Annotated in this window: 52 protein-coding genes and 3 tRNA genes (2 of these 55 running past the window's edge); 24 read left to right on the top strand and 31 right to left on the bottom strand. The window is 70.7% G+C overall.

Features of this window, described 5'->3' with window-relative positions; genetic code table 11:
- The 4 genes from AB0927_RS08970 to AB0927_RS08955 form a co-directional block, all read right to left on the bottom strand.
- Positions 1-1,355, bottom strand: the 5' portion of a protein-coding gene (locus AB0927_RS08970; RefSeq protein ID WP_366666840.1) for a DUF2252 domain-containing protein. 97 nt of this gene lie to the left of the window's left edge; only the first 1,355 of its 1,452 coding nucleotides appear in the window; its start codon is at positions 1,353-1,355; the stop codon falls past the left edge of the window.
- A gap of 244 nt (positions 1,356-1,599) precedes the next feature.
- On the bottom strand, positions 1,600-2,109 hold the full coding sequence (locus AB0927_RS08965) for a MarR family winged helix-turn-helix transcriptional regulator (RefSeq protein ID WP_366666839.1): 510 nt from the start codon (positions 2,107-2,109) through the stop codon (positions 1,600-1,602).
- A 139-nt stretch (positions 2,110-2,248) separates the two neighbouring features.
- Positions 2,249-3,694 (bottom strand): MFS transporter, encoded by a 1,446-nt coding sequence (locus AB0927_RS08960; RefSeq protein WP_366666838.1) that lies wholly within the window; start codon positions 3,692-3,694, stop codon positions 2,249-2,251.
- 306 nt (positions 3,695-4,000) lie between these two features.
- A tRNA-Leu gene (locus AB0927_RS08955) sits at positions 4,001-4,084 on the bottom strand.
- 722 nt (positions 4,085-4,806) lie between these two features.
- On the opposite strand from AB0927_RS08955, the gene AB0927_RS08950 reads away from it, so the two are divergent.
- The 6 genes from AB0927_RS08950 (at position 4,807) to pknB (ending at position 13,030) form a co-directional block, all read left to right on the top strand.
- On the top strand, positions 4,807-5,688 hold the full coding sequence (locus AB0927_RS08950) for a DUF3662 and FHA domain-containing protein (RefSeq protein WP_366666837.1): 882 nt from the start codon (positions 4,807-4,809) through the stop codon (positions 5,686-5,688).
- 10 nt (positions 5,689-5,698) lie between these two features.
- On the top strand, positions 5,699-6,229 hold the full coding sequence (locus AB0927_RS08945) for an FHA domain-containing protein (protein ID WP_366666836.1): 531 nt from the start codon (positions 5,699-5,701) through the stop codon (positions 6,227-6,229).
- A 140-nt stretch (positions 6,230-6,369) separates the two neighbouring features.
- Positions 6,370-7,941 carry a Stp1/IreP family PP2C-type Ser/Thr phosphatase gene (locus tag AB0927_RS08940; RefSeq protein WP_366666835.1) on the top strand — a complete coding sequence of 524 codons (1,572 nt, stop codon included), beginning with the start codon at positions 6,370-6,372 and terminating at the stop codon, positions 7,939-7,941.
- A 27-nt stretch (positions 7,942-7,968) separates the two neighbouring features.
- Positions 7,969-9,408, top strand: coding sequence for an FtsW/RodA/SpoVE family cell cycle protein (locus AB0927_RS08935; protein ID WP_366666834.1), 1,440 nt, complete (start codon positions 7,969-7,971; stop codon positions 9,406-9,408).
- Positions 9,405-10,880, top strand: coding sequence for a penicillin-binding protein 2 (locus AB0927_RS08930; protein WP_366666833.1), 1,476 nt, complete (start codon positions 9,405-9,407; stop codon positions 10,878-10,880). Before AB0927_RS08935 ends, AB0927_RS08930 begins: the two co-directional genes overlap by 4 nt.
- A gap of 170 nt (positions 10,881-11,050) precedes the next feature.
- Entirely contained in the window at positions 11,051-13,030 is a 1,980-nt protein-coding gene (gene pknB / locus AB0927_RS08925) for a Stk1 family PASTA domain-containing Ser/Thr kinase (protein WP_366666831.1), read from the top strand.
- Between the two features lie 62 nt (positions 13,031-13,092).
- On the opposite strand, the gene AB0927_RS08920 is transcribed toward pknB, so the two are convergent.
- From AB0927_RS08920 to AB0927_RS08900, 5 genes are all read right to left on the bottom strand, one after another.
- Complete coding sequence (locus AB0927_RS08920) at positions 13,093-13,854, bottom strand: class E sortase (RefSeq protein ID WP_366666830.1); 762 nt, start codon at positions 13,852-13,854, stop codon at positions 13,093-13,095.
- Positions 13,855-13,867: 13 nt separating this feature from the next.
- On the bottom strand, positions 13,868-14,911 hold the full coding sequence (locus AB0927_RS08915) for a class E sortase (protein ID WP_366666896.1): 1,044 nt from the start codon (positions 14,909-14,911) through the stop codon (positions 13,868-13,870).
- 5 nt (positions 14,912-14,916) lie between these two features.
- Positions 14,917-15,555, bottom strand: coding sequence for an aminodeoxychorismate/anthranilate synthase component II (locus AB0927_RS08910; protein ID WP_362170440.1), 639 nt, complete (start codon positions 15,553-15,555; stop codon positions 14,917-14,919).
- Positions 15,552-15,713 (bottom strand): hypothetical protein, encoded by a 162-nt coding sequence (locus AB0927_RS08905; protein ID WP_366666829.1) that lies wholly within the window; start codon positions 15,711-15,713, stop codon positions 15,552-15,554. The genes AB0927_RS08910 and AB0927_RS08905 overlap by 4 nt, the downstream gene beginning before the upstream one ends.
- A gap of 104 nt (positions 15,714-15,817) precedes the next feature.
- Positions 15,818-16,606 (bottom strand): DUF881 domain-containing protein, encoded by a 789-nt coding sequence (locus AB0927_RS08900; RefSeq protein ID WP_366666828.1) that lies wholly within the window; start codon positions 16,604-16,606, stop codon positions 15,818-15,820.
- Positions 16,607-16,757: 151 nt separating this feature from the next.
- On the opposite strand from AB0927_RS08900, the gene crgA reads away from it, so the two are divergent.
- Positions 16,758-17,012 (top strand): cell division protein CrgA, encoded by a 255-nt coding sequence (crgA, locus tag AB0927_RS08895; RefSeq protein ID WP_046423655.1) that lies wholly within the window; start codon positions 16,758-16,760, stop codon positions 17,010-17,012.
- A gap of 272 nt (positions 17,013-17,284) precedes the next feature.
- On the opposite strand, the gene AB0927_RS08890 is transcribed toward crgA, so the two are convergent.
- Both AB0927_RS08890 and AB0927_RS08885 read right to left on the bottom strand, forming a co-directional pair.
- Positions 17,285-18,205: a rhomboid family intramembrane serine protease gene (locus AB0927_RS08890; protein WP_366666827.1), complete on the bottom strand. Its 921-nt coding sequence runs from the start codon at positions 18,203-18,205 to the stop codon at positions 17,285-17,287.
- Between the two features lie 95 nt (positions 18,206-18,300).
- A complete protein-coding gene (locus AB0927_RS08885; RefSeq protein ID WP_366666826.1) occupies positions 18,301-18,831 on the bottom strand; it encodes a peptidylprolyl isomerase in 531 nt (176 codons plus the stop codon).
- Between the two features lie 193 nt (positions 18,832-19,024).
- On the opposite strand from AB0927_RS08885, the gene AB0927_RS08880 reads away from it, so the two are divergent.
- Entirely contained in the window at positions 19,025-19,672 is a 648-nt protein-coding gene (locus AB0927_RS08880) for a DUF5324 family protein (protein ID WP_366666825.1), read from the top strand.
- A 110-nt stretch (positions 19,673-19,782) separates the two neighbouring features.
- On the opposite strand, the gene AB0927_RS08875 is transcribed toward AB0927_RS08880, so the two are convergent.
- Together AB0927_RS08875 and AB0927_RS08870 are read right to left on the bottom strand one after the other, a co-directional pair.
- Positions 19,783-20,208, bottom strand: a complete 426-nt coding sequence (locus AB0927_RS08875; RefSeq protein WP_366666824.1) for a hypothetical protein — start codon at positions 20,206-20,208, stop codon at positions 19,783-19,785.
- 184 nt (positions 20,209-20,392) lie between these two features.
- Positions 20,393-20,465, bottom strand: a tRNA-Ala gene (locus AB0927_RS08870).
- Positions 20,466-20,648: 183 nt separating this feature from the next.
- On the opposite strand from AB0927_RS08870, the gene AB0927_RS08865 reads away from it, so the two are divergent.
- Positions 20,649-21,197: a DNA-binding protein gene (locus tag AB0927_RS08865; RefSeq protein ID WP_285556615.1), complete on the top strand. Its 549-nt coding sequence runs from the start codon at positions 20,649-20,651 to the stop codon at positions 21,195-21,197.
- 65 nt (positions 21,198-21,262) lie between these two features.
- Entirely contained in the window at positions 21,263-22,630 is a 1,368-nt protein-coding gene (locus AB0927_RS08860; protein ID WP_366666822.1) for a serine/threonine-protein kinase, read from the top strand.
- On the opposite strand, the gene AB0927_RS08855 is transcribed toward AB0927_RS08860, so the two are convergent.
- Positions 22,594-23,892 carry a hypothetical protein gene (locus tag AB0927_RS08855; protein WP_366666820.1) on the bottom strand — a complete coding sequence of 433 codons (1,299 nt, stop codon included), beginning with the start codon at positions 23,890-23,892 and terminating at the stop codon, positions 22,594-22,596. The two genes, AB0927_RS08860 and AB0927_RS08855, sit on opposite strands and share 37 nt — an antisense overlap.
- A 258-nt stretch (positions 23,893-24,150) precedes the next feature.
- Positions 24,151-24,279, bottom strand: a complete 129-nt coding sequence (locus tag AB0927_RS08850; protein WP_003999697.1) for a DLW-39 family protein — start codon at positions 24,277-24,279, stop codon at positions 24,151-24,153.
- A gap of 351 nt (positions 24,280-24,630) precedes the next feature.
- Here AB0927_RS08850 and AB0927_RS08845 point away from each other — a divergent pair, with 351 nt between their 5' ends.
- Together AB0927_RS08845 and AB0927_RS08840 are read left to right on the top strand one after the other, a co-directional pair.
- Positions 24,631-25,029, top strand: coding sequence for a DUF6344 domain-containing protein (locus AB0927_RS08845; protein ID WP_366666819.1), 399 nt, complete (start codon positions 24,631-24,633; stop codon positions 25,027-25,029).
- A 214-nt stretch (positions 25,030-25,243) separates the two neighbouring features.
- Positions 25,244-26,020, top strand: coding sequence for a glycosyltransferase (locus AB0927_RS08840; RefSeq protein WP_366666818.1), 777 nt, complete (start codon positions 25,244-25,246; stop codon positions 26,018-26,020).
- A gap of 24 nt (positions 26,021-26,044) precedes the next feature.
- Here the strand turns inward: AB0927_RS08840 and AB0927_RS08835 are convergent, their stop codons facing one another.
- Positions 26,045-26,233 (bottom strand): ferredoxin, encoded by a 189-nt coding sequence (locus tag AB0927_RS08835; protein ID WP_366666817.1) that lies wholly within the window; start codon positions 26,231-26,233, stop codon positions 26,045-26,047.
- Between the two features lie 564 nt (positions 26,234-26,797).
- Here AB0927_RS08835 and AB0927_RS08830 point away from each other — a divergent pair.
- The 3 genes from AB0927_RS08830 to AB0927_RS08820 all read left to right on the top strand — a co-directional run bounded on the left by AB0927_RS08830 (position 26,798) and on the right by AB0927_RS08820 (position 32,450).
- Positions 26,798-30,880: an AAA family ATPase gene (locus AB0927_RS08830; RefSeq protein ID WP_366666816.1), complete on the top strand. Its 4,083-nt coding sequence runs from the start codon at positions 26,798-26,800 to the stop codon at positions 30,878-30,880.
- A 215-nt stretch (positions 30,881-31,095) separates the two neighbouring features.
- The gene (locus AB0927_RS08825) at positions 31,096-31,632 is read left to right on the top strand and encodes a SigE family RNA polymerase sigma factor (protein ID WP_366666815.1); all 537 of its coding nucleotides are present in this window, start codon (positions 31,096-31,098) and stop codon (positions 31,630-31,632) included.
- The gene (locus AB0927_RS08820) at positions 31,629-32,450 is read left to right on the top strand and encodes a hypothetical protein (protein WP_366666814.1); all 822 of its coding nucleotides are present in this window, start codon (positions 31,629-31,631) and stop codon (positions 32,448-32,450) included. The genes AB0927_RS08825 and AB0927_RS08820 overlap by 4 nt, the downstream gene beginning before the upstream one ends.
- 6 nt (positions 32,451-32,456) lie before the next feature.
- On the opposite strand, the gene AB0927_RS08815 is transcribed toward AB0927_RS08820, so the two are convergent.
- The 10 genes from AB0927_RS08815 to dnaA form a co-directional block, all read right to left on the bottom strand.
- Complete coding sequence (locus AB0927_RS08815; RefSeq protein WP_366666813.1) at positions 32,457-33,308, bottom strand: acyl-CoA thioester hydrolase/BAAT C-terminal domain-containing protein; 852 nt, start codon at positions 33,306-33,308, stop codon at positions 32,457-32,459.
- Between the two features lie 63 nt (positions 33,309-33,371).
- Positions 33,372-33,445 (bottom strand) — tRNA-Ile (locus AB0927_RS08810).
- A gap of 111 nt (positions 33,446-33,556) precedes the next feature.
- Positions 33,557-34,282, bottom strand: a complete 726-nt coding sequence (locus tag AB0927_RS08805; RefSeq protein ID WP_366666812.1) for a DUF3566 domain-containing protein — start codon at positions 34,280-34,282, stop codon at positions 33,557-33,559.
- Positions 34,283-34,300: 18 nt separating this feature from the next.
- On the bottom strand, positions 34,301-36,895 hold the full coding sequence (gene gyrA, locus AB0927_RS08800) for a DNA gyrase subunit A (RefSeq protein ID WP_366666811.1): 2,595 nt from the start codon (positions 36,893-36,895) through the stop codon (positions 34,301-34,303).
- 42 nt (positions 36,896-36,937) lie between these two features.
- Entirely contained in the window at positions 36,938-39,010 is a 2,073-nt protein-coding gene (gene gyrB, locus AB0927_RS08795) for a DNA topoisomerase (ATP-hydrolyzing) subunit B (protein WP_366666810.1), read from the bottom strand.
- Positions 39,011-39,396: 386 nt separating this feature from the next.
- Entirely contained in the window at positions 39,397-39,933 is a 537-nt protein-coding gene (locus AB0927_RS08790; protein ID WP_366666808.1) for a DciA family protein, read from the bottom strand.
- Complete coding sequence (recF, locus tag AB0927_RS08785) at positions 39,930-41,051, bottom strand: DNA replication/repair protein RecF (protein WP_366666807.1); 1,122 nt, start codon at positions 41,049-41,051, stop codon at positions 39,930-39,932. The genes AB0927_RS08790 and recF overlap by 4 nt, the downstream gene beginning before the upstream one ends.
- A 75-nt stretch (positions 41,052-41,126) precedes the next feature.
- The gene (gene gnd / locus AB0927_RS08780; protein ID WP_366666806.1) at positions 41,127-42,002 is read right to left on the bottom strand and encodes a phosphogluconate dehydrogenase (NAD(+)-dependent, decarboxylating); all 876 of its coding nucleotides are present in this window, start codon (positions 42,000-42,002) and stop codon (positions 41,127-41,129) included.
- A 172-nt stretch (positions 42,003-42,174) separates the two neighbouring features.
- Entirely contained in the window at positions 42,175-43,305 is a 1,131-nt protein-coding gene (dnaN, locus tag AB0927_RS08775) for a DNA polymerase III subunit beta (RefSeq protein WP_366666805.1), read from the bottom strand.
- Between the two features lie 979 nt (positions 43,306-44,284).
- The gene (dnaA, locus tag AB0927_RS08770) at positions 44,285-46,270 is read right to left on the bottom strand and encodes a chromosomal replication initiator protein DnaA (RefSeq protein ID WP_366666804.1); all 1,986 of its coding nucleotides are present in this window, start codon (positions 46,268-46,270) and stop codon (positions 44,285-44,287) included.
- Between the two features lie 395 nt (positions 46,271-46,665).
- On the opposite strand from dnaA, the gene rpmH reads away from it, so the two are divergent.
- The 9 genes from rpmH (at position 46,666) to AB0927_RS08725 (ending at position 53,594) form a co-directional block, all read left to right on the top strand.
- Positions 46,666-46,803 (top strand): 50S ribosomal protein L34, encoded by a 138-nt coding sequence (gene rpmH / locus AB0927_RS08765; protein WP_003956500.1) that lies wholly within the window; start codon positions 46,666-46,668, stop codon positions 46,801-46,803.
- A 20-nt stretch (positions 46,804-46,823) separates the two neighbouring features.
- Positions 46,824-47,195, top strand: coding sequence for a ribonuclease P protein component (gene rnpA / locus AB0927_RS08760; protein ID WP_366666803.1), 372 nt, complete (start codon positions 46,824-46,826; stop codon positions 47,193-47,195).
- Entirely contained in the window at positions 47,192-47,566 is a 375-nt protein-coding gene (gene yidD / locus AB0927_RS08755; RefSeq protein WP_366666802.1) for a membrane protein insertion efficiency factor YidD, read from the top strand. Before rnpA ends, yidD begins: the two co-directional genes overlap by 4 nt.
- 3 nt (positions 47,567-47,569) lie before the next feature.
- Positions 47,570-48,946, top strand: a complete 1,377-nt coding sequence (gene yidC, locus AB0927_RS08750; RefSeq protein WP_366666800.1) for a membrane protein insertase YidC — start codon at positions 47,570-47,572, stop codon at positions 48,944-48,946.
- 15 nt (positions 48,947-48,961) lie between these two features.
- Positions 48,962-49,477, top strand: a complete 516-nt coding sequence (locus tag AB0927_RS08745) for a R3H domain-containing nucleic acid-binding protein (RefSeq protein WP_366666799.1) — start codon at positions 48,962-48,964, stop codon at positions 49,475-49,477.
- A 117-nt stretch (positions 49,478-49,594) separates the two neighbouring features.
- Positions 49,595-50,311, top strand: coding sequence for a 16S rRNA (guanine(527)-N(7))-methyltransferase RsmG (gene rsmG, locus AB0927_RS08740; RefSeq protein WP_366666798.1), 717 nt, complete (start codon positions 49,595-49,597; stop codon positions 50,309-50,311).
- Positions 50,312-50,608: 297 nt separating this feature from the next.
- The gene (locus tag AB0927_RS08735; RefSeq protein ID WP_366666895.1) at positions 50,609-51,682 is read left to right on the top strand and encodes a ParA family protein; all 1,074 of its coding nucleotides are present in this window, start codon (positions 50,609-50,611) and stop codon (positions 51,680-51,682) included.
- Positions 51,679-52,779 (top strand): ParB/RepB/Spo0J family partition protein, encoded by a 1,101-nt coding sequence (locus tag AB0927_RS08730; RefSeq protein WP_366666797.1) that lies wholly within the window; start codon positions 51,679-51,681, stop codon positions 52,777-52,779. The genes AB0927_RS08735 and AB0927_RS08730 overlap by 4 nt, the downstream gene beginning before the upstream one ends.
- A gap of 197 nt (positions 52,780-52,976) precedes the next feature.
- On the top strand, positions 52,977-53,594 hold the full coding sequence (locus AB0927_RS08725) for a GNAT family N-acetyltransferase (RefSeq protein ID WP_366666796.1): 618 nt from the start codon (positions 52,977-52,979) through the stop codon (positions 53,592-53,594).
- A gap of 98 nt (positions 53,595-53,692) precedes the next feature.
- Here AB0927_RS08725 and trxA read toward each other — a convergent pair whose 3' ends face one another.
- From trxA to AB0927_RS08700, 5 genes are all read right to left on the bottom strand, one after another.
- Positions 53,693-54,022 carry a thioredoxin gene (gene trxA / locus AB0927_RS08720; protein WP_037650402.1) on the bottom strand — a complete coding sequence of 110 codons (330 nt, stop codon included), beginning with the start codon at positions 54,020-54,022 and terminating at the stop codon, positions 53,693-53,695.
- 58 nt (positions 54,023-54,080) lie between these two features.
- The gene (gene trxB, locus AB0927_RS08715; RefSeq protein WP_366666795.1) at positions 54,081-55,052 is read right to left on the bottom strand and encodes a thioredoxin-disulfide reductase; all 972 of its coding nucleotides are present in this window, start codon (positions 55,050-55,052) and stop codon (positions 54,081-54,083) included.
- A gap of 147 nt (positions 55,053-55,199) precedes the next feature.
- On the bottom strand, positions 55,200-56,147 hold the full coding sequence (locus tag AB0927_RS08710; protein ID WP_366666794.1) for a hypothetical protein: 948 nt from the start codon (positions 56,145-56,147) through the stop codon (positions 55,200-55,202).
- A complete protein-coding gene (gene sigM / locus AB0927_RS08705) occupies positions 56,144-56,902 on the bottom strand; it encodes an RNA polymerase sigma factor SigM (protein WP_366666793.1) in 759 nt (252 codons plus the stop codon). Before sigM ends, AB0927_RS08710 begins: the two co-directional genes overlap by 4 nt.
- A gap of 26 nt (positions 56,903-56,928) precedes the next feature.
- Positions 56,929-57,671, bottom strand: the end of a protein-coding gene (locus tag AB0927_RS08700) for a protein kinase family protein (RefSeq protein WP_366666791.1). Its footprint extends 976 nt past the window's final position; 743 of the gene's 1,719 nt are visible here — the last part of the coding sequence; its start codon lies beyond the right edge, outside the window; it ends in the stop codon at positions 56,929-56,931.

The following is a 57,671-nucleotide window of genomic DNA, read 5'->3' as shown; positions in this document are numbered from 1 at the left end:
GCGGCGACGGCGTTGTCCAGGTCCTCGTTCTTGCCGCAGTAGCCGGCGATCAGGCGGGGGTCGACGCTGTGGGAGTGGGCGCGGGCCAGGAGGGCGCCGGTCATGCGGGCGTAGTCGTCGAGTTGGTCGGCGGCGAGGGCGGCGGGGTCGACGCTGCCCTTGCGGTTGCGGAACTGCCGTACCTGGAAAGACCGTCCGTCGACCGTGGTCCAGCCCAGCAAGGTGTCGCTGACCACCTGCATCCGCTGCTGCCCGAGCACGACCCGGCGGCCTTCGTGCGCCACCGGCAGGGTCTCGAAACCGGCGGCGGCCAGGTGCGGGACCAGCGCGGAGGGGCGGGCCTCCTTCACCTGGAGGACCAGCGGATGCTCGCGGTGGTCGAGGAGCAGGACGACGTACGAGCGGGTGCCGACGCTGCCGGTGCCGACCACGCGGAAGGCCACGTCGTGCACCGTGTGCCGGGCGAGCAGGGGCCGGCGGTCGTCGGGCAGGGTCGTCAGGTACTCCTCCAGGGACGCGGCGACCGCGGCGGCCTCACGGTCCGGTATCCGGCGCAGAACCGGCGAGGCGTCGACGAAGCGCCGGCCGCCGTCCGGGTGCGGCTCGGTGGACTTCGCCGCGAACCGGCCGCTGGTGTTGGCGCGTGCCTTCTCCGAGACCCGCTGGAGGGTGCCGAGCAGGTCGTGGGCGTCGGCGTGGGAGACCAACTCCTCGTCCGCGATGGCGTTCCACGCGTCCAGCACCGGAAGCTTCCCCAGCAGCCGCATGGTGTGGCGGTAGGCGCCGGCCGCGTCCCGCGCCGCGGCACGGCAGGTGTCCTCGTCGGCACCCGCCTCGCGACCGGCCAGCACCAGCGAGGTGGCGAGCCGCTTCAGGTCCCACTCCCAGGGGCCGTGCGCGGTCTCGTCGAAGTCGTTGAGGTCGATGACGAGGCCGCCGCGGGCGTCGCCGTACAGGCCGAAGTTGGCGGCGTGCGCGTCGCCGCAGATCTGGGTGCCTATCCCTGTCACGGGGGTGCGCGCCAGGTCGTACGCCATGAGGCCGGCGGAACCCCGCAGGAAGGCGAAGGGGGTGGCCGCCATCCGGCCGACGCGGATCGGGGTCAGCTCCGGTATCCGGCCCGCGTTGGAGTCGACGACGGCACGCACCGCGTCCGGACGGCCGGCGTCCGGCCCGAAGACGCCGTGGGCACGGCGCGGCACGCTCGCCCGCAGGGCCTTGCCCTCCTCCTTGGGCGAACCCTGCCGCGGCCACGCGGCGAACCCACGCACCCGGGGCAACCTGCGCGCGCCACGCTCCCGCTGCTCCCCGTCCTCCCCTTGCTCCGCGTGCTCCCCTTGCCGCGGTTCACTCATCACGCCCGCACCGCTCCCGGCCACAGCGACCGCCTCCCCCGTACGCATCGACACGGACATCAACTCGGCACGACCGTACAACCGGTGCCGAAAACCGCGTCAGCCCCTGTGGACAACCCGGCAGTTGTGGACAACCCAACGGAGACGAGCACCCCGCGGAGACGAACACCCCGGCGAAGACGGACAACCCGGCGAAGACGAACAGCACTTCGTCACCGCCGACTTCAGCGCCGACGCGCCGAGTTCACCGCTCCGCCCGGCCCTCCCCCGCCTCCCCGCCCAGGTTCTCCGCGAGCCGGAACAACGCGGGCAGGGCGTTGCCGATGGCCCTGCGCGAGTCGTCGTCCAAGGCGCCGAGCGCGGCGTCGATGCGGCGTTCGTGTGCCGTGGTCCAGGCCGCGAGCTTCTCGCGGCCCGCGTCGGTGAGGGTGACGACGGAGGCACGGCGGTCGGCGGCGTCGACGTCCCGCGCGACCAGCCCCGCGCCGATCATCTGACCGATCAGCCCGCTGACCGTGCTCGGCGCCAGGCGCCGGCGCGCGGCGAGGTCGCTGATCCGTGCGGGCGAGTGCTCGCCCAGCACCTGCAACAGCTCGACCTGCGCCATGGGGAGCGTCTCCCACGGATAGTCGGTGCGGATCGACGAACGCAGCGCGCGGCGCAGCCGGGTGACGGCCTCGGTGAGCAGACGGGCCTCGGGCGCCTGGGCGGCGGGGCCGGGCGCGGAGACGTCAGGGCGTGGCTGCGCGGACATGCGGAAAGGGTAGCCGGGCGGCCTCCGCGGAAGGCCGGGCCGTCCGGAGCCCGGACGACCGCCCAGTACCAGTACCGGCACCGGCACCGGCACCGACACCGACCCCGACATCGACACGAGCCGCACCCCAAAGGCACACCTACGAACCCTCCCGCGGACCGGCCCACGCCGCCACCACCGCCACCGCCGACGCCACCACAAGAACGACGGCGGCCCACCGGGTCCCGCTCCGCAGGGCCTCGTCACCCCCCGTCCCGCCCACCTGCACCGCGAGCGTGACCAACGCGACCCCGAGCGCGGTCCCCAGCCCCCGCGTCATGTTCACCAGCCCGCCGCCTGTCCCGGACACCCGCGCGGGTATCGCGCCCATGATCAGCGCGTTGTTGGCCGGAGTGAACGTCCCCAGCCCCAGCCCGGTCACCGCGAGCAGCGGCACCAGCTCGCCGATACCCGGGGGGACGACCAGCAGCGCGGCCATCGCCACGGTGAGGACGCCCGCCCCGGCCAGGCACCGCCCCCGGTCCGAAAGGCCACGCGGCAGCACCCGGTCGCCCCCGGTCGCGGCCAGCGCGAACCCGGCCGGCAGGGCGGTGAGCACCAGCCCCGCGGTCAGCTCGGACCCGCCCCGCGCGGTGAGCACGACGGGCACCAGGACCAGCGGTCCGAACAGCACCAGGTAGCCGCTCAGGGCGCCCACCAGGCCGTACGCCACCGCCGGTATCCGCAGCAGGGCGAGGTCGAGCAGGGGCGCGGCCGCCCGCCGCTGGCGCCGGACGAAGGCCCGGCCCGCCACGGCCGCGACCACGAACAGCGCGGCCACGCCCCAGCGGGGCACCGGCAGCCCGGAGGCCGCGGAGACCCCCATCAGGGCACCGGTGGTGGCCACGGCCAGCAGCAGGAGCCCCGGCCAGTCGAAGCGGGTGACCCGGGTACGGGCCCGGGTGCGGGGCAGCAGGTAGTGCCCGGCGACGAGCGCGACGACGCCGACCGGCACGTTCACCCAGAACACCCAGCGCCAGCCCAGCGTCGACACCAGGGCGCCGCCGACCGTCGGCCCCAGGGCCAGCCCCAGGGCCTGCGCGGCGGCCTGCACCCCGAGCGCACATCGCATCCGCTCGCGCGGCGCGCTGGTGGTCACCAGCGCCACGCTGTTGGCCTGCATCATGGCGGCGCCGGCCGCCTGGACGACGCGGAAGGCCACGAGGGACCCCAGCGAGGGCGCGAAGCCGCAGGCCGCGGAGGCGAGGGTGAAGACGGCGAAGCCGTACAGGTAGAGCAGTTTGCGGCCGTGGGCGTCGGCCAGCCGCCCCACGGGCACCAGCAGCGCCACCAGGGCCAGCAGATAGGCCAGCGAGACCCACTCGACGGCCGCGAGCGAGGCGTGGAAGCCGGTGCGCAGGCCACCGTAGGTGAGGGTGACGATGCTGGCGTCCAGCTGGCCCATGAACGCGCCGAAGCACACCGTGCCCACGGCCAGCCACCAGCCGTTCGGACGCGAGCGGATGGCCTCCGGGCGGGGCCGCTCCGCGGTGAGCAGGGCGAGTCCGCGCCGAACGGACGGCCGCGGTCGCGTGTCGGTGGCCATACCCCCAGATTACATCGGACACCGAAATACTTTGCCGGCGTCCTAATGTCCGGGGATCAGCGGTTGACCGAGGCTGCCCTCACCAGAGCGAAGAACCTCAGGGCAGGACCACTAACTCGCCTCACCACAGCGGACGTTGCGACGGGGTTCAGGTGATCCTGCCCCTGAGAGCTTCCTCACACGGCCCGTTGGCCGCACCGGAAGCCCGGAGACAGGCACCACAACGTGTGAACGAACGCGTGAGCGTAAGAACGCAAAAAAGAGGAATGGGCGGCATCGCTATCGCGATACCGCCCATTCCCGCTGTGCGCGAGGGGGGAGTTGAACCCCCACGCCCTTTCGGGCACTGGAACCTGAATCCAGCGCGTCTGCCTATTCCGCCACCCGCGCATTGGGTGTGTCTTCCGGTTTCGGCCCTTTCGGGCTGGCCCCTTCCGACATGCAGAACATTAGCACGTCGTACGGGGTGGGTTCACATCCCTTCCTCGCGGCCAACGACCGGCCGCCGACCGGGCCTCGACCAGCCCACGACCGGCCACCGACCAGCCCTCGACCAGACCCACCGCGTCCGCCCCGCGGGCCCGGCACCCGACCGCGACCGCTTCCGCCCGAACCCCGCCCGATCCCGACCACCTCCGCCCGAGCCTCGACCGCACCCCGCCCGCACCCCCGAAGACCCCACCGCCACCGCCACCCCCCACCACCCCGCACCACCCCCGCCCCCTCCCGACTCACCCCTCCCGCACCGTGACCGTCCCCACACCCGTGACCATCCGCACAGCATCTCGCCGCTTCAGCGCGTATCAAGGAGTCCCGGTTCAGGTATCAACCTCGTACCGGTACCCCGCATCTCTCCAGGAGAGGGGACGGGTGCGGGTCCGGGTGCGGGACACTGGTCTTCGCCCGGCCCTACGATCCATGCCGGGGAGGAGTTGGAAGCGGAGCGGCTGGGGGAACCGGCTGTTTGCCGGGGGCGTGGATACGATCAGTAAGCAGTACCAGCGGTACCCGGCAAGGCAACGCAGAGAGCACCACAGGCACCACAAGCACCACGCACCACACGCACCACACAGAGCAGGGCAGGAACCGACAAGGGACGGAGGAGGTGCCCCATGGGAGTCCTGAAGAAGTTCGAGCAGCGTCTCGAAGGTCTGGTGAACGGCACCTTCGCCAAGGTCTTCAAGTCCGAGGTCCAGCCCGTGGAGATCGCCGGCGCGCTCCAGCGGGAGTGCGACAACAACGCGACCATCTGGAACCGCGACCGCACCGTCGTACCCAACGACTTCATCGTGGAGCTCAGCGCGCCCGACTACGAGCGCCTCAGCCCCTATTCCGGGCAGCTCGGCGACGAGCTGGCCGGCATGGTGCGTGACTACGCGAAGCAGCAGCGTTACACCTTCATGGGCCCGATCAAGGTCAACCTGGAGAAGGCCGACGACCTGGACACCGGGCTCTACCGGGTGCGCTCGCGCACCCTCGCCTCCTCCAGCAACCAGCAGGCGGGCCCGGCCGGGCAGGGCCCCGCGCCCGCCGGCCGCTCCGGCCAGGCCGGACAAGGCGCGCAGGGACAGGGTGGCTACGGCTACCCGCCCGCCATGCCCGCCGGCGCGCCCCCCATGCCCGCCGCCCCGCCGCCCGGCGCCCGCCCCGGCGGCTACGGCTACCCGCAGCCCGCCACCCAGCGCCCCGCGGCCGCCCCGATGAGCGGCGGACGCACCCGCTACTGGATCGAGATCAACGGCACCCGCCACCAGATCTCCCGGGCGACCCTGGTGCTGGGCCGCAGCACCGAGGCCGACGTGCGGATCGACGACCCCGGCGTCTCCCGCCGGCACTGCGAGATCCGGACCGGAACGCCCTCGACGATCCAGGACCTCGGCTCCACCAACGGCATCGTGGTGGACGGGCAGCACACCACCCGCGCTACGCTCCGCGACGGCTCGCGGATCGTCGTGGGCAGCACCACCGTTATCTATAGGCAAGCCGAAGGGTGAAGCGGGGGCAATGTCAGAGCTGACCCTCACGGTCATGCGGCTGGGTTTCCTGGCCGTACTGTGGCTGTTCGTGATCGTGGCCGTGCAGGTCATCCGCAGCGACCTGTTCGGTACGCGCGTCACCCAGCGCGGATCGCGCAGGGAGGCCGGGCGGGCCCAGCCCGCCGGCGGACGTCAGGCCCGGCAGCAGGCCGCGCCCCCGCAGCAGCGCGGCCAGCAGGGCGGCGGCGGCCGACGCGGCCGCAACGCTCCCACCAAGCTGGTCGTGAGCGAAGGCACCCTGACCGGCACCACCGTCGCGCTCCAGGGCCAGACCATCACGCTCGGCCGGGCGCACGACTCCACGATCGTGCTGGACGACGACTACGCCTCCAGCCGCCATGCCAGGATCTACCCCGACCGCGACGGCCAGTGGATCGTCGAGGACCTGGGGTCGACCAACGGCACCTACCTGGACCGGTCCCGGCTGACGACCCCCACGCCGATCCCGCTGGGCGCGCCGATCCGCATCGGGAAGACCGTCATCGAGCTGCGGAAGTAGTGCGACATCATGAGTGAGCGCGAGCGGAGCGAGCACGCGGCGGCGGACCGCCTTCCGGTCCCCGGCGCGCTCCCGACCGGAGGGTGGGCAGTGTGGCTCGACACGACCGGCTGCATTCGGAGCCGACGGGCGAGGTGCGCATGAGTCTGTCACTGCGCTTTGCCGCCGGTTCGCACAAGGGCATGATCCGCGAGGGCAACGAGGACTCCGGTTACGCCGGCCCCCGCCTGCTCGCGATCGCCGACGGCATGGGCGGCCAGGCGGCCGGCGAGGTCGCCTCCTCCGAGGTGATCTCCACCCTGGTCAGCCTCGACGACGACGTGCCCGGCTCCGACATCCTCACCTCCCTCGGCGTGGCCGTGCGGCGCGCCAACGACCAGCTGCGCTCCATGGTCGAGGAGGACCCCCAGCTCGAAGGCATGGGCACCACGCTCACCGCGCTGCTGTGGACCGGCCAGCGGCTCGGCCTGGTGCACGTCGGCGACTCGCGCGCCTATCTGCTGCGCGACGGGGTGCTCACCCAGATCACCCAGGACCACACCTGGGTGCAGCGGCTCGTGGACGAGGGCCGGATCACCGAGGAGGAGGCGACCACCCATCCGCAGCGCTCGCTGCTGATGCGCGCCCTCGGCAGCGGCGATCACGTCGAGCCCGACCTGTCCATCCGCGAGGTCCGCGCCGGCGACCGGTACCTGATCTGCTCCGACGGCCTGTCCGGCGTCGTCTCCCACCAGACGATGGAGGAGACCCTCGCCAGCTACCAGGGCCCGCAGGAGACCGTGCAGGAGCTGATCCAGCTCGCGCTGCGCGGCGGCGGCCCGGACAACATCACCGTCATCGTGGCCGACGTGCTCGACCTGGACACCGGCGACACCCTCGCGGGCCAGCTGTCCGACCAGCCCGTCGTGGTCGGCGCGGTCGCCGAGAACCAGAGCCACCTGCACGACAACGGGATCATGCAGACCCCGGCGGGACGCGCCTCCCACCTGGGCCGGCAGGGTCACGGCGGCGGCGAGTTCGGCCCGCCCGGCTCCGGTGACGCCACCGGCTACGCCCCGGCGGGCAGCTTCGACGACTACGCCGACGGCGACTTCACCAAGCGCGGCAAGGGCCGCAAGTGGCTGAAGGCCTCCCTCTACAGCGCCCTCGCCCTCGCGGTGATCGGCGGCGGCCTCTACGGCGGCTACCGCTGGACGCAGACGCAGTACTACGTCGGCGCCAACGAGGAGCACGTCGCGCTGTACCGCGGGATCAGCCAGGACCTGGCCTGGGTGTCGCTGTCGAAGATGCAGAAGGACCACCCCGAGATCGAACTCAAGTACCTGCCGTCGTACCAGCAGAAGCAGGTCAAGGCGACGATCGCCGAGGGCGGCCTCAAGGACGCCCAGTCGAAGATCCAGGAGCTGGCCGTGCAGGCCTCCGCCTGCAAGAAGGAGACCGAGCGCCAGGACGCCGAGCGCACCCAGCCGGCCAAGCCGCACACGGGCAAGACCAGCGGCACCAAGACCAGCGCGGGCAGCGCCACCGGCACCGCGACCCGTACCGCGTTCACCCAGACGACCGCGACCACGAACCCGAAGACGTCCCCGTCCTCCCCGGGAACCGCGGGATCCTCGAAGTCTTCGTCCACGACCCCGTCCGCGACCCCCAGCCCCGGCCCCACCCTCTCGGAGGATGAGCAGAAGGTCGTCTCGCTGTGCGGTAAGCAGTAGGCAAGCCGTGAGAGGCCCTGTCACACGATGAGCAGTACGACTAACTCGCCGACGCACCACACGTCCACCATCGGCGCGATCGGCGCGCCGAGCCGCCGCAACACCGAGCTGGCCCTGCTGATCTTCGCGGTGCTCATCCCGGTGTTCGCCTACGCCAACGTGGGCCTGGCCATCGACAACAAGGTGCCCGCAGGCCTGCTGAGCTACGGCCTGGGCCTCGGCCTGCTGGCCGGCGTGGCCCACCTCGTCGTACGGAAGTTCGCCCCGTACGCCGACCCGCTGCTGCTGCCGCTGTCCACCCTGCTCAACGGGCTCGGCCTGGTCTGCATCTGGCGGCTCGACCAGTCCAAGGCGCTCCAGCAGCTCCATGTGGCGGGCGGCAAGGCGACCAACCAGCTCATGTACACGGCCATGGGCATCGCCCTGTTCGTGGCCGTCCTGTACTTCCTCAAGGACCACCGCACGTTCCAGCGCTACACCTACATCTCCATGGTGGTCGCGCTGCTCCTGCTGCTGCTCCCGCTGGTCCCGGGCCTCGGTCTGAACGTCTACGGCGCCAAGATCTGGATCTCGGTCGGCGGCTTCACCATCCAGCCCGGTGAGTTCGCCAAGATCGTGCTGGCGATCTTCTTCGCCGGCTACCTGATGGTGAAGCGCGACGCGCTGGCCCTCGCCAGCCGCCGCGTCATGGGCCTCTACCTGCCGCGCGGCCGCGACCTCGGCCCGATCCTCGTGGTCTGGGCGATGTCCATCGTGATCCTGGTCTTCGAGACCGACCTCGGTACGTCGCTGCTGTTCTTCGGCATGTTCGTGATCATGCTGTACGTCGCCACCGAGCGGACGAGCTGGATCGTCTTCGGTCTGCTGATGTCCGCGGTCGGCGCCGTCGGCGTGGCGAGCTTCGAGTCGCACGTGAAGATGCGTGTGCAGGCCTGGCTCGACCCGCTGAAGGAGTACAAGCTCTCCCAGCAGGGCGTCGGCGGCCACTCCGAGCAGGCCATGCAGGCCCTGTGGGCGTTCGGCTCCGGCGGCACCCTCGGCACCGGCTGGGGCCAGGGCCACTCCGAGCTGATCAAGTTCGCCGCCAACTCCGACTTCATCCTCGCCACCTTCGGCGAGGAACTGGGCCTGGCCGGCCTCATGGCGATCCTGCTGATCTACGGCCTGATCGCGGAACGCGGCGTGCGCACCGCCCTCGCCGCCCGCGACCCGTTCGGCAAACTGCTCGCCATCGGCCTCTCCGGCGCCTTCGCGCTCCAGGTCTTCGTGGTGGCCGGCGGTGTCATGGGTCTCATCCCGCTGACCGGTATGACCATGCCGTTCCTCGCGTACGGCGGTTCCTCCGTGATCGCCAACTGGGCGCTCATCGGCGTCCTGATCCGGATCAGCGACACCGCCCGCCGCCCGGCACCCGCCCCCGCAGCCAACCCCGACGCCGAGATGACCCAGGTGGTCCGCCCGTCATGAACAAGCCCCTGCGCCGGATCGCGATCTTCTGCGGTCTGCTCGTCCTGGCCCTGCTCGTCCGCGACAACTACCTCCAGTACGTCAAGGCGGACACGCTGCGCAGCGACCCGCTGAACCGCCGGGTCGCCATCGAGCGCTACTCCGCGCCACGCGGCGACATCATCGTGGACGGCAACCCGGTGACCGGCTCGGTCGAGCTCAAGCACGGCGACTTCAAGTACAAGCGGACCTACAAGAACGGGCCCATGTGGGCCCCGGTGACCGGCTACTCCTCCCAGGCCTTCGGCGGCACCCAGCTGGAGAACCTGGACGACGACATCCTCACCGGCAACGACGACCGGCTCTTCTTCCGCAACACCCTGGACATGATCACGGGCAAGCCGAAGCAGGGCGGCAACGTCGTCACCACGCTCAACGGCGCCGCGCAGAAGGCCGCGTACAACGGCCTCAAGGCCCAGGGCGGCAAGGGCGCGGTCGTCGCGCTCGACCCGGCCACCGGCAAGATCCTGGCCCTGGCCTCCTACCCGTCGTACGACCCCTCGACCTTCGCGGGGAACACCAACGACGACGCCAAGGCCAGGAACAAGCTGCTGAAGGAGAACGACCCGGCCGACCCGACGCTCAACCGGGCGCTGCGCGAGACCTACCCGCCGGGTTCCACCTTCAAGATCGTCACCGCGGCCGCGGCGCTGGAGAACGGCAAGTACACCTCGGCCGACCAGCCGACCGACTCGCCGTTGCCCTACATCATGCCGGGCACCACGACCCCGCTGAACAACGAGGGCAACATCCCCTGCAAGAACGCCACCATGCGGGTCGCGCTCCAGTACTCCTGCAACACCGTCTTCGGCAAGATCGGCGCCGACCTCGGCAACGACAAGATGCTGGCGGAGGCGAAGAAGTTCGGCTTCGACGCGCAGCAGTTCACCCCTGTGCGCTCCAACGCGTCCGTGTTCTCCGACAACATGAACACCTCGCAGACCGCGCTGTCCTCCATCGGCCAGTACAACACCGCCGCCACCCCGCTCCAGATGGCCATGGTCGCCTCGGCGGTCGCCAACGACGGCAAGCTGATGAAGCCGTACATGGTGGACGAGCTGGAGGCCTCCAACCTCGACCCGGTGGAGAAGACCAAGCCGCAGGAGATGAGCCGGCCGCTGACGCCGCAGAACGCGCAGATCCTGCAGTCGATGATGGAGACCGTGGTCGAGAAGGGCACCGGCACCAACGCCCGGATCCCCGGCGTCACCGTCGGCGGCAAGACCGGTACCGCCCAGCACGGCGTGGCCAACAGCGCCAACCCCTACGCCTGGTTCCTCTCCTACGCCAAGCTCGCCGACGGCAGCTCCCCGGTGGCCGTGGCCGTGGTGGTCGAGGACGAGCACGCCAACCGTGACGACATCTCCGGCGGCGGCCTGGCCGCGCCGATCGCGAAGAACGTGATGGAGGCGGTCATCAACTCCAAGAAGTGACGACCATCACATCCCCTTCACAACGACGCACGTTGCGATACCGGTCCGATATCGGGTTCCGGGCTTGGCCAGGTCATACAAAGCGAGCCGGGTACCGTAGGCCCGGACGGCAGCCTCGGCGCACATCCGGTGTGACGGCCGAGACCGACGGAGAGGGCTGGTAGGTAGCTATGGAAGAGCCGCGTCGCCTCGGCGGCCGGTACGAGCTGGGCCACGTGCTCGGCCGTGGTGGCATGGCCGAGGTCTACCTCGCGCATGACACCCGGCTCGGCCGCACCGTGGCGGTGAAGACGCTGCGCGCCGACCTCGCGCGCGACCCGTCCTTCCAGGCCCGGTTCCGCCGGGAGGCCCAGTCGGCCGCCTCGCTCAACCATCCCGCGATCGTCGCCGTCTACGACACCGGCGAGGACTACATCGACGGGGTCTCCATCCCGTACATCGTGATGGAGTACGTCGACGGCTCCACCCTGCGTGAGCTGCTGCACTCCGGCCGCAAGCTGCTGCCGGAGCGCGCCATGGAGATGACCATCGGCATCCTCCAGGGCCTCGAGTACGCCCATCGCAACGGCATCGTCCACCGCGACATCAAGCCGGCCAACGTCATGCTGACGCGCAACGGCCAGGTCAAGGTGATGGACTTCGGCATCGCCCGTGCGATGGGCGACGCCGGCATGACGATGACGCAGACCGCGGCGGTCATCGGCACGGCCCAGTACCTCTCCCCGGAGCAGGCCAAGGGCGAGCAGGTCGACGCCCGCTCCGACCTGTACTCCACGGGCTGCCTCCTCTACGAGCTGCTGACCGTCCGTCCGCCCTTCGTCGGCGACTCCCCGGTGGCCGTGGCCTACCAGCACGTCCGCGAGGAGCCGCAGGCCCCCTCCGTCTTCGACCCCGAGATCACCCCCGAGATGGACGCGATCGTCCTCAAGGCGCTGGTCAAGGACCCGAACTACCGGTATCAGTCGGCCGACGAGATGCGCGCCGACATCGAGGCGTGCCTGGACGGCCAGCCGGTCGGCGCCACCGCCGCCATGGGCGCGGTCGGCTACGCCGGTTACGGCGACGACCATGCGACCACCGCGCTGCGCCCGGACTCGCCCGCGGCCGCCACGACCATGCTCCCGCCGATGAACTCGGACGACGGCGGCTTCGGCTACGACGAACGCCCGGACCGGCGCCGCCAGCAGCCGAAGAAGGCGAACACCTCCACGATCCTGCTGATCGTCGCCGGTGTCCTGGTGCTGATCGGCGCCATCCTGATCGGCAAGTACGCGTTCAGCGGCAAACCGAGTGACAGCACCGTCCCGGCGCCCAACCTCGTCGGCGAGACCGAGAAGCAGGCCCGCACCACCGCCGACAACGTCGATCTGAAGGTCGACGTCACCGGCCGCAAGCCCTGCGACAGCCAGCCCAAGGGCCTCGTGTGCACCCAGGACCCGGTCAAGGGCACGCAGGTGAACAAGAACGACACCATCCACCTGGTGATCTCCACGGGCGCGCCCAAGGTGACCGTGCCGGACGTCCGGGGCATCCAGTACGACCAGGCCGAGGCCCAGCTCAAGGAGAAGGGCTTCGACGTCCAGCGCAAGGACGTGGTGTCGACCCAGACCCCGGGCGTGGTCACCGACCAGGACCCGCAGGCGGGCGTCGGCCAGCAGAAGGGCACCACGATCACGCTCACCGTCGCCAAGGCGGAGGAGAAGGTCACCGTGCCGAGCGACGTCATCGGCAAGTCCTGTGACGAGGCCAAGGCGGAGCTGCAGGGCATGGGCCTGGTGCCGACCTGCAACGACCAGCCGACGAACAACCCGGACGACGACGGCAAGGTCCTCGCGACCAACCCGCAGGCCGGACAGCAGGTCTCCAAGAACACGCCCATCGCGGTCAACGTGGGCAAGGTGCAGGGCGGACAGGTCCCGGTCCCGCAGATCCAGGGCAAGAAGCTCGGCCAGGTGAAGCAGATGCTCGCCCAGGCGGGCCTCTCGCTCGGCAACATCACCCAGGGCCCGAACGACGACAACGCGTTCGTCATCACGTCGAACCCGCCGCCCGGCACCCCGGTCAACCAGGGCCAGGCCATCGACGTGGTCACCGCCGGCGCGGGCGGCGGCAATGGCGGCCCCAACATCTTCGGTGGCGTCAACGGCTGACCGTCGTACACGCGAGTGGGCCCCTGCCGGAACCTCCCGGCAGGGGCCCACTCGCGTCGCTCTTACCTCAGCTCCGCCGGGAGCGTGCGCTTGGCGTCGACCTTCTGCACGCGGACCAGTTCGCCCCACACGACGTAGCGGTAGCGCGAGGTGTAGACGGGGGTGCAGGTGGTCAGCGTGATGTAGTGGCCGGGCTTCTTCCAGCCGGACTCCTTGGGGACCGCGTCGACCACGCCGATGTCGTACTTCGAGGTCTCCGGGAGGATCGAGGAGACCTTGTAGACGTACCAGTCGTCGCGGGTCTCGAAGACGATCGGGTCGCCCTTCTTCAGCTTGTCGATGTTGTGGAACTTCGCGCCGTGGCCGTCGCGGTGGGCGGCGAGGGTGAAGTTCCCCTTCTTGCCGGTCATGGGGAGCATGGCCTTGACCGGGTCGGTGTAGTAGCCGGCGACGCCGTTGTTGAGGACGTCGGTGCTGGTGCCCTTCTCGACCAGGACCGAGCCGTTCTTCATCGCGGGCACGCGCAGGAAGCCGATGCCGTCCTTGGTGTCCAGCGCGCCGGGGCCGGTGTCCGTGGCATGCGCCCAGTGCTCGCGCACCTTGTCGGCCTGTCTGTCGGCCTTGCGGTCCGCCAGCACGTTCGTCCACCACAGCGAGTAGACGACGAAGAGGCCGAGCAACACGCCCACGGTGATGAGCAGTTCGCCGAAGACGCTGACGGCCAGCGCGATCCTGCCCGGACGCCGGCGCCCCTCGGCGGGCTCCGGACCGGGCGCGGCAGGGATGTCCTCGGTCACTTCGTTCTCGTCGGCGGTGGCTGCCACAGTGTCCTAGCCCTTACTCGATGAGCGCGTCCGGCTTGCCCTTGCTGCGGGGGCGTACCTCGACCATCTTGCCCCAGACGATCAGCCGGTACTTGCTGGTGAACTCCGGTGTACAGGTGGTCAGGGTGATGTAGCGGCCGGGCTTGGTGAAGCCCGAGCCCCTCGGGACCGGGTCCAGCACGCTGGTGTTGGACGGCGAGGTGACCGGCAGTGTCGACGTCACCTTGTAGACGTAGTACGTGTCCTGGGTCTCGACCACCACGGGGTCGCCGGGAGTGAGCCGGTTGATGTACCGGAACGGCTCGCCGTGGGTGTTTCGGTGCGCCGCGAGCCCGAAGTTACCGGTCCTGGCGTCGGGCATCGCCGTCTTCAGCGGCGCCTCGCCGTAGTGGCCGACCATGCCCTTGTCGAGGACCCTGGTGGTGCTGACGCCCTCCGCGATCGGCGCGACGACGTCCAGCTTGGGGATGTGCAGGATGGCGAAGCCCTGTCCGGGCGCGAAGACCCCGGGGTTGCGCTTGCCGTTCGCCCAGTCGTCCTGGAGCTGGTGGGCCGCGCTGCCGGCCTGCGCGTGCGCGCGGACGTTGGTCCACCACAGCTGGTAGGTGACGAACAGCAGCATCAGCACGCCGGTGGTGATGAACACCTCGCCGATCACCCTGCTCGCGATCACCGCAGGACCGGGCTTGGCCAGCCGCGCCCGCCGCCGGGCCTCCACCCGGGTCAGCGGGCGGTCCGGATCGTCCTCCGGCCAGGCGGGAGGGGCCTTGGCGGGGGCCGACCCCGCGACCGCCCCGGCGGCCACCGCGACCCGGTGCCCGCCACGGCGCCCGCCGCGCCGCTTGGCCGCCTTCCTGCGGGCCGCGCGGCCACCGGGGGCGGGTCCCGTTACGGAAGGAGCCGCTGGGGCTCCAGAGGCCCCTGTGGGGCCCGCGGACGCCGGGTCGGCCACCCGCAGGGCCATGGTCTCCGCGTCGAAGGGAGCTTCGTAGGGCGCACCGCCGTGGGACTCGTACGGTTCCCCGCCGCCGTACAAGTCCTCGCGCTCGGGGCGCAGGGTGGTCACGCCGTGGCCCTGCCCACCACCGGGGCGAGCCCCGCCGACCTCGCCACGGCACCCTGGTCGCCGCACTCCGCCAGCCAGTTGGCCAGCATCCGGTGCCCGTGCTCGGTCAGCACCGACTCCGGGTGGAACTGCACGCCCTCGACGGGGAGTTCCCGGTGGCGCAGGCCCATGATGATGCCGTCGTGCGTGCGGGCCGTGACCTCCAGCTCGGCCGGTACGGTCGCGGGCTCGGCGGCCAGGGAGTGGTAGCGGGTCGCGGTGAAGGGGGAGGGCAGTCCGGCGAAGACGCCCTTGCCCTCGTGCTCGACCGGGGAGGTCTTGCCGTGCAGCAGCTCGGGCGCCCGGTCCACCACTCCGCCGTACGCCACCTGCATCGACTGCATGCCCAGGCACACGCCGAAGACCGGCACCCCGGTGGCCGCGCAGTGGCGGACCATCTCCACGCAGACACCGGCCTGTTCGGGGGTGCCGGGGCCGGGCGAGAGCAGGACGCCGTCGAAGCCGTCCTGGGCGTGCGCGGTCGACACCTCGTCGTTGCGCAGCACCTCGCACTCGGCGCCCAGTTGATACAGGTACTGGACGAGGTTGAAGACGAAGCTGTCGTAGTTGTCCACGACGAGAATGCGCGCACTCACTGGTTGTCCACCGTCACATCGTTGAAGGGCAGCAGCGGCTCGGCCCACGGGAAGACGTACTGGAACAGTACGTAGACCACGGCCAGGGCCAGGACGACGGAGACCAGCGCCTTCACCCATGCGTTTCCCGGCAGATGCCGCCAGATCCAGCCGTACATGCCGTCCTTGCCGTCCCTTCCGTGTCCCTACGGCACCAGACACACGCCGTACGTCACCAGACTAGCGGCGCGACAACCCGGACTTCGGTGGTTCCGCGGGTGAGCTAGCGGACGGGCTTCGCGTAGTGCAGGTCCACCGTGCCGGAGTAACCCGGCAGGGTGACGGTGCCGTCGTCGGTGACGTCCCAGCCGAGGCCGTAGACGTTGACGTACACCATGTAGGTCTGGATCGCCTTGCTGTCCGCGAGCGCCCGCTGGAGCCGCCCCGGGTCCCCGATCGCCGTGATCTTGTACGGCGGTGAGTAGACGCGGCCCTGGAGGATCAGGGTGTTGCCGACGCAGCGCACCGCGCTGGTGGAGATCAGCCGCTGGTCCATGACCTTGATGCCCTTGGCGCCGCCCTGCCACAGGGCGTTCACCACGGCCTGGAGGTCCTGCTGGTGGATGACCAGGTAGTCGGGCTGGGGCGGGGGATAGCCGGGGAGCTTGGCGGTGGCGTTGGGCGGGGCGTCGTTCAGGGTGACGGTGACGGCCTTGCCGGTGAGCTTCCGGGTGCCCGCGTCCTTCTCCAGGCCGGTCAGCCGCCGGTCCTGGGCCCGGGTGCTGCCGCCGTCGCTCTTCGCCAGGGACTCCACGCCGTCGCGCAGGGAGGCGTTGGACTCGTCCAGGTCCTTGTTCTTGCGGCTGCGCTGCTGGATCAGGTCGGACAGCTTCAGCAGGGAGCCGTCCTGGCGGATGTCGGTGCCCTTGGCCGTGTCGAAACTGGTGAAGAAGATCAGGCCGGCGAGCGCGAAGACGGCGGCGGTCAGCATCCGCACCGGGCGCATCCTCGGTCCGCGCCGGGGGCCGGAACCCATTGCTCCCGTACCGGGGGAGTCGGCAGAATTGCTCAACGGACCCTTACTCTCCTTCGGCGCCACTGAAGCACTACGCTAACGGACGCCCGGGGGAGTACACAGAGTCGTCATGTTGGCCACTTGTACGCTGCCCGAGCCCGACCAGTTACCTGCGCGGCCACGCAGCGCATCGACAGGAGAGACCCTCGTGCCGAAGTCACGTATCCGCAAGAAGGCCGACTTCACGCCGCCGCCGGCGAAGCAGGCCGCGGCGATCAAGCTGAACAGTCACGGCTGGGTCGCCCCTGTCATGCTGGCCATGTTCGTCATCGGCCTGGCGTGGATCGTCGTCTTCTATGTGACCGACGGCTCGCTGCCCATCGACGCGCTGGACAACTGGAACATCGTGGTCGGCTTCGGCTTCATCGCCGCCGGGTTCGGTGTCTCCACGCAGTGGAAGTAGAGCGGCCCGCCACGGCCGTCGACGGGCTCTGCCCACGGCTTCTCCGCTGAGTTATCCACAGGCCTGAGGATTTCCACATCTCACCTGGGGAAAAGACTACGATCTGTGGATAACTCATCGAGCGTTGACGCCGGTACGACTGCCCTACCGGTTGACACACATCCGTTCGCACCCGGCACGACCTGCGAAAACACATCCGAGCGGTAACAGGCGCAGCTGATACCGCACAATGTGCACAAGATCCGGCGCCCTCTGTGGACAACGGTGCGGGATCAGGTGAGCTGAGTGGTCCTGACCAGGGTGAGAACGGCCACCGCCACAAGGACCAGCGCGCAGGTGCCGTACTGGACGAGCGTCCGGTGCCGGCGCGGGGCGTGCACCATGGCGTACCCGACGACGACGCCTGCCACCAGGCCGCCGACGTGTGCCTGCCAGGCGATGTTGAAGCGGGGGGTGAAGGTGATGATCAGGTTGATCACCAGCAGGGCGAACAGCGGCCGCATGTCGTAGTTGAGCCGCCGCATCAGCACGCCGGTCGCGCCGAAGAGGCCGAAGATCGCACCGGAGGCACCGACCGACTCCGCGTTCGGGGCGGCGAGCAGATAGGTGAGCGCGCTGCCCGCGAGGCCCGAGACGAAGTACAGGGTGAGATAGCGGGCGCGGCCCAGGGCCGCTTCCAGGGGACCGCCGATCCACCACAGGCTGAACATGTTGAACAGCAGATGCGTGAACCCGGCGTGCAGGAACATCGAGGTCAGCAGGCGGTAGTACTGCCCCTCGGCGACGCCCTGCAACCCCTGGAGCAGGGGGGCGTACGCGTGCCCGAACATCTCGAACCGCTGGGTGAAGGCCTCGCCGACGGCCTGCTGCACCAGGAACAGGGCGATGTTGAGCCCGATCAGCACCTTGGTGAGCAGCCGGGGGTCCGCCGTCATGGTGCCGCCCGCCAGGGTGCGCGGCCGGGCCGCGGCCATGGCGCGGGTGGCACCGCCACCGCCGCCACCGCCGCTCCGCGCGGGTCCGCCCCCGTGCACGCACTCGGGGCACTGGAAACCGACGGAGGCGCTGACCATGCACTCGGGGCAGATGGGGCGCTCGCAACGGGTGCAGCGCACACCGGCCTCGCGGTCCGGGTGCCGGTAGCACACGGGCACGCTCCGGGCGTCCGGGGTGCTGCTTGCGACGTGGTCCATGATCCCCTCGCTCCTCAGGCACTCCCCCCGCACATACCCCGCCCCGCCCATCCTTACGGACGAGCGGGGCGTTTGGTTCCCCGTGGGGCGTGCCGTCAGCCCTCGCGGGTCTCGACGACGACCGACTCGATGACGACGTCCTTCTTCGGACGGTCCCTGCGGTCGGTCTCCACGGCCGCGATCTCGTCCACGACCTTCTTGCCGGCCTCGGTGCTGACCTCACCGAAGATGGTGTGCAGGCGGTTCAGGTGGGGCGTCGGGCCCACCGTGATGAAGAACTGCGAGCCGTTGGTGCCCGGGCCGGCGTTGGCCATCGCGAGCAGGTAGGGCTTGTTGAAGGCCAGGTCCGGGTGGAACTCGTCCTGGAACCGGTAGCCCGGACCACCGATGCCGGAGCCCAGCGGGTCACCGCCCTGGATCATGAAGCCCTGGATGACACGGTGGAAGATGGTGCCGTCGTAGAGCTTGTCGCTGCTCTTCTTACCGGTCCCCGGGTGGGTCCACTCGCGCTCGCCCTTGGCCAGCTCGACAAAGTTCTTGACCGTGACGGGCGCGTGGTTCGGAAACAGCCGGACCTCGATGTCGCCGTGGTTGGTCTTCAGGGTGGCGTAAAGCTGCTCAGCCACGATCTACCTTCCGTCGTCTTCCTGTGACGCTCCGATCCTCGCATGGGTGGGACCCTGCGGCGCCAGTCGGCCAACCGAAGGAGCGAGCGGCACCCATATGCCCGTCCGCGCATGCCGCCGGGACCGTTGGCAGGCATGATCCGTAAAAGGGTGGAAAGTCGAATTCCGTACGCCACCGAGGAGGAGGAAACCCGTGACCCGCATTGACAGCGTGCGCGCCGCGACCGGCTCGGCGAGGGACAGCGTGCTGCACGCCGCGGAAGTGGTGGCGCCCTACGCCGACACGGCCAAGGAGCGTGCCGCGTTCTACGCGCAGGAGGCACGCGTACGGCTGGCGCCCGTGGTGTCGCAGGCCGCCGAACAGGCCCGCGTGCAGTACGACGCCCGGCTCGCCCCACGTCTGGAACAGGCCCGGCGCACCTATGTCCCCCCGAAGGTGGATCTCGCCGCGCAGGAGGCGGCCTGCCGTACCCGTAAGGCCGCTCGGCAGGCGGCCGAGTACTCGCGCCCCCGGATCGAGCAGGCGGTGGCCGCCGCCGCGCCGGTGGCCGACGAAGCCGCGGCCCGGGGCGCCGCCGTGCTGGCCGCGCTGCGCGGCCAGGTCTCCGCCCAGGACATCCAGAAGCTGGCCCGGCGCAACGCGCGCAGGTGCCGGATGGGCCAGGCCGCGAAGATGCTGGCGCTGGCGGCCCTGGTGGCGGGCGGCGCCTACGCGGCGTGGAAGTGGTGGGATCGGCAGGCCAACCCCGAGTGGCTGGTCGAGCCGCCGGCCGCGACGGAGGTCCCCGAGTCGGGTGGCATCGGCCCGGTGGACGGCAGCGGCGGTGAGGAGCAGGCCTGAACCAGTTCCCGGAACGGGCTCCTTCCTGAGGAAGGAGCCCGTTTCACGTGAAACGTCCGCCGCCGCGGGTGAGTTGACGCCGCGGTCGGCCGACCGATCCGCGGGAGGGCTTACCGGGCCTCGATGTGGGACCTGGTCAGTGCGAAGATGATCAGCAGGTCCAGGGCCATGACGGGGATCGCCCACGCCGGGTAGTACGGCACGAACATGAACTGGGTGATCAGGCTGGCGCCCGCCGCCACCACGCCGGCCCCGCGGCCCCACCTCTGGCCCGCGAGCAGGCCGAAGCCCGCGACGACGAGCGCCAGGCCGATGATGAGGTGGATGATGCCCCAGGGCGTCAGGCCGAAGTTGTAGGCGTACCCGGTCGACGCGACGAACAGCCTGTCGTTCGCGATGCCCGCCGCCCCCATGAGGATGCTGAGCGGCCCGCTGAGCATCAGCATGGCCCCGGCGGCCATGGAAGCGCTGTCGACGGTATGTCCGCCTCCGGGCCCACCCTGCCCGCGCTGTGTCTTGTTGGGTATCGCCGTCATGGGCGTCGCCTTCCTGTCGGGCACGGCCGAGACCACACAGCGGCCGTGCGGAGCCAGCCACGCTCTCCCTGACAGGATCACCGCAATCCCCCGGACCTGCGACCGCAGCCGCCCCCACTGCCGCCCCGACACACAAAAAGCCCCTCTGACCTGCACGTTCGCAGATCAGAGGGGCTTTCGGTCGTGGAGCCTAGGGGAGTCGAACCCCTGACATCCGCCATGCAAAGACGGCGCTCTACCAACTGAGCTAAGGCCCCGGGAAAGGGATGGCTCCCGGAGGGTGGTGGTCCCGGCCGGTGCCGGGGACCAGACTACCGGGTCACCCCCCGTATCCCGCAAAAAGATTGGGGGTCCCCGCGAATGACCACGCTCCGTAAGATGCTCAACCGTGGTTCGCTACAGCGAACCGCGGTTTTCAGGGGAAGCGATGGGGAGACGCAATGGACGCCGCACAGCAGGAAGCCACCGCCAGAGCGAGAGAGCTCCAGCGGAACTGGTACGGAGAGCCGCTGGGGGCCCTCTTCCGTAAGCTGATCGACGATCTCGGGCTCAACCAGGCCCGTCTCGCGGCGGTCCTGGGACTGTCCGCTCCGATGCTCTCGCAGCTGATGAGCGGCCAGCGCGCCAAGATCGGCAATCCCGCCGTGGTCCAGCGGGTACAGCTGCTTCAGGAGCTGGCGGCACAGGTGGCGGACGGCAGCGTCAGCGCCGCCGAGGCCACCGAGCGGATGGACGAGATCAAGAAGTCCCAGGGGGGCTCGGTGCTGAGCAACACCACACAGACGACGAACGGTTCGGGCGCGCCCACCGTCAAGCGGGTCGTCCGTGAGATCCAGTCGCTGCTGCGCTCGGTGGCCGCCGCGAGCGACATCATCGAGGCCGCGGACGCGCTCGCCCCGACCCAGCCCGAGCTGGCCGAGTTCCTGCGGGTCTACGGCGCCGGCCGCACCTCCGACGCGGTCGCGCACTACCAGTCGCACCAGAACTGAACGCCCGCCCGGCGCTGGGGGAAGCCGGGAGGGGCGGGGCCCGAGGGGGAGGAGCTGCGGCAGTCATGGGTGAGATGTTCAACGGCCGGTACGAGCTGGCCGACCCGATCGGGCGTGGCGGCGCGGGCGACGTATGGCGCGTCTGGGACCACCGGCGGCGGCGCTATGTGGCCGCCAAGGTGCTCCAGCAGCGCGACGCCCACTCCCTGCTGCGCTTCGTGCGCGAGCAGGCCCTGCGGATCGACCATCCCCATGTGCTCGCGCCGGCCAGCTGGGCCGCCGACGACGACCAGGTGCTGTTCACCATGGACCTGGTCGCGGGCGGCTCCCTCGTCCGTCTCGTCAACGACTACGGCCCCCTGCCGCCGGCGTTCGTGTGCACCCTGCTCGACCAGCTGCTCTCCGGGCTCGCCGCCGTCCACGCGGAGGGCGTCGTGCACCGGGACATCAAGCCCGCCAACATCCTGCTGGAGGCGACCGGTACCGGCAGGCCGCGGCTGCGGCTCGGGGACTTCGGCATCGCCATGCGGTTCGGTGAGCCGCGTCTGACGGAGACCAACCTCGTGGTGGGCACGCCCGGTTACCTCGCCCCGGAACAACTGGCGGGCGCGGACCCGGACTTCACCGCCGACCTGTTCGCCGTGGGCCTCGTCGCCGTGTACCTGCTCGAAGGCGCCAAGCCCGACGCCGGGGAACTCGTCCGGTACTTCACGGAACACGGCACACCGGGCGCGCCCAAGGGCATCCCCGGGCCGCTGTGGGAGGTCGTCGCCACGCTGCTCCAGCCCGATCCGGAGGCGCGGTACCGCTCCGCCACGGGGGCGCGCAAGGCGCTCGCCGCGGTCATCGAACTCCTGCCGGAGCCGACGCTGGACGACGAGCCGGTCGAGATCTTCGACCAACTCCCGCCCTTGCCTCCGGGGTTCGGACCGGACGGGCCCGTGAAGAGTTCCCGGGCGCCCGGTGCCACCCCGCTGCCGGACACCCCCGCCGACACCGGCTCCCTGTCGGACACCGGAAGCTTCCGCCTCCCGCCCCCGCCGGCCGCCGATCCCACCCCGCCCCCGCCCCTCACTTCGCCCCTCACCCCGCCGCCCCCCGCCACACCCCCGACCCCCACGCCCTCCTACAGCTCTTTACCTTCACCGCCCACGCCGACCCCCTCCGCCGCACACCCCGCACACCCCGCGCACCTCACGCAGCCCGCGCACCTCACGCAGCCGGGCGACAGCGTCACCGCCGCCTACACCGCCCCGGGCCCCCAGGCCCCCCGGATCCCGCAGGCTCCCCCGCCCGTCACCCCCCGGGCCCCGGCCGCGCACGGCCGGCGTGCCCGCAGGCGCCCCGGCCCCCCGGCCAAGGCCGTCGTCCCGATCCTGCTGCTGGCGCTGGCCTGCTACGCCGTGGGTTTCTGGGCGCTGACCCGGCTCTGAGCCCGCCGGGCCGCCAGCGTCCACCCGCCGAGCACCAGCAGCAGCGCGGTCCCCAGCCCGATCCCGCCGGCCGCGACGGCCTTCATCACCGGCGAACCGTCGCTCCCGCCGCCGTCACCGCCGCCGCCCCCGATCGCCATCGCCGCCCCGTCCCCCGCCGTGACCGTGAAGACGCCGTCCGGCGCGGGCCGCCCGGCATACCCGGGCCCGGCGTGCGCGCGGCCGTCCACGCCGACCCGCAGCGTCACGTCGTACGGCCCCTGCCCGAAGGTCCGGGTCAACTGGTCGCTGAGGTGCAGCACCAGGTAGTAGTCCCCGGCGAAGCGCAGGGCGTCGACCGCGGCGGGGGCGGCGTAGCGGTTGGCGTACTCGACGGGCGGGAGCGGCGCGAGGGCGACGGGCTTGCGGACGCCGGTGTAGCCGAGGGAGACGTCGTCGGCCAGGCCCCGCACGGGGTCGTACAGGGAGAGGTCCAGGGCGCCGCCGACGTACCCGTGCCCCGCCGCGTCGCCCAGTTCGGCGGTGGCCCGCAGCCGGCGGCCCCAGTCCAGCGGCACCTTGTAGAACACGGTCTGGCCGGGCACGAGCGCGGTCCGCCAGACCCCCTGGCCCAGCGGGCGGGCCGTGGCGAAGCCCGCCCCGCCGTCGCGTTCGCGGGCCTCGCCGGTGAGCGGCTCGGGCGAGGCGGAGTCCCAGGCCCGGGGTGCCTCGGTGGGGCCGGGGGAGGCGAGCCGGGGTTCCATGACGGGCGCCATCTCCAGCTCCCAGGGCGACGAGGTGCCCGTACTCCCCGCGTCGAGGCGTTCGACCAGCACGGAGTACGTCCCCGCGCCCTGGCACAGCGCCCGGCCGGCCTCGCGCTTGCCGAGAGCGGTGACCGGACGCGGGCTGAGCCCGGCGCCGATGCGTGCGGTGGCGAAGGAGCAGGCCGTGCCGTGCGCGTCCCGGACCGAGACCCGGATGCCGTCGGTGGAGGTGACGGTGGCGTGCGCGGGCGGTACGGCGGTGACCGGGACGTAGGCGGTGGAGGTGGCGTCGGCGAGGTCGAGGCGGTAGGTGAGCCGGCCGTGCGCGGGCAGGGTGCCGCGGTAGACGCGGCCGGGTTCGAGGCGGGGGGCGTCGGCGGCGGAGGCCGTGCCCTCGACGGGCCGGGCGCCGGGGGCGAAGGCGTAGGACCCGGTGCCGTTGCCCGGGCCGGGAGCGGCGGTCGCGGGGAGGGCCGGGAGCAGGCCCGTGCCGCACAGCCCCAGCGCCAGGATCACGGCGGCCGGGCGCCCGCGGCCCCGCCCCCACGCCGTACGCCCGCACCCCCGCACGTGTGCACCCCCTATGTCACGGCCTCGGGGGCCATCCTGCCCCGCGAGCCGCCGCGCCATCAGGGCAATGCGCGGGAGCGTCCGAAAGATTTCGCCCCGCCCGCCGAGGGCCGCGGCTACACCACCGGTCGAGGCCCCGCAATCCCACGCAAAGACCCCGGCCGCTTGGTGCGACCGGGGCCTGCTGAAATTCTGGAATCGGACTCACGAACCCGTGGGCACGGAGTCAGTCGCCTCCGTCCACAGGTCCTGCTCGGCGCGATCCGCCTGGATCTGGCGGTACACGAGGAGCCCGCCGATGGCGGCCAGTGCGACCAGGAGCAGCTTCTTCACCGCGCGACCTCGTCTTTCCTTGACGTAGGGGACCTCTGGCGCCCGACTATACACACCGACCGATATCGATCGGTGACCTATGTCCGGCCTCAACTCCGGCCCCTGCCAGCGCAATAGCCCAGGTCGGGCGCCGTTCCGATCGGAGGGTGATCACACCCCCACGGACGGTCACCACGCCCCTGACTCCGGGCGCGCTCACCGGGATTCAGGGGTTTTCCTACCTTCTTACGGCCATCCGAGTGGTGTTCATCAGAACATCGCCGCGTCGCGGGCGTCGGTCCACCACTTCGCGAGCCTCGTACACATCATGAGGTAAGTACGCAAATCGCCCAACCTCGAAAGTGAGGGGCTATGGACCAGAACAAGGTCATGAAGCTGTGGACCGCCATCGTCACCGCCTTTCTCGCACTGTGCAGGACGCTCGGATTCATGAGCGCCGACACCGCCCCCGCGGCCACCGCGCCGGGCACCGAGAACCCCCGCACCGGGACCCCGCGCGGCGCGGGTCCGGCGATCCCGGCACCACGGCACTGGACCTGGTCCTCCACCAGGGCCCTGCCCCCCACGATGAAACAGCGGATCAGGGCCGAGGCCCACGGCAAGTCCCCCCGGTGCCGGCACCGACCTCTCGACGAGATCCAGCTGACACTGGACGGCCTCGAGACACAGAAGGCTCGCGAGACGCAGGAGACGGAACGGACGGGACAGGAGGCAGAGGCCCTGAGGCACTCCGCATCGCTCGACTGCTGAACCGGCTCCCCTCTCCGCTCGACTCCTCTCGACTCCTCTCGTCTCCTCGGCACCGCGACGTCTCGACAACTCGGCGACTTGCGTACGCATCGGTCGACACGGAAAGGACCCCCGGCCACGGCCGGGGGTCACGCGCGCGCTCCCGGGGGCCGGAACCGCCCGGGACGGGGCCTGAGACGATGGCCCCGACATCCCGGAGAGGTTCTGAGAGGTGGTGAGTGCTGCCGTGACCCGGCGCGCCACCGTTGTCACCGTCGTCACCGCCGTGCACGCCCCGTCGGCCCGGTTCCTGCCGGACGCCTGGGCGTCCCTGCGCGACCAGCGACTGCCCGGCGACGCGCGCTGGGAGTGGGTGATCCAGGAGGACGGCACGACGGACGAGGTCCGGCCGTACGTCCCCGAGGACCCACGCGTCACCTTCCGCCAGGGCAGACCCGGCGGCCCCGGGGTCGCCCGCACGATCGCGCTGGCGCACGCGCGCGGCACCTATGTGAAGGTCCTGGACGCCGACGACCGGCTCACCCCGGGCGCCCTCGCCCGCGATCTCGCCGCGCTGGAGGCGGATACCGGCCTCGGCTGGACTACGTGCCGGGTCCTGGACCTGCTGCCCGACGGCTCCACGGCCGGCTTCCCCGGCGACCCGGAGGAGGGTCCGGTGGAACGCGGCACCGTCCTCCGGTACTGGAAGGCGAACGACTTCCGTCCCCCGGTCCATCCGGCGACCCTCTGCGTGCGCCGGGACCTGCTGACCGCGCTCGGCGGCTGGATGGCGCTGCCCGCCTCCGAGGACACGGGGCTGCTGCTGGCGCTGAACGCGGTGAGCCGCGGCTGGTTCTCCGCCGAGGCCGGACTGCTCTACCGCAAGTGGGAGGGGCAGGTCACCGGCCAGTCGTCGCACAGCGACCCCGTCGAGCGCACGGCCCGCGCGGCGGTCGCGGAGGCCAGGGCCCGCGCGCTGGCCGGCCTCGGCTGGACGTATCCGGGGCCGTGAGCCCCATATCGAGCCCCGGGGGCCCTACTCGGTGAACACGATCGCCTGGGAGGGACACCGCTCCGCCGCCTCGCGGACCCCGGGTTCGTCGACGGCCCCCTCCTTGCCGGGGAGCACCACGCCATAGCCGTCCTCGAACGCGAACACGGCCGGCGCCCGGAACGCGCACTCGGCGGAGCCGTAACACGCGGCGCGGTCGACGGTGACCCTCATACGTCCTCCAGCCCTGGGCAATCCGGGTTCCAGGACGTCACTGCCCGGCCGGGCGGGCACTCAACCAACCTGTCCCGCGGCCACGGCTGACGTCCGGTCAGTCACCGGACACACCGCGCCGGACAGGTCCCCTGCCCGCCGGCACCGGTCCCTCCCCTCGTGGGGACCGGTGCCGGACGGTGCGGGACGTCGATCCGCGCCTCGTCGGCGTAGCGGCGCGGATCGAAGTTCGAGGCGATGAGATTCGTGAGGAGAGTCGGGGGGAAGGTGGGGGTGGGGGTGGAGCGGCCGGACGCGTGCGGCTCAGCCGACGGACCTACGCGCGGCTTTCGATGGAAGTCGACCGAAAATGTGCAACGCCATGAGGTGTCTCTCCGAGCGCCGGGCCGGTGGCCTGTCCGGACGGTCTGTGACGGTTCCGCTACCAGGGTTGCGATCCTGCCATTTGTCGCCACCGGGGAGGAGATCCCGGTCTCCGGAGCGGGGCTTATCCGCAGGTCAGCCGTATAAGGTGAGTTTTCCGGTCCGGACGTCCACAGGCGGGGGGAAGTGAGGGGTGGGGCCTTGGGTTCCGACTCAGGGGCACGCACAGCTTTCGCCGAGCGCCTCGCGCTGCTCTACAAGGAGGCTGGAAACCCTCCCCTGAAAAGCGTCGCCGAGGCGGTCGGACGACTGCAGCGGGTCGACGAGCGCGGCCGTCCGGTGCGGGTGTCCGCGCAGCGGATCAGCGACTGGCGGCGGGCCAAGAACGTGCCGGCCCAGTTCACCGCTCTCGCGGCGGTGCTCCAGATCCTGATCCCGGAGGCGCGGCGCGCCCGCCCCCAGCCGGTCTCCACGGGCCTGTACGACCTCGCCCACTGGCAGCGGCAGTGGGAGCGCGCGCTGGCCGACCCGGTCGGCGACCGCATCGCGCCGCCCGTCTCGCCCGCCGAGGAGAACGGACGGCCGCCCGCCCAGGCCCCGCCGGTCACCGGAGGCGTGTGCCCCTACCGGGGTCTCGCGCCCTACCGGCAGGAGGACGCGCGCTGGTTCTTCGGCCGGGAGCGCAGCACCGGCGCGCTCATCGCCCAGTTGCGCGCGGCGGGCCGTAGCGGCGGCCTGGTGATGCTCGTCGGCGCCTCGGGCGCGGGCAAGTCCTCCCTGCTGAACGCCGGCCTGGTCCCGGCGATCAGCTGCGGCGCCCTGGCCGACGCGGGCCTCGCCCCGAAGCCGGACGGCGTTCCCGCGCAGCGGACCCCCGTCGTCCAGTTGGTGCCCGGCGCCGATCCGCTCGCCGAGCTGGTCGGCCGGATCCCCGATCTCGGCCCCGTGGCCGCCGAGGCGCGCGCGGCCGAGCGGGCGGCCGCGGCCCGGCAGGAGGCGTCGGATGGCCCCGTTTCGGCGGGCGGCGAGGCGCCCCGCATCGTCCGGGCCGTCCAGGAGGCGGTCACGGCGTGGGCGCGCCGGGAGGCGCCGCCGGGGGTCCGGCCGGTGCTCATCGTGGACCAGTTCGAGGAGGCGTTCACCCTCTGCCCGGACGAGGCGGACCGCCGTACCTTCCTCCAACTGCTGCACGCCTCCTGCACCCCGTCCTTCGGCGCGGCCGGCCCCGCCCCCGTCCTGGTCGTCGTCGGCATCCGCGCCGACTTCTACGAGCAGTGCCTCGGTTACCCCGAACTGGCCGACGCGCTCCAGCACCGGCACATGGTGCTTCCCCCGCTGACCAGCGGCGAACTGCGCGACGCGGTGACCGGGCCCGCCAAGGCGGTGGGCCTGGAGCTGGAGCCGGGACTGGCCGAACTGATCGTGCGCGAGGTGAGCGCCGACGGACCGCGCGGGGCGCACGACGCGGGTGTGCTCCCGCTGCTCTCGCACGCCCTGCTGGCCACCTGGCAGCGCCGCAAGGCCGGGAAGCTGACGCTGGCCGGCTACCGGGCGGCGGGCGGCATCCAGGGCGCCGTCGCGGCGACCGCCGAACGCGCCTGGTCGGGGCTCGACCCCGCCGCCCGCACGGCCGCCCGGCTGCTCCTGCTGCGCCTGGTCCGGCTCGGCGAGGACACCGTGGCCACCCGGCGGCGCGGCACCCGGCGGCAGCTGGCCCAGGAGTCGGCGGACCCGGGCAAGACCGAGGAGTCCCTGGAGGCACTGGTCCAGGCCCGGCTGGTGACGCTGGACGCGGACACCGTGGAAATCACCCACGAGGCGCTGCTGCACGCCTGGCCCCGGCTGCGGCACTGGATCGACGACAACCGCAACGACCATCTGCTGCGCCAGCGCCTGGAGGAGGACGGCCGGGCCTGGGAGGACTCGGACCGGGACAGTTCGCTGCTGTACCGGGGTTCCCGGCTCGAACAGGCCCGCGCCTGGGCGCGCTCGGCGGGGGACACGTATCTGACCCGCGCCGCGGTGGAGTTCCTGGCCGCCTCGGTACGGCTGCGCAAGCGCACGGTGTGGCTGAGCCGTGCGGCGGTGGCGGCCCTGACGGTGCTCGCGCTCGTCGCGGGCGGCTCGGCGGTGATCGCCTGGCAGCAGCGGGACGACGCCGTGTTCGAACAGGTGCTCGCCGAGGCGGACCGGGTCCAGCGCACGGACCCCTCTCTCGCCGCCCAGCTGGACCTGGTCGCCCATCACCTGCGCCCCGGCGACGAGGGCACGTACAGCCGCCTGATCTCCATCGTGAACACGCCGCTGGCCACCCCCCTGTCCGGCCACACCGGCGCCGTCTACCTGACCTCCTTCAGCCCCGACGGGCACACCCTGGCCACGGCCAGCTACGACCGCACGGTTCGGCTGTGGAACGTCGCCGACCCGACCCGGCCCCGCCCCCTCGGCCGGCCGCTGACCGGGCACTCCAGCTGGGTGAGCAGCGCGGTGTTCAACCCCGACGGACGGGTGCTGGCCAGCGCGGGCGACGACGGCACCATCCGGCTGTGGAACGTCGCCGACCCGGCCCACCCCACCGCGCTCGGCACACCGCTCGCCGGACACGCGGGCACCATCTACCTGGTCGCCTTCAGCCCCGACGGCCACACCCTCGCCTCGGCGGGCGAGGACGGCACGGTACGGCTGTGGAACGTGACCGACCCGGCCCACCCCACCCCGCTCGCCGTGCTGCACGGGCACACCGCCGCCGTACGCAGCGTCGCCTTCAGCCCCGACGGGCACACCCTCGCGGCGGGCGGGGACGACCACACGATCCGGCTGTGGAAGGTGGCCGACCCGCGCCGGCCGGCCGCGCTGGGCGTGCTGCGTGGCCACACGGACATCGTGCACTCGGTCGCCTTCAGCCCCGACGGGCACACCCTGGCCAGCGGCAGCGCGGACGACACCGCCCGGCTGTGGAACGTCACCGACCCCGCGGCGGCCAAGCCGCTCGGCGCGCCGCTCACCGGCCACACCGGACCCGTCTGGTCGGTGGCGTTCAGCCCCGACGGCGGGCGGCTCGCCACCGCGAGCGCCGACAGCACGGCCTGCCTGTGGAACATCAGCAACCCGGACTCCCCCTCCCAGATCGGCGAGCCCCTCACGGGCAGCAGCGGCGAGATGTACGCGCTGGGCTTCAGCCCCGACGGGCGCACCCTCGCCACCGGCAGCGGCGACGCCAAGGTGCGCCTGTGGTCGGTCCCGACCTCGGACATGATCGGCCGCAGCGGGGCGTTCAGCCCGAACGGACGGGTGCTGGCCACGACAGCGCGCGACGGGCGGCTGCGGCTGTGGAACGTGGCGCGCCCGGGGCGGCCGGTGCGGCTGGGCCCGCCGTTCATGACCGGCAACGGTGCCGACAGCCTGGCCTTCTCGCCCGACGGCCGAACCCTCGCCGTCCTCACGGGCGAGCAGAAGGTCTACCTGTGGGACATCTCCGACCCGGCCCACCCCTCCCTGCCCGGCCCGCCCCTGCCGCTGCGGACCCGCTTCATGGGCCCCAACGCCCTCGCCTTCAGCCCCGACGGGCACACCCTGGCCACGGCCAACGACGACCGCACCATACGGCTGTGGAACGTGGCCGACCCGGCCCGCCCGGTCCCGCTGGGCGCACCGCTCACCGGCCACCACGGCTACATCAACGCGCTCGTCTTCAGCCCCGACGGGCACACCCTGGCCAGCGGCAGCGCGGACAGCACCGTGCGGCTGTGGAACGTCACCGACCCCGCCGCCGCCAAGCCGCTCGGCGCGCCGCTCACCCTGCACACCGGCCCGGTCAACGCGCTGGCCTTCACCCCCGACGGCCAGGCGCTGGCCAGCGGGAGCGACGACGACACGGTCCGGCTGTGGAACGTCGCCAAGCCCACCGCGGCCAAGCCGCTCGGCGCGCCGCTCACCGGCCACACCGAGGCGGTCACCTCGCTGACCTTCGACGCGGACGGCAACACACTGGCCAGCGGCGGCGACGACAACACGGTCCGGCTGTGGAACGTCACCTACCCCACCGCGGCGCGGCCGATCGGCCAGTCCATGACGCCCAGCGCCAAGACCGGCACCTTCCTGTCCTTCAGCCCCGGCAGCCGCGTCCTCGGCGTCTCCAGCGGCCCGGACACGGTCCGCCTGTGGGATCTGGACGCCGACACGGCCATCGACCACATCTGCTCGGTCACCCGGGGCGTCCTCACCCCCGCCAAGTGGCACGAATACCTGCCGCGTCTGTCCTATGACCCTCCGTGCGGCCGCTGATCGGCCAACTTCCGGCTTTCTCCTCCGACTTGGCTCCACACGACCGACAACCTTGTTACCCTTGGCCATAGCCCGATCGCTGGTGCATCCCCCGTCGCCAGCGATCGGGCCTTTCCCATGCTCGAAAACCCCTCGGCGTCACGGCACATGGCGCACGGGGGTGAGGCAACGGCCCGACCGGCCCATGGACTCTCCTTGATGTTCAGGAGGTGTCCATGGAGGACGGAAAACAGGACCGTGACGAAGAGTTCGGCAGATTCATGACCGCCCGCTGGCCGCGGCTGCTGCGGACGGCCTTTCTCCTGACCGGGGAACGGCACACCGCCGAGGATCTGGCCCAGTCGACGCTGGAACGGGTCTACACGGCCTGGCGCAGGGTCGACGCGGCGGACGACCCGGACGCCTATGTCCGGCGCGTGATGATCAACCTGCACGCCCGCAGGCACCGACGGCGGCTCAAGGAGTTCCTGGCGCGGGACGACTCGGGCCCGGTGCGCGAGGAGGCCGACCGCGACGACGTGATCACCCGGGCCGTCGACCGCGATCTGCTGCTCCGGGCGCTCGCCCAGCTGCCCGCGCGGCAGCGCCAGGCGGTGGTCCTGCGCTACTGGGAGGACCTGACGGAGACCCAGACCGCGCAGGCCATGGGGTGCTCGGTCGGCACGGTCAAGAGCAACACCGCCAAGGGGATAGCGAAGCTGCGCGTCGCACCGGCGCTGGCCGGCACGGTCGCGCGGAAGGGACAGGCATGACGCACCACGACGACAGGACGCGGGACCGGATCGCCCTCCTCCTCGCGGACACGGCCGGGGAGTTCGAGACCGGCGCGGCGCCCGTCGCGGCGGTCGTCCGGGCCGGACGCCGGCGCCGGACACGGCGGTGGGCGGTGACGGCGGTCGCGGCGGCGGTGCTGGCGGGCGGCACCGGAACACTGGCGGCGACCGGTCTGCCCGGCCTCGCCCGCGACACGGCCTCCCCCGCGGACACGCCCGGGGCCGGTGGACGCCTGGTGTACGAGCCGACGGACTCGACGGTGGGCTTCGGCACGCACCAGGGCGTGCAGTGGTCCGTGGCCCTCCAGGTGTGGCAGGCCCCGCGCGACCGGAGCGAGGCCGTCCAGCAGATGAAGGCCATGGCGGACTGGGGCCTCACCCCGGTGACCTCGGGCAGCCCGTCCGACCTGATCGGCAGGACGAGCTACTTCGTCAAGAGCGCGACCGGCAAGTCCGCCGACCCGCCCGAACAACTCGACCACCGGGTGGTGGCCTCGGACACCGTCGCGGACCTGCCCCGCCCGAAGGGGCACGAGATCCGCGTCCTCCCCCAGCCCCTCACCGGCGCAGACGGCCCCCGGCGCCTGGTCATCGGCATGGTGGCCACGACGGCACGGCAGGTCACCTGCCACTGGAAGGACGGCAGCACGACCGTGGCCGACCGCGCCCCCGACAACTCCCCGCTCCGCGGCACGGACGCCGTGATCAGGTCCGTCCGCGGCTTCCCCACCGCGAACTGGTTCGTCTGCGTGGCCCCGGGCTCGACCGCCTACGCGTCCGCGGAGGTGACGAAGTAGGACGCCTCAGCCGCGCAGCGCGTCGAGGATGTGCGGCCAGGCGGCCTCGCCGAGGAGCGCGTCGGCCTCCGGCGTGCCCCCGTACCGGAAGCGCGGGGACGGAGGCGAGGGCGGCTCGCCCGGCAGGCGGGGCCGGTGTCCGGCGTCGTCACGGGCGATCAGCCGGACCGTGCCCCCCGCCGCACGGCTGCGCGCGGCCAGCCGCTCGGCGAAGGGCAGCGACGGCCACATCTCGTCGTCGCCGCCCGCGACCAGGACCAGCTCCGCCCGCGTCTCCTCGACCGGGATCCCCGCCGCGGCGAGCGACCCGGCGAAGGTCCGCTCGCTGCGCTCGTACCAGCCGCGCACGGCGACGGGGTCGCCCTCCGGTTCGGCCGGCGTCCAGGAGTCGTCCATCGGCACGAAGGGCAGCGGCCGCTCCCGCCAGGTCCACGACGACCGGTACGGGCGGTCCGCGCCGTCCCGGCCGGGGCCGACGTTGCACCAGACCAGCGGAGTGGGCGACAGCGCGACGACCACGTCCACCCGTGCGTCGCGCACCGCCGTGAGCAGGGCCGCCTCGGCCCCCTTGGACACCCCGAGGATGCCGACGCGCCGCGCCCCGCCGCGCCGCAGCAGATCGACGGCGGCGGTGAAGGTCTCCAGCGGGACCTCGCAGATCCCCGGCGGCTGCCCGCTCCCGCCGAACCAGCGGATCGCCAGCGCGGCGATCCCCTGCCGGGCGAGCAGCCGCGCCCGCTCCCGCGGGACCCGGCCACTGGACCCGGCGAGGACCAGCACCCCGCTCTCACTGCCACCCACGGGCGCTGCCAGCAGACCCTCCCAGGGCCCGGCCGGCTCCTGCTCCACGATGTCCACAAGCCCCCCTCGGCGAATGACAGAAAACCCCCGGACCGAAAGGGTCCGAGGGTTTTCTCGCTGTGGGGCTAACAGGATTTGAACCTGTGGCCTCATCCTTATCAGGGATGCGCTCTAACCAACTGAGCTATAGCCCCGCCGCGCTTTGCGGTGTGTGTCCCGCGCGCTGACTCCTGAAGATTAGCGCACGACCACGTCAGTCCCAAAATCGGTTGTCGGGGGACCGACGCCGCACCGGCCCGCGCGCGTCACTCGTCCTCGGCGAGGGTCAGTTCGACGCCGCCGACGAAGCCCGCGGAGAGGTTGTAGATGAAGGCGCCGAGGGTGGCGAGCGCGGTGGCCAGGACGACGTCGATGGCCGCGATGATCGTCGTGAACATCAGGACGTGGGGGAGCGAGAGGAAGGACTGGAGGTCGAAGCCGTTCGCCTCGTTCGAGCCGGTCGCCTCCGAGATCGTCCCGCCGACCGTGGAGAACACGCCCATCGCGTCCATGACCATCCACAGCACCGCCGAGGCGATGATCGTGCAGATGCCGAGCGCGATGGAGAGCAGGAAGCTGACCTTCATCACCGACCACGGGTCGGCCTTGGCCACCCGCAGCCGCGCCTTGCGGGTGCGCGGCGCGGTGCGCACCCCGGTGCGGGGGCGTCGTACCGCGTCGGCCGGCGGCTGCGCCGGATAGGCCTGCGGCGGGTGGTACGGGCCGCCCGGCTCCTCGGCGCGCCGCTCCCCGGGGAGCGGCGACGACGCCTGCGCCTCGCCGGCCGCGGCCGGTCCTCGGGTGTCCGTCACAGTTCCCCCCTGGGGTGCAGACGTGCCGGTGGCGTCAGCCGCGGACGCCCGCACCGGCTTCAGGTTGGTCGTATGCGGGTCGGTGGCGATCCCCGCATGCGCGGCGGAGCCACGGCCGCCGCCGTCCGTCTCCGTACCCGTGGAGGTACCGGCCGATCCGGCGCCCGTGGCTCCGCTCACGATGACTCACTCCTCGTGCTACTCGGCCGAGGGCGCCTCACCCTCGTCCGTGCCGGTGGCCTGGGCACCCTCGGCGGTGATGTCGTCGGCATCCTCGCCGTCGACCTCCTCCGCCTCGCGCCCCGCCTCGGCGTTACGTGCGATGCCTACCACGGCATCGCGCTTGCCCAGGTTGATCAGTTGGACGCCCATGGTGTCACGGCCCGTCTCCCTGACCTCGTTGACTCGCGTACGAATCACACCACCGGACAAAGTGATCGCGAGGATCTCGTCGGTCTCCTCCACGACCAGCGCTCCGACGAGCGAACCACGGTCCTCCACGATCTTGGCGGCCTTGATGCCGAGGCCGCCGCGGCCCTGGACGCGGTACTCGTCGACGGCGGTCCGCTTCGCGTACCCCCCGTCGGTGGCAGTGAACACGAACGTACCGGGTCGCACGACATTCATCGAGAGCAGTTCGTCGCCCTCGCGGAAACTCATCCCCTTGACACCGGAGGTGGCGCGGCCCATCGGGCGCAGGGACTCGTCGGTGGCCGTGAACCGGATCGACTGGGCCTTCTTGCTGATCAGCAGGAGGTCGTCCTCGGCCGAGACCAGTTCCGCGCCGATCAGCTCGTCGTCGCCGCCGTCCTCGCGCTCACGCAGGTTGATCGCGATCACACCGCCGGAGCGGGGCGAATCGTAATCCTTCAGAGGCGTCTTCTTGACCAGACCGGACTTCGTGGCCAGCACCAGGTACGGCGCCGCCTCGTAGTCACGGATCGCGAGGATCTCGGCGATCGCCTCGTCCGGCTGGAAGGCCAGCAGGTTCGCCACGTGCTGGCCGCGCGCCTCCCGGCCCGCCTCGGGCAGCTCGTACGCCTTGGCCCGGTACACCCGGCCCTTGTTGGTGAAGAACAGCAGCCAGTGGTGCGTGGTGGAGACGAAGAAGTGGTCGACGATGTCGTCTTCCTTCAGCTTCGTGCCCCGCACGCCCTTGCCGCCGCGCTTCTGCGCCCGGTAGTCGTCCGTCTTGGTCCGCTTGACGTAGCCGCCGCGGGAGACGGTGACGACGATGTCCTCCTCGGCGATCAGGTCCTCGATGGACATGTCGCCCTCGTACGGGATCAGCTTGGTCTTGCGGTCGTCGCCGTACTTCTCGACGATCGCGGCCAGCTCCTCGCTGACGATGCCGCGCTGACGCACCGGGGAGGCCAGGATCTCGTTGTACTCGCTGATCTTCGCCTGGAGCTCGTCGTGCTCCTGGACGATCTTCTGCCGCTCCAGGGCCGCCAGGCGCCGAAGCTGCATCTCCAGGATCGCGTTGGCCTGGATCTCGTCGATCTCCAGGAGGCCCATCAGGCCGTGGCGCGCGATCTCGACGGTGTCGCTGCGCCGGATCAGCGCGATGACCTCGTCGATCGCGTCCAGCGCCTTCAGCAGACCGCGCAGGATGTGCGCGCGCTCCTCGGCCTTACGCAGCCGGAACCGGGTCCGGCGCACGATGACCTCGATCTGGTGCGTCACCCAGTGCCGGATGAACGCGTCCAGGGACAGCGTGCGCGGCACGCCGTCGACCAGCGCCAGCATGTTGGCGCCGAAGTTCGTCTGAAGGTCGGTGTGCTTGTACAGGTTGTTCAGCACGACCTTGGCGACCGCGTCCCGCTTCAGGACGATCACCAGCCGCTGGCCGGTACGGGACGACGTCTCGTCGCGTACGTCCGCGATGCCGCCGATCTTGCCGTCCTTCACCAGGTCGGCGATCTTCTGCGCCAGGTTGTCCGGGTTCACCTGGTACGGCAGCTCGGTCACCACCAGGCACTGCCGGCCCTGGATCTCCTCGACCTCGACCACCGCGCGCATCGTGATCGAGCCGCGCCCGGTGCGGTACGCCTCCTCGATGCCCTTGCGGCCCACCACCAGCGCGCCGGTCGGGAAGTCGGGGCCCTTGATGCGCTCCATGAGCGCGTCGAGCAGTTCCTCGTGCGAGGCCTCGGGGTTCTCCAGGCACCACTGGGCGCCGGCCGCGACCTCGCGCAGGTTGTGCGGCGGGATGTTGGTCGCCATGCCGACCGCGATGCCCGCCGAACCGTTGATCAGCAGGTTCGGGAAGCGGGACGGCAGGACGGTCGGCTCCTGGGAGCGGCCGTCGTAGTTGTCCGTGAAGTCGACGGTCTCCTCGTCGATGTCGCGGACCATCTCCATCGACAGCGGCGCCAGCTTGCACTCGGTGTACCGCATGGCCGCCGCCGGGTCGTTGCCCGGCGAGCCGAAGTTGCCGTTGGAGTCCACCAGCGGCATCCGCATCGACCACGGCTGGGCGAGGCGCACCAGGGCATCGTAGATGGAGGAGTCGCCGTGCGGGTGGTAGTTGCCCATGACGTCACCGACGACGCGGGCGCACTTGTAGAAGCCGCGCTCGGGGCGGTAGCCGCCGTCGTACATCGCGTACAGCACGCGCCGGTGGACGGGCTTGAGGCCGTCCCGGACGTCGGGCAGCGCACGGGACACGATGACGGACATCGCGTAGTCCAGGTACGAGCGCTGCATCTCGGTCTCGAGCCCGACGGGCTCGACACGCATGGCGAGTTCGCCGCCCTCTTCGGGGGTGACTGGAGTGTTCTCGTCGGCCATTGCTGGTGAAGATCCTTCCCTGTGCGGTCAGCTGAGACCGACTCAGATGTCGAGGAAGCGGACGTCCTTGGCATTGCGCTGGATGAACTGGCGGCGCGCCTCGACGTCCTCGCCCATCAGCACCGAGAACAGGTCGTCGGCCTGGGCGGCGTCGTCCAGGGTGACCTGGCCCAGCACGCGGTGCTCCTGGTCCATCGTGGTCACGCGCAGCTCCTCGGCGTTCATCTCGCCGAGACCCTTGAAGCGCTGGATCGAGTCCTCGCGGACCCGCTTGCCGCGCTGGCGGCCCAGCTCGATCAGCGCGTCGCGCTCGCGGTCCGAGTAGGCGTACTCGATGTCGTCCCGGCCCCACTTGAGCTTGTAGAGCGGCGGGCGGGACAGGTACACGTGCCCGGCCTCGACCAGCGGCCGCATGAAGCGGAACAGGAAGGTCAGCAGCAGGGTGCTGATGTGCTGGCCGTCGACGTCGGCGTCCGCCATCAGGATGATCTTGTGATAGCGGAGCTTCTCGATGTCGAAGTCCTCGTGCACACCCGTGCCGAAGGCGGAGATCAGTGCCTGGATCTCCTGGTTCTGCAGGATCTTGTCGATCCGGGCCTTCTCCACGTTCAGGATCTTGCCGCGGATCGGGAGGATCGCCTGGTACTGCGGGTTGCGGCCGGACTTGGCCGAACCGCCGGCGGAGTCACCCTCGACGATGAAGATCTCGCACTTGGTGGGGTCGTTCGACTGGCAGTCGGACAGCTTGCCCGGCAGGGACGCCGACTCCAGCAGGCCCTTGCGGCGGGTGAGGTCACGGGCCTTGCGGGCCGCGACACGGGCGGTGGCGGCCTGGATGCCCTTGCGGATGATGTCCGCGGCCTCGTTCGGGTTGCGGTCCAGCCAGTCGTTCAGGTGCTCGTAGACCGCCCGCTGCACGAAGGTCTTGGCCTCCGTGTTGCCCAGCTTGGTCTTCGTCTGGCCCTCGAACTGCGGCTCGCTGAGCTTGACCGAGATGATCGCGGTCAGACCCTCGCGGATGTCGTCACCGGTGAGGTTGTCGTCCTTCTCCCGGAGCAGCTTCTTGTCGCGCGCGTACTTGTTGATCAGCGACGTCAGCGCGGCGCGGAAGCCCTCTTCGTGGGTGCCGCCCTCATGGGTGTGGATGATGTTGGCGAACGAGTACACGCCCTCGCTGTAGCCGCTGTTCCACTGCATCGCGACCTCAAGGGACAGGCTCTTGTCCTTGTCCTCCGCCTCCAGGTCGATGATGGTGGGGTGCACCACCTCTCCCTTGCGGGAGTTGAGGTACTTCACGAAGTCGACGATGCCGCCCTCGTAGTGGTACGTGACCGACTTGACCTCGGCCTTCTCGTCCGCGCCCGCCTCGTCCGCGCCGCTGGTGGCCTTCGCCGACTCACGCTCGTCGGTGAGCCTGATGTTCAGGCCCTTGTTGAGGAAGGCCATCTCCTGGAAGCGCCGGGACAGCGTCTCGAAGGAGTACTCGGTGGTCTCGAAGATCTCCGGGTCGGCCCAGAAGGTGACCGCCGTGCCGGTCTCCTCGGTGGCCTCGTGCTGGGCCAGCGGGGCGGTCGGAACGCCCATCTTGTATTCCTGCGTCCACCGGTGCCCGTCGGTCTTGACCTCGACGGAGACCTTGCCGGACAGGGCGTTCACAACGGACACGCCGACGCCGTGCAGACCGCCGGAGACGGCGTAGCCGCCACCGCCGAACTTGCCGCCCGCGTGCAGCACCGTCAGCACGACCTCCAGGGCGGGCTTGCCCTCGGAGGGCACGATGCCGACCGGGATGCCGCGGCCGTTGTCGACGACGCGGACGCCGCCGTCGGCGAGGATCGTCACGTCGATGGTGTCCGCGTAGCCCGCCAGCGCCTCGTCGACCGAGTTGTCGACGACCTCGTACACGAGGTGGTGCAGACCTCGCTCGCCCGTGGAGCCGATGTACATGCCGGGCCGCTTGCGGACCGCGTCCAGCCCTTCGAGCACGGTGATGGCGCTGGCGTCGTAGGAGGCCGTCGAGGCCGGGGCCTCGGCGTTCACGCCGGCGTCGGTGGACGGGATGTTCTCGTTGGGGTTGCCGGAATCGGCCACGAAGCGCCCTTTCTGGCACAGCACGAGCCGGGCTCGTCGGCAGGTTGCCGGAGCGGCTGCGGCATGTTGCGTTGGTAAGCCTTGATCAGCGTTGCTCAGCTTTTCCCGGGCGGTCCCCACAATGGGGCGGGATTAGCTTCCAGTCTACCGGTAGCGCTGACATCGATGGGGGTTTGCCGGTACCTGAGTCCCCATGTGCCGCCCTGAACCGGTCTCGGCCGGGTACCGATATACGGAAGGGGGCTCCAAGAGCCTCACAGCGGCACCCAGCGCTTCGAGCAGTCAACCCTTGGCTACTCCAGGGTCGGTACGCGGTCCTCACCTGCGTGCGGGCGAGCGCGCGGGAGCGGGCGCGGGGGACGAACCCGCAGTACAGAGGGTGCTCACGGAGCCGGGCGACGTGAGGTACGTCACCCGTAGGTGTCGCCGGGGCCGGTGCTTCCCGGGGCCCGCAGCGGGCCGTAGCGGCGGGCCGGGCCGCCGGGGCCGAGCACCTTGATCAGCCGGACCGTGCCATGGCCCAGGTCCTCGTTGAGCCGGGCGACCAGCGCCGGGGCGAGCAGCCGTAGCTGGGTGGCCCAGGCCGTGGAGTCACAGGCCACGACGAGCACCCGCTCGTCCTCGTCGTACCGCTGCGGCACGCAGTGCTTGGCCAGGTCCTCGCCGACGATCTGCGGCCAGCGGCCCATCACCCCGCCCACGGCGGCCGGGGTCTCCCAGCCGCGCTCGGTGATCAGCCGGTTGATCGCCGAACCGAGCGCCATCGGGTCGCGGCCGTCGGCCCGCGCCCCGGAACGCAGGCCGCCGCCCCGCCGGGCCTGCTTCTTCTGCCGGGCCGCGTCGCCGCGCGCGCGGGCCTGCTCCTTCGCCGCGCGCAACGCCACGCGCGCGAGGTCCACACCGGAGGGCCCGGCGTTCTTCTCGGACGGCTTCTTCTCACCGCTCATACGCGTTCCACCGTCCCGCCGGACACGGCGTACCGCGCCCCGGTCAGCACCTGCGGTACGTCGTCGTCCACGGCGGCGGTGACCAGCACCTGCTCGCCGGGCGCGACCAGCTCGGCCAGCCGCTCGCGGCGGCGCGCGTCCAGCTCCGCGAAGACGTCGTCCAGGACGAGGACGGGCTCGTTGCCCTCGGCGCGCAGCAGCTCGTACGAGGCCAGGCGCAGGGCGAGGGCGTACGACCAGGACTCGCCGTGCGAGGCGTACCCCTTGGCGGGCAACTGGCCCAGTTTCAGGACCAGGTCGTCCCGGTGGGGGCCCACGAGGGTGACACCCCGGTCGATCTCCTGCTTGCGCGCCGCGGCCAGCGCCGCGAGCAGCTGGGCGTACAGGTCCTCGCGGGTGTGGGCCTCGCCGGGCGCGGACGGCTTGTACTCCAGCGCGAGCGGGCCGCCGCCGGGGGCGAGCTGCTCGTACGCCTTGTCGGCCAGCGGCAGCAGCGCGGCGATCAGGTCGAGCCGCTGGGCGAGCAGCTCGGCACCGGCGCGCGCGAGGTGCTGGTCCCACACGTCCAGCGTGGACAAATCCATGGAGCGCCCGCCGTGCCTGCGCGCGAGCGCCGCGGTCTTCAGCAGCGTGTTGCGCTGCTTGAGCACCCGCTCGTAGTCGGAGCGCACGCCGGCCATCCGCGGGGACCGGGCGGTGATCAGCTCGTCCAGGAACCTGCGCCGCTCCCCGGGATCACCCTTCACCAGGGCGAGGTCCTCGGGCGCGAACAGCACGGTCCGTACGATGCCCAGCACGTCCCGGGGTCTGACCTGCGAGGACCTGTTGATGCGGGCGCGGTTGGCGCGGCCCGGGTTCAGCTCCAGCTCGATCAGCTGCTGCCGCTCGCCCTGGCGGACCTGGGCCCGGATGACGGCGCGCTCGGCGCCCATGCGCACCAGCGGCGCGTCGGTGGCGACGCGGTGGCTGCCGAGGGTCGCCAGGTAGCCGACCGCCTCCACCAGGTTGGTCTTGCCCTGGCCGTTGGGCCCGACGAAGGCCGTGACGCCCGGGTCGAGCGGCACCTCGGCCCGGACGTACGAGCGGAAGTCGGCCAGCGAGAGATGCGTGACGTGCATGGCCTGTGCGCCGACCTCCTTCCGCCCGACGGGCTGTGGATCGCCGGGCGACCCTGTGGACCGCTTCTTCGCGGACTACTTCTTCTCTACGGCGTGGCCGCCGAACTGGTTGCGCAGCGCGGCGATCATCTTCATCTGCGGCGAGTCCTCCTGGCGGGAGGCGAACCGCGCGAAGAGCGAGGCGGTGATCGCGGGCAGCGGCACCGCGTTGTCGATCGCGGCCTCCACAGTCCAGCGTCCCTCACCGGAGTCCTGTGCGTAACCGCGCAGGTCGTCCAGGTGCTCGTCCTCGTCCAGCGCGTTCACCGCGAGATCGAGCAGCCAGGAGCGGATGACGGTGCCCTCCTGCCAGGAGCGGAAGACCTCACGGACGTCCGTGACGGAGTCGACCTTCTCCAGCAGCTCCCAGCCCTCGGCGTAGGCCTGCATCATGGCGTACTCGATGCCGTTGTGGACCATCTTCGCGAAATGGCCCGCGCCGACCTTGCCGGCGTGCACCGAACCGAAGTCGCCCTCCGGCTTGAGCGCGTCGAAGACGGGCTGCACCTTCGCGACATGCTCGGCGTCGCCGCCGTACATCAGTGCGTACCCGTTCTCCAGGCCCCAGACGCCGCCGGAGACGCCGCAGTCCACGAAGCCTATGCCCTTGGCGGCCAGCTCCTCGGCGTGCTTCTCGTCGTCCGTCCAGCGGGAGTTGCCGCCGTCCACGACCACGTCGCCCGGCTCCAGCAGCTCGGCGAGCTGGTCGACGGTCGACTGGGTGGGCTCGCCGGCCGGGACCATCACCCACACCACGCGCGGGCCGCTGAGCTTGCCCACGAGCTCTTCCAGGCTGTGGACGTCCGCGACATCGGGGTTGCGGTCGTATCCGACGACGGTGTGGCCCGCGCGGCGGATCCGCTCGCGCATGTTGCCGCCCATCTTGCCGAGACCGACGAGACCGAGCTCCATCAGTTGTGTTCCTTAGGGTCGCTGCTGGCGTCTGGGGCACGAGAGTGCCGCCCCGAGCCTAAACGGCCCCTGTCACGCACAGTTGTGGGCTCCGGCGCTCATCCGGCGCCGCCCGGCCACGGTGCCGGACGCCTTCACGGACGCCCGGCACTGTGCACACCGTGGACAACCGTCAGCCGCTGAGCCGCACCGGCATGATCAGGTACTTGTAGGCCTCGTCGGCCTCCGCGTCCACCGCCGGCTTGCCACTGAGCAGCGCCGGCTTCGTGGACGTGGTGAACGACAACTGCGCCACCGGCGAGTCGATCGCGCTCAGTCCGTCCAGCAGGAACGTCGGGTTGAAGGCGATCGAGATGTCGTCGCCCTCCAGCTGTGCGTCGACGCGCTCCACAGCCTGTGCGTCGTCGCTGGACCCGGCCTCCAGGATCAGCACGCCCTGCTCGAAGCTCAGCCGCACCGGGGTGTTCCGCTCGGCCACCAGCGCCACACGCTTCACGGCCTCCACGAACGGCGCCGTCTCGATCACCGCGATCGAGTTGAACTCCGTCGGGAACAGCGTCCGGTACTTCGGCAGATCGCCTTCGAGCAGTCGCGTGGTCGTACGCCGACCCGCGCCCTCGAAACCGATGAGCCCCTCGCCCGCGCCGGAGCCCGACAGGGCCAGCGTCACGCTGTCCCCGGCCCCGAGCGACTTCGCGGTGTCCAGCAGCGTCTTGGCGGGCACCAGGGCGACCGCGGACGCCTCCGGGTTCTCCGGCTTCCACAGGAACTCGCGCACCGCGAACCGGTAGCGGTCGGTGGACGCCAGCGTCACCGTGTCGCCCTCGATCTCGATGCGCACACCGGTGAGCACGGGCAGCGTGTCGTCGCGTCCCGCGGCGATGGCCACCTGGGAGACGGCTGCGGCGAAGACCTCGCCGGGCACGGTGCCGGTCGCGTTCGGCATCTGCGGCAGCGCCGGGTACTCCTCCACCGGGAGGGTGTGCAGCGTGAACCGGGACGATCCACAGACGACGGTCGCCCGTACACCGTCTGTGGAAATCTCCACCGGCCGGTTGGGCAGCGCACGCGAGATGTCGGCGAGCAGCCGGCCGGAGACCAGGACGGTGCCCTCCTCCTCGACCTCGGCCTCGACGCTCACCCGAGCGGAGACCTCGTAGTCGAAGCTCGACAGGCTCAGCTGGCCGTCCTCGGCCTTCAGCAGCAGGCCGGCGAGCACAGGCGCCGGCGGACGGGCCGGCAGGCTGCGTGCCGCCCAGGCCACTGCCTCCGCCAGTACGTCGCGTTCCACCCGGATCTTCACCGTAAGCCGCCTCCTGCTGTTGCTTCTGAGTCCTCCGACTCGGTGTCACCGCCCACTGTTGAGGGCAGGACACCGGGGACCAGTCTGACGCACCGCACTGACAGTAGGTGCCCGTCGGGGTCAAGTCGGACCGAGCGGCAGTCGGGCTCGAGACAGCGAGTTGTGCACAGCCCCCGCTTCAAAGCGATTGCCGAGCTCTCTCTAGTCGGGAGTAGTAGTAGGGCCTGTGGATACCGTGGATAACCACGTTTGCCCAGCTCAGCACGCGTTTTTTGTCCACCGGGCCTGTGGGTGGAGGCAGTGGACAACCGGGGCTCTCTGTGGAGAACGGAAAGTTCTGCACACCTCGCCCACAGGCTGAGGGCAGTTCTCCCCAGCTGTGTCCCCAGGAATACCCGGGTTTCCCACACCCCAACCCGGCACCTTTGTGTGACGCCTTTCACTCGCCGCGGTGAGAGGGTGCGTCGCGTTGCCGAACAGTGGACAGCCATGTGGAGAAGCGGCGCCACACTGGGGACAACGGCCCCCAGCCTGTGGGTTGCCGGTGGACAACTTCATGCACACCCTGTGGATCTTCTCGTCGTCCACAGCCTGTGGATGCCCGTCATCCACGATTCCACAGCCACTTGAGCTGCGACGACGCTGCCTCCCCAGGCTCCCTGTGGACATACCTTGGGACAACTTCACCATCCCCACCATGTGGAAGAAAGAAAGTCCCCAAATCTGTGGAGAGCGGCCGTAACCCAGCAAGAAATCGAACAGCCGACAGCCACTGGGATCACGGGCGGAGGAGCGATGAGGGCCGAGGAGGAGTGCGGAGGGGGCCTCGGCGGGCGTCGGCGGTGCCCCGCGGCGGCGTGGGTGAGCGAAACCCGGCCCCTGACGGCCCCTCTCGGCGCCGCACACGACGAAGGGCGCCCTCGGGACAAGGTCCCGAAGACGCCCTCGGCAGCCGGCCAGGACCGGCGTCGGCCGCCCGCTACCCGTTCTTGATGCGGTTCGTCAGCTCGGTCACCTGGTTGTAGATCGACCGCCGCTCCGCCATCAGCGCGCGGATCTTCCGGTCGGCGTGCATGACCGTCGTATGGTCCCGCCCGCCGAACTGCGCCCCGATCTTCGGCAGCGACAGATCCGTCAGCTCCCGGCACAGGTACATCGCGATCTGCCGGGCGGTCACCAGTGCGCGCCCCCGCGAGGTCCCGCACAGGTCCTCGACGGTCAGCCCGAAGTAGTCTGCGGTCGCCGCCATGATCGCCGGAGCCGTGATCTCGGGCGCCGAGTCCTCCCCGCCCGGGATCAGGTCCTTGAGGACGATCTCGGTGAGCCCCAGGTCCACCGGCTGCCGGTTGAGCGAGGCGAACGCCGTCACCCGGATCAGCGCGCCCTCCAGCTCACGGATGTTCCGCGAGATCCGGGACGCGATGAACTCCAGCACCTCCGGCGGCGCGTTGAGCTGCTCCTGCACCGCCTTCTTGCGCAGGATCGCGATCCGCGTCTCCAGCTCGGGCGGCTGCACGTCGGTGATCAGGCCCCACTCGAAGCGGTTGCGCAGCCGGTCCTCCAGCGTGACCAGCTGCTTGGGCGGCCGGTCGCTGGAGAGCACGATCTGCTTGTTCGCGTTGTGGAGCGTGTTGAAGGTGTGGAAGAACTCCTCCTGCGTCGACTCCTTGTCCGCGAGGAACTGGATGTCGTCGACGAGCAGGATGTCCATCTCGCGATAACGCTTGCGGAAGCTGTCGCCCTTGCCGTCGCGGATGGAGTTGATGAACTCGTTGGTGAACTCCTCCGAGCTGACGTACCGCACCCGCGTGCCCGGGTAGAGGCTGCGCGCGTAGTGCCCGATGGCGTGCAGCAGATGGGTCTTGCCGAGCCCCGACTCCCCATAGATGAACAGGGGGTTGTACGCCTTCGCCGGCGCCTCCGCGACCGCCACCGCGGCCGCGTGCGCGAACCGGTTGGACGCGCCGATGACGAAGGTGTCGAAGAGGTACTTCGGGTTCAGCCGCGCCGTCGGCTCGCCGGGACCACTCGCGGGCGCGGGCTGCGCGGCCAGCGGACCGGGCGCCCCTGCCGAGGAGCCGTCCGGCCGTCCGGTGCCGCCCCGGTGCGCGGGCCCGCCGCCCCCCGGCTGCTCGGGCGGTTCCCGGCGGACGGGGTCGCGCTGGTCGTACTCGGTACGCGACGTCTCGTAATCCGGGCGGTCGTAGTCGGACCGCTCGTACTCGGAGCGCGGGTTGTCGTAGTCCGGCCGCGACGACTCGTACTCCCCCCGTTCCCCGCGCTGTCCGCGCGGGGAGTCGTACTCGCCGCGCTGCTGCTCGTACGCCGGCCGGTTCATGCCCTGCTGGCGGTAGTCGCGGCCCGGCGGACCGTAGGGGTCCTGGGAACGGGAGGACGGCGAGGCGTACGGGTCGCGCTCGGGGAAGCCGAGCCGCTGCTGCTGCCAGCCGTAGTCGTCCTGGCCGCCGCGCGGCCAGGCGCCGGGCTCCGGGCGCTGGTACTCGGCGGGGTAGGCCGGGCGCGCCGTGGGGAGCTGGTCGTCGTGCGCGGACGGTTCGCCGCCCTGGCGCTGGTCCGCGCGGTGGCGGCCGTAGCCCTCGTACGACGGTCCGGAGGGCAGCTCCGGCTCCTCGTACCGCGAGGGGGCCGGCTGCGGCGCGCTCGGCGCGGCCGGTGCCGGGGGCTCGCCCGCGGAGTCGTCGACGGTGATCGCGATGCGGATGGGGCGACCGCACTCGCGGCTCAGCGTCTCGCTGACGATCGGCGCGAGACGGCCCTCCAGTACGCCCTTCGCGAATTCGTTCGGCACCGCGAGCAGGGCGGTGTCAGCGACCAGCGCGAGCGGCTGACAGCGGCGGATCCAGTGCTCGTCCTTCGCCTCGACACCCTGCCCGCGGCCCTCGCCGAGGAGCTGCTCCAGTACGCGTGGCCACACTGCGGCAAGATCGGCAGGTACGTCAGCCACAGGGCACGCTCTCTCACAGGTCCCGCGAAGGTGTGGTCGCGGGGACGGGTCGGGATGAATCCGGGTGGTCTGCGGGGCAAACCCGCCGGGGCGGGGGACAAAAGAACGAATCGGAGTCCAGCCACGGTAGTCAGCGTGGCCGGTACGGTTCAAGTTGTTGTCCCCAGCCTGTGGACAGTGTCCCTCAGCGACTCTCGGTTTGACCGGATGGCGCAGCCCCGCGTACCGTAACCAGGTCGAGTTGTCGATGGCTGCTGCCGCCTGCCTCCGATGGGCACAGATCGCGTCAGGTGATCGGGAAGCGGTGCACTCGGGCGTGACGCGAGCTACTCGTGGGCGCACGGTGACAGCCAGGACGGCACCCCGCCACTACCGAATCTTTCTGGAGCCCCCGAGTGAGCAAGCGCACCTTCCAGCCGAACAACCGTCGTCGCGCGAAGACCCACGGCTTCCGGCTGCGTATGCGGACCCGTGCCGGCCGCGCGATTCTCGCGTCCCGCCGTAGCAAGGGTCGCGCCCGTCTGTCCGCCTGATCCCGTCAGGTCATGACATCGTGCTGCCTACCGAGAACCGGCTGAGGCGGCGCGAGGACTTCGCGACCGCGGTACGACGGGGTCGTCGGGCAGGCCGTCCGACTCTCGTCGTCCACCTTCGTAGCGGTGCCACGGACCCGCACGCGCCTGGGGAGAGCGCTCCTCCGACGCGTGCGGGTTTCGTCGTCAGCAAGGCCGTGGGTGGCGCGGTCGTGCGCAACAAAGTGAAGCGCCGACTGCGTCATCTGATGCGTGACCGAGTCGCTCTGTTTCCCCCCGGTAGCCTGGTAGTCATACGAGCGCTGCCCGGATCGGGCGACGTCGAGCACGCACAGCTGGCCCAAGACCTGGATGCCGCTCTACGGCGGCTGCTGGGAGGGGGCACGCGATGAAGTACCCGCTACTGGCTCTGATCAAGCTGTACCAGTGGACGATCAGTCCGCTACTGGGGCCGGTGTGCAAGTACTACCCGTCGTGCTCCCATTACGGCTACACGGCCATCGACCGGCATGGTGCGATCAAGGGCACGGCACTCACCGCCTGGCGCATCCTCCGGTGCAATCCGTGGTCGCTGGGCGGTGTGGACCATGTCCCGCCGCGCAAGCGTCCGCGGTGGCACGAATTGCTGCGCGACGCCTGGCGCGCACGCCGGGGCGGGCCCTCCGCCGCCGAACCGGCCACCGGGGAGAAGCCGGAGAAGCATATCTCCGATCTTCCTCCGAGCCCGGCCGCAGAGACCTCGTCCCATGCCCAAGGAGCATGATTAGTGGACACGATTGCCAGCCTGTTCAGTTTCATCACCTGGCCCGTCTCCTGGGTCATCGTCCAGTTCCACACGGTGTATGGGGCGATCTTCGGACCTGACACCGGGTGGGCCTGGGGCCTGTCCATCGTGTCCCTTGTGGTCCTGATCCGCATCTGCCTGATCCCGCTCTTCGTGAAGCAGATCAAGGCGACGCGCGCGATGCAGACGCTCCAGCCGGAGATGAAGAAGATCCAGGAGCGCTACAAGAACGACAAGCAGCGTCAGTCCGAAGAGATGATGAAGCTGTACAAGGAGGCGGGCACCAACCCGCTCTCCTCGTGCCTTCCCATCCTGGCGCAGTCCCCGTTCTTCTTCGCCCTGTACCACGTGCTCAACGGCATCGCGTCGGGCACCAAGATCGGTTACATCAACGCCGACCAGCTCGCCAGCGCCCGCCAGGCGCACATCTTCGGGGCCCCGCTGGCCGCGAAGTTCCTGGACGGCGCCGACACGGTGCAGAAGCTCGGCGCCTCGTTGACCGACGTCCGCGTCGTCACCGCGATCATGATCGTCCTGATGTCGGCGTCGCAGTTCTACACGCAGCGCCAGCTGATGACGAAGAACGTCGACACCACGGTGAAGACGCCGTTCATGCAGCAGCAGAAGATGCTGATGTACGTCTTCCCGATCATGTTCGCCTTCTTCGGCATCCGCTTTCCGGTCGGTGTCCTCGTCTACTGGCTGACCACCAACGTGTGGACCATGGGCCAGCAGATGTACGTCATCCGCAACAACCCGACCCCGGGTTCCAAGGCCCAGGCCGCTTACCTGGAGCGCCTGACCAAGCACGTCACGCACCACGGCAAGGTCGGCCGCCGCAGCGAGAAGGCGATCATCAAGGCGATCGTCGCCAAGGGCCGCGAGCGCAACGAGTTCGAGCGCAAATTCATCAACGCCCTGAACAAGGCCGGCTTCGCCGCCCAGGCGGACGGCACCGTGGCGAAGAGCGTGGCGACCGAGACCGAGGCGCAGACCGAGGACGGCGTGACCACCACTGCCGGTACCGCCCAGCGGCGCCAGCAGCCCAAGCGTCAGACCAAGGCCCAGCGCCAGTCCGGCGGGACCAAGCAGGCGGGCGACTCCCCCTCCCTGGAGAAGTCCGACTCCGCGGAGGAGCCCGACGCACCGGAGGAGCCCGACGCACCGGAGAAGTCCGACGCACCGGAGAAGTCCGACGCACCGGAGAAGTCCGACGCACCGGAGAAGTCCGGCCAGCCGCGGGGCGGCAAGTCCGCCGCCCAGCAGTCCTCGAAGCCCGGCGCGGGCGCCCGCAGCAAGGCCCAGAGCGGCCAGCGCAAGGGCGGCCAGCAGCGACCCAAGTCCCCGTCCAAGAAGTAAGAAGGAGCCCAGCCCGTGACGGAAGGCACCACCACCTCCGCCGCTGCCGAGGGTGCAGACACCCTCTCCCGCCTGGAGCAGGAGGGTGAGATCGCGGCGGACTACCTGGAGGGTCTGCTGGACATCGCCGACCTCGACGGCGACATCGACATGGATGTCGAGGCCGACCGGGCCTCCGTGTCGATCATCAGCGACAGTGGCAGCAGCGATCTCCAGAAGCTGGTCGGCCGGGACGGCGAGGTGCTGGAGGCGCTGCAGGAGCTGACGCGTCTGGCCGTCCACCGGGAGACCGGTGACCGCAGCCGGCTGATGCTGGACATCGCCGGGTACCGGGCCCAGAAGCGGGCCGAGCTGTCCGAGCTGGGCGCCAAGGCCGCCGCCGACGTCAAGAGCTCCGGTGAGCCCGTGAAGCTGCGGCCCATGACCCCCTTCGAGCGCAAGGTCGTGCACGACGCGGTCAAGGCCGCCGGGCTGCGCAGCGAGTCCGAGGGCGAGGAACCCCAGCGGTTCGTCGTCGTGCTGCCCGCCTGATCGGCCCCCTTGTTACACCGGCCCCGTCTGTTGAGCAGGCGGGGCCGAACTTTGTCAGCCTGGTAGTTCTGGTGGCCGGTGCGCGAAGCACCGGCGCTGTACGGAAGGACGGTCCCCGTGACGGAGGCAGCGGAGCTTCCCCCCGCGCCCGAGCAGGCGCGCGAAGTGTTCGGTGATCGCTTCGCCGATGCGGTGCGCTACGCGGAGCTGCTCGCGGAGGCGGGTGTGCAGCGTGGCCTGATCGGCCCACGGGAAGTGCCCCGCCTGTGGGAGCGGCATCTGCTGAACTGCGCGGTGCTCTCCGAGGCCGTCCCCGAGGGCGTGACGGTCTGCGATGTGGGCTCCGGCGCGGGGCTGCCCGGCATCCCGCTGGCGCTGGTCCGCGAGGATCTCAACATCACCTTGCTGGAGCCCCTGCTCCGGCGCACCAACTTCCTCACCGAGGTCGTCGAGCTGCTCGGCCTGAACCATGTCACCGTCGTGCGGGGACGTGCCGAGGAGGTCCTGGGCAAGCTGCCGCCGGTCCATGTGGTGACAGCCCGCGCCGTGGCCCCGCTGGACCGCCTGGCCACCTGGGGGATCCCGCTGCTGCGTCCGTACGGCGAGATGCTGGCCCTCAAGGGCGACACCGCCGAGGAGGAGCTGAAGGCCTCGGCCGCCGCGCTGAGCAAGCTCGGTGCGGTGGAGACCTCGATCCTCCATGTGGGCGAGGGAATCGTGGACCCGCTGTCGACGGTGGTCCGGGTCGAGGTCGGCGAGAGCCCCGGCGGTGTGCGCTTCGCCGCCAAGCGAGCGAAGGCCGCGCGCACGGGACGGGCCCGCCGGCGCCGCTGAGCTTCGGCTGGGCGTACTCCACACAAGCTGCCCGCCTTCGCGCGACGGAGTGTCGCAAAGGTCCGGTCGCCGGCGCTGTGCATCGTGTTTCACGTGAAACGTCGCTCACTGTTGCACGGCATCATCAGTCGCGGCCGCGCGGCCGAACCCCGTGACCGGAAGCCCCTCGGTTCGCTCGGAGGGGCCTCCGGCCCCACGGTCAGGCCGGCTCCGCCTCCCGCAGGGGGCACGGAGTTGTCCACAGAGGTGGATTTCTCCACAGAAGACCCGGCCTCACTGGTTCACGACCCCGAAGGCATGGGAGGCTCTGTTCATTGCGAGCCTGAAGTCGAGGAGAGTGAATCCTTGCGGTCCGACGCCAACATCGCGGGACCGATGACCGATCCGGTCCCCGGTCCCCGAACCGAGTCGATGGGAGCGGATGTTTCACGTGAAACACCGCCCCCGATGGACGACACCCCCATCGGTCGTGCGGCCCAACTGGCGGTGGAGGCGCTCGGCCGTGCGGGCGAAGGCCTGCCGCGGCCGGAGCAGACCCGCGTCATGGTGGTCGCCAACCAGAAGGGTGGCGTGGGCAAGACGACGACGACCGTCAACCTTGCCGCATCGCTGGCTCTGCACGGTGCCCGTGTGCTGGTGATCGACCTGGACCCGCAGGGCAACGCATCCACGGCCCTCGGGATCGACCATCACGCCGAAGTTCCGTCGATCTACGACGTGTTGGTGGAGAGCAAGCCCCTCGCCGAGGTCGTCCAGCCCGTACCGGACGTCGAAGGACTCTTCTGTGCCCCGGCCACCATCGATCTCGCCGGTGCGGAGATCGAGCTGGTGTCCCTGGTGGCGCGCGAAAGCCGCCTGGACCGCGCGATCCAGGCGTATGAGCAGCCCTTGGACTACATCCTCATCGACTGCCCGCCCTCGCTCGGCCTGTTGACCGTCAATGCGCTGGTCGCGGGCCAGGAGGTCCTCATCCCGATCCAGTGCGAGTACTACGCGCTGGAGGGCCTGGGCCAGCTGCTGCGCAACGTCGATCTGGTGCGGGGGCACCTCAACCCCGCCCTGCATGTATCGACCATCCTGCTCACCATGTACGACGGCCGGACGCGTCTCGCCTCCCAGGTCGCGGAAGAGGTGCGCAGCCACTTCGGCGACGAGGTGCTGCGGACGAGCATTCCCCGCTCGGTCCGCATCTCCGAGGCGCCGAGCTACGGGCAGACGGTGCTGACTTACGATCCTGGATCGAGCGGTGCCCTCTCCTATCTTGAGGCGGCCCGAGAAATCGCGCTGAGGGGCGTTGGCATCAGCTATGACGCGAGCCAGGCCCATGTCGGCGCCCAGAGCGACCCGAGCATGGTGGAGGGGATCCAATGAGTGAGCGACGGAGGGGGTTGGGCCGAGGTCTGGGTGCGCTGATCCCTGCCGCCCCGGTCGAGAAGAACCCGGTCCCGGCCGCGTTGGGGGGCGGCGGCTCCGCCTCTCCCACGGGCGTACCGGTACTGACGGCGGACCGCGGGGTGGCCGCGGCGAAGGTGGCCACGCTGCCGCCCGCCTCCCAGGAAGCCGAGGAGCGGTCGGCCGGTCCGGTCGCGGAGACACCCGCGTCTCCGATGGGCGCCCACTTCGCCGAGATCCCCCTCGACGCGATCACGCCGAACCCGCGTCAGCCGCGCGAGATCTTCGACGAGGACGCGCTGCACGAGCTGATCACCTCCATCCGGGAGGTCGGTCTGCTCCAGCCGGTCGTCGTACGGCAGCTGGGCCCCGGCCGCTATGAACTGATCATGGGCGAGCGCCGCTGGCGGGCTTGCCGTGAGGCCGGCCTGGAGGCCATCCCGGCGATCGTCCGGGCCACGGAGGACGAGAAGCTCCTCCTGGACGCACTGCTGGAGAACCTGCACCGCGCGCAGCTGAACCCGCTGGAAGAGGCCGCGGCCTACGACCAGTTGCTGAAGGACTTCAACTGCACGCACGACCAGCTGGCCGACCGGATCGGGCGCTCCCGCCCCCAGGTCTCCAATACCCTGCGGCTGCTGAAGCTTTCGCCGACGGTTCAGAAGAGGGTTGCCGCCGGGGTGCTCTCCGCCGGGCACGCCCGGGCGCTGCTGTCCGTGGCGGACTCGGAGGAGCAGGACCGGCTGGCTCATCGCATCGTGGCCGAGGGGCTGTCGGTGCGGGCCGTCGAGGAGATCGTGACCCTCATGGGCTCCCGGCCCCAAGCGCCGCAGCGCTCCAAGGGACCGCGCGCCGGCTCACGGCTCTCCCCGGCGCTGAACGAGCTGGCGACCCGGCTGTCGGACCGCTTCGAGACCCGGGTGAAGGTCGACCTCGGGCAGAAGAAGGGCAAGATCACCGTCGAGTTCGCCTCCATGGATGACCTCCAGCGGATCCTGGGCACTCTCGCTCCGGGCGAGGGCCGGGTTCTTCCGCAGGATCTTCAGGAGGGCGGCGAAGAGGACCAGGACGACTGATTCCTGGATGCTTCGATCCCTCTGGGATCGCGCGAGGAGCGGGCGTGTCCGGTGTGTACCGGAAAACGCCCGCTCTTTGCTTTGCGGCGGTATCGAGTGAATCGCATCGTGGATACGATGCCAGTGCTCAAGGAGTGCAGTGCTCGGACGGCTGCTCGCGCTGCGGCGGCCGGTGAGGGAAGCGAGGAACAGCCTTCATGGGGCGTCGGCTTGTGCCGCTCACGCTGGACAACCTTCAGGACCTACCCCACCGCTGTCGCTCGTGTGTCTTCTGGGAGCTGGACCCCGTCAGCGGCGATGCAGCGGTCAGGGGCGGCACGGCCGCCGTGGAGAAGGAGTCCTGGATCTCCGCCGTCCTGCTCGACTGGGGCTCGTGCGGCCGCGTGGTCTACGTCGATGACGCACCGGTGGGCTATGTGCTCTACGCCCCTCCCGCCTATGTCCCGCGCTCTGCCGCCTTCCCCACGAGCCCGGTGTCACCGGACGCCGTCCAGCTGATCACGGCCTTCATCAAGCCCGGATATCAGGGACAGGGGCTCGGCCGGGTACTGGTGCAGACGGTGGCCAAGGATCTGCTGCGCCGGGGCTTCAGGGCCATAGAAGCCTTCGGGGACGCCCGCTGGAAGGAGCCCGCCTGTCTGCTGCCGGCCGACCATCTCCTGGCCGTGGGCTTCAAGACGGTACGGCAGCACCCCGCGCATCCCCGGCTGCGGCTGGAGCTGCGCTCCACGCTCTCCTGGAAGGAAGACGTCGAGATGGCGATCGACCGGCTTCTGGGCGCGGTCCAGAAGGAACCGGCGCTCCGCCCGCTGTAGTCGGCCGCCTCAGGCGCTGTAGCCGGCGTGTCGGTGGGCGGACATGAGTAAAGGGGCCGACCCGTGGAGGTCGGCCCCTTCATGTTTCACGTGAAACATTACTCAGCGATGAAGTCCTCGAGGTCGCGGACGATCGCGGCCTTGGGCTTGGCGCCGACGATGGTCTTGGCAACCTCACCGCCCTGGTAGACGTTCAGGGTCGGGATGGACATGACGCCGTACTTGGCGGCCGTGGCCGGGTTCTCGTCGATGTTCAGCTTGACGATCTCGATCTTGTCGCCGTGCTCGGCGGCGATCGCCTCCAGGGAGGGGGCGATCTGGCGGCACGGACCGCACCAGGCGGCCCAGAAGTCCACCAGGACGGGCTTGTCGTTCTTGAGGACGTCCTCGTCGAAGGAGGCGTCAGTCACGTTCTTCAGGGCGGCCACGCTGGGCTCCTTACCTTGATCGTGGGGTGGGCGGTGGAGAGGAAGCTGAGAGGGAGCGTCAGAGCGCGGCGGTCTTCTCGGGCTCGGCCTGGTCCTCGTCCGCGAGGGCGGCGAGGAAGCGCTCGGCGTCCAGGGCGGCGGAGCAGCCCGTGCCGGCCGCGGTGATCGCCTGCCGGTAGGTGTGGTCGACCACGTCACCGGCGGCGAAGACACCGGTCACGTTGGTGCGGGTGGACGGGGCGGCGACCTTCAGGTAGCCCTCCTCGTCGAGGTCCAGCTGGCCCTTGAACAGCTCGGTGCGCGGGTCGTGGCCGATCGCGATGAACAGACCCGTCACGGGCAGCTCGGACAGCTCACCGGTCTTGAGGTTGCGCAGCTTCAGGCCAGAGAGCTTCTGCTCGCCCTGGATCTCGGCGACCTCGCTGTCCCACACGAACTTGATCTTCGGGTCGCCGAAGGCGCGTTCCTGCATCGCCTTGGAGGCGCGCAGCGTGTCCCGGCGGTGGACGATCGTCACCGACTTGGCGAAGCGCGAGAGGAAGGTGGCCTCCTCCATGGCGGTGTCGCCGCCGCCGATCACGGCGATGTCCTGGTCCTTGAAGAAGAACCCGTCACAGGTGGCGCACCAGGAGACGCCCCGACCGGACAGCGCGTCCTCGTTCGGGAGGCCGAGCTTGCGGTGCTGGGAGCCGGTGGTGACGATGACGGCCTTCGCCTTGTGGACGGTGCCCGCAGTGTCGGTGACGGTCTTGATCTCCCCGGTGAGGTCGACCGAGACGATGTCGTCCGGGATCAGCTCAGCACCGAAGCGTTCGGCCTGCGCCCGCATGTTGTCCATGAGGTCGGGGCCCATGATGCCGTCACGGAAGCCCGGGAAGTTCTCCACCTCGGTGGTGTTCATCAGCGCGCCACCGGCGGTGACGGCGCCCTCGAACACCAGGGGCTTCAGCGACGCACGGGCGGTGTACAGCGCCGACGTATAGCCTGCGGGCCCGGAGCCGATGATGATCACGTTACGGACGTCGCTCACGGCTTGATTCCTCGTCTCTGGTCTGCATCAGTCGACCGGTGGAAGTCCCTTTCGGGGCTCTCACCCCACCCAACGGATCCTACGGGGCGCGCATTCCCGCTGTGTCCGGGCACACGCGTGCTGAGACGACTGGCCGAGAAACCGGATTCAGGGACGAGCGACGGGCTGCTTCAGCAGAACCTTGCCGGCGGAGACGGACTGCTGCCCCACACAGGCGGCGTCGACCACAAAGGCCGTGACGCGTGTGCTGTCCTGAGGGTCGGAAAGGACCACGAGGTAGGCGCTCTTCCCGTCGTAGGTGCCCGGCTTCGCGGCCAGGGCCCGCTCGCCCGTGGGGATCGCCAGCCGGACGCACTCCGGGACCGCGACCTGGGGCTGGAGAAGCGTGTTCGCGCTTTCGGTCGACTGGGGCGTGTTCTGCTCGGACCCTCCGCCGGACCGTTGCTGCTGGCTGTCCCCTCGCTGGGGGCTCTTCTTCGGGGTCAGCAGCTTCCGCACCTGGTCCTGGACACTGCTGCCGGAGAACGCACCGGCGGACGCGCTCGGCGTGTCATGGGCGGTCATGGACGATGTGCCGCCGCTGAGCGACTGGAGTACCAGCGCGCCGGCGCCCAGGATCGCGGCGGTCAGCACGCCGCTGAGCACGACGGCCCTGCGGCGGCCACGCCCGTCCTTCTTCCGGCCCGGCCCGGTCGCGGCTTGCGGGCGGCCGGCGGGACGATCGGTGGGTCGATCGGTGGGTCGATCGGCCGAAGTGGCGGTTCCGTCTCCAGTGGGAGTCGATGTTTCACGTGAAACATGACCCGTGGAGTCCTCACCGGAGCCGGAGCCGGAGCCGGAGGAGGTGAGCAGCGCCTCGGCGGCCAGGGCGGCGTCGATGCGCTGGGCCACGTCGACCGGCATGGGTTCCGGTGCCTGGGCGGAGCCCAGCAGCCCGCGGATCTCCTCCAGCGAGGCGTAGACGTCCGCGCACAGCTCGCAGGCGCCCAGATGGCGTCGCACGTCCATACCGCGGTCGGGCGGGAGAAGGCCCTCGGCGAGGTCGGAGATCTCGGTGACGTCCGGGTGCCCGGCCGTGTCCGTCGTCGATGTCACGCTCGCCCACCTCCGCCCTTCACTACGGCTGAATCGGTCGGTCCCGTGTCCTGGAGGCTAGTGCCGGAAGCCCCCGCTGCGGATGGGACGGATGTCCCTTGCACCCGGTTCCGGCCGGGACTGCTCTCTTCTCCGCCGCGGTTCTCTTCCGGGGCGTGTCCTTCTTCCGCGTCGTCGCGGCCGGGACGGAGATGGGTGAGCAGCGGCAGCAGCCGGGCTCTGCCGCGGGCGCACCGGCTCTTCACCGTGCCGGTCGGCACATCGAGGATCCGGGCCGCCTCGGCGACCGGGTAGCCCTGCATGTCCACGAGGACCAGCGCGGCCCGCTGCTCCGGTGCCAGGGTGCCCAGCGCCTCGACGAGCTGGCGGTGCAGATCATTGCGCTCGGCCGGTGCGGAGGCGGATTCGTGCGGCTCCAGCAGCTGCTCCAGCCGCTGGGTGTCGTCCACCGGGGCGGTCTTGCGCGAGGCGGCCTTGCGGGCACGGTCCAGGCAGGCGTTCACCGTGATCCGATGCAGCCAGGTCGTCACCGCGGACTGGCCCCGGAAGGTGTGCGCGGCCCGGTAGGCCGACACCAGGGCGTCCTGCACCGCGTCGGCGGCCTCCTCGCGGTCGCCCAGTGTGCGCAGCGCGACTGCCCAGAGGCGGTCCCGGTGCCGCCGAACGATCTCTCCGAAGGCGTCGGGGTCGCCCTGCACATGGCGGGCAAGCAACTCCTGGTCGCTCACACCGTCGTATCCGGCGCCCTCCGCCATCTGCCCCCTCCGGTTCGGGTGAGACGTCAGCCCGTGAACTGGACTTCGCCGATGGCCTGCTTGAAACCGGCGCCGGCGTACAGCTCGGAGTCGTAGCCGGACTTCGGTACGGCCGTCAGCCAGACGAGAACGTATCGGGTCTTCAGCTGCTTGGTGACCTTCACGGTAGCGGTGGTACCGGTCGTGGTCACACTGCCGATCCGGGTCATCGACCCCAGCGACGCCGGGGTCAGCGAGTCCGCCGCGTACAGCTCGACCGTGGTGTGGTCGCCGCCGTAGCGCAGGCTGAGGGTGGCGCTGCCGGGTTGGGTGGCCGAGCCGAGGTCGTAGACGATGCCGACGCCCGGCTTGAACGGCGCGATGACCGGACCCGCGTTGAAGGTCTTGGTCTTCCAGTAGGTCGACGCGTTGCCGTCGTAGGTCTTGGCGACGTCGCCGGGGTGCTGGGCGTCGCCCTCGGCGACGAACTCCTGGCTGCCCTGGATCTTTATCGGCGTCGTCTTCGGCTGCTTGGCGGTCTTGTCGCCGTCGTCCGCGGTCTGGCTCTTGTTGGTGTTGTCCGACTTGCCGCCCTGGTCCATCAGAGCGTCCGCCAACTGCCAGCTGCCCAGGCCGAGGGCGGCGATGAGGAGGGCGGAGACCGCCCACTTCAGGGCCTTGCCGGTGCGGCTCTGCAGCGGAGGCGGCGGGGGAGCGATCGGCTGGGCGACACCGGGGTGCGGCGCCGGGCGGCCGTAGGTGCCTTGCTGGTAGGTCGTGCGCTGGTATT

This window comes from Streptomyces sp. NPDC048106 (genome assembly GCF_040706415.1).
Lineage (GTDB): Bacteria > Actinomycetota > Actinomycetes > Streptomycetales > Streptomycetaceae > Streptomyces.
The sequence above is the reverse complement of the archived record's forward strand: the minus strand, read 5'-3'. Positions and strand labels throughout refer to the sequence as shown.

What these genes read in the sequence shown, in the direction of transcription:
- AB0927_RS08790 (WP_366666808.1), bottom strand. Translation starts at nt 39,933, where the DNA reads ATGAGCGGTGAGAAGAAGCCGTCCGAGAAGAACGCCGGGCCCTCCGGT.
- AB0927_RS08730 (WP_366666797.1), top strand. Translation starts at nt 51,679, where the DNA reads ATGAGTGAGCGACGGAGGGGGTTGGGCCGAGGTCTGGGTGCGCTGATC.
- yidD (WP_366666802.1), top strand. Translation starts at nt 47,192, where the DNA reads ATGAAGTACCCGCTACTGGCTCTGATCAAGCTGTACCAGTGGACGATC.
- recF (WP_366666807.1), bottom strand. Translation starts at nt 41,051, where the DNA reads ATGCACGTCACGCATCTCTCGCTGGCCGACTTCCGCTCGTACGTCCGG.
- AB0927_RS08835 (WP_366666817.1), bottom strand. Translation starts at nt 26,233, where the DNA reads ATGAGGGTCACCGTCGACCGCGCCGCGTGTTACGGCTCCGCCGAGTGC.
- AB0927_RS08945 (WP_366666836.1), top strand. Translation starts at nt 5,699, where the DNA reads ATGTCAGAGCTGACCCTCACGGTCATGCGGCTGGGTTTCCTGGCCGTA.
- AB0927_RS08905 (WP_366666829.1), bottom strand. Translation starts at nt 15,713, where the DNA reads ATGTACGGCTGGATCTGGCGGCATCTGCCGGGAAACGCATGGGTGAAG.
- gnd (WP_366666806.1), bottom strand. Translation starts at nt 42,002, where the DNA reads ATGGAGCTCGGTCTCGTCGGTCTCGGCAAGATGGGCGGCAACATGCGC.
- AB0927_RS08930 (WP_366666833.1), top strand. Translation starts at nt 9,405, where the DNA reads ATGAACAAGCCCCTGCGCCGGATCGCGATCTTCTGCGGTCTGCTCGTC.
- AB0927_RS08890 (WP_366666827.1), bottom strand. Translation starts at nt 18,205, where the DNA reads ATGGACCACGTCGCAAGCAGCACCCCGGACGCCCGGAGCGTGCCCGTG.
- AB0927_RS08950 (WP_366666837.1), top strand. Translation starts at nt 4,807, where the DNA reads ATGGGAGTCCTGAAGAAGTTCGAGCAGCGTCTCGAAGGTCTGGTGAAC.
- AB0927_RS08860 (WP_366666822.1), top strand. Translation starts at nt 21,263, where the DNA reads ATGGGTGAGATGTTCAACGGCCGGTACGAGCTGGCCGACCCGATCGGG.
- AB0927_RS08735 (WP_366666895.1), top strand. Translation starts at nt 50,609, where the DNA reads ATGGGAGGCTCTGTTCATTGCGAGCCTGAAGTCGAGGAGAGTGAATCC.
- AB0927_RS08865 (WP_285556615.1), top strand. Translation starts at nt 20,649, where the DNA reads ATGGACGCCGCACAGCAGGAAGCCACCGCCAGAGCGAGAGAGCTCCAG.
- AB0927_RS08820 (WP_366666814.1), top strand. Translation starts at nt 31,629, where the DNA reads ATGACGCACCACGACGACAGGACGCGGGACCGGATCGCCCTCCTCCTC.
- pknB (WP_366666831.1), top strand. Translation starts at nt 11,051, where the DNA reads ATGGAAGAGCCGCGTCGCCTCGGCGGCCGGTACGAGCTGGGCCACGTG.
- AB0927_RS08845 (WP_366666819.1), top strand. Translation starts at nt 24,631, where the DNA reads ATGGACCAGAACAAGGTCATGAAGCTGTGGACCGCCATCGTCACCGCC.
- AB0927_RS08875 (WP_366666824.1), bottom strand. Translation starts at nt 20,208, where the DNA reads ATGACGGCGATACCCAACAAGACACAGCGCGGGCAGGGTGGGCCCGGA.
- gyrA (WP_366666811.1), bottom strand. Translation starts at nt 36,895, where the DNA reads ATGGCCGACGAGAACACTCCAGTCACCCCCGAAGAGGGCGGCGAACTC.
- AB0927_RS08960 (WP_366666838.1), bottom strand. Translation starts at nt 3,694, where the DNA reads ATGGCCACCGACACGCGACCGCGGCCGTCCGTTCGGCGCGGACTCGCC.
- AB0927_RS08965 (WP_366666839.1), bottom strand. Translation starts at nt 2,109, where the DNA reads ATGTCCGCGCAGCCACGCCCTGACGTCTCCGCGCCCGGCCCCGCCGCC.
- AB0927_RS08825 (WP_366666815.1), top strand. Translation starts at nt 31,096, where the DNA reads ATGGAGGACGGAAAACAGGACCGTGACGAAGAGTTCGGCAGATTCATG.
- AB0927_RS08935 (WP_366666834.1), top strand. Translation starts at nt 7,969, where the DNA reads ATGAGCAGTACGACTAACTCGCCGACGCACCACACGTCCACCATCGGC.
- AB0927_RS08725 (WP_366666796.1), top strand. Translation starts at nt 52,977, where the DNA reads ATGGGGCGTCGGCTTGTGCCGCTCACGCTGGACAACCTTCAGGACCTA.
- sigM (WP_366666793.1), bottom strand. Translation starts at nt 56,902, where the DNA reads ATGGCGGAGGGCGCCGGATACGACGGTGTGAGCGACCAGGAGTTGCTT.
- AB0927_RS08940 (WP_366666835.1), top strand. Translation starts at nt 6,370, where the DNA reads ATGAGTCTGTCACTGCGCTTTGCCGCCGGTTCGCACAAGGGCATGATC.